Source organism: Acinetobacter sp. GD03645, from assembly GCF_029845285.1.
Classification (GTDB): domain Bacteria; phylum Pseudomonadota; class Gammaproteobacteria; order Pseudomonadales; family Moraxellaceae; genus Acinetobacter; species Acinetobacter corruptisaponis.
Genome location: NZ_JAOCLL010000012.1, coordinates 1 through 57,671, shown reverse-complemented (window position 1 = coordinate 57,671; position 57,671 = coordinate 1). Strand labels below are relative to the sequence as shown.

Here is a 57,671-nt window from a genome sequence, read left to right as displayed (position 1 = left end):
TACCATAAATGCAAATCCTACAGATAGTTTAAATATCGACCCTAATAGTCATTTCCCCTATCATTTTGTATGGGAGAGTCAATCCAGCTTGGATCAACTCTCAGCATTATTAGTTTACAAATAAACTAATAATGCTATAGAACTGATTTTCTGGCTTCTGTTTGCCATCCACAATTTCACTCACCTCAACAAGATATTCACCTGATGCTGGGAAAACGAGTTCCGCATTTCCATTTGCATCCGTTTTTAAGCTTTTGGCCTGATCATCCGTTGCACCCTTGGCACGAATGACCACACTGGCATTTGCCAAAGTCTGGTTGGCTTTAGATATCTTGACTTTCACAGCCTGATTGGCTTTTAACTCGTTTGGATGAATCGAAAACTCAACCTGAATCGGCGCAGAATTTACCTGAACGGGTGAACTCTTATCTTTTGTCACATAGGTCAATAAGGTCCATTCACGGGTAATTTCAACAGGCGTGAACTTTTTACCTTTTAAATCGGCTGGGATGACATAGTCACGTTCATTTTTTGCTGGCGCCTTATCTGCTGCCATGTCAAAGAACAACTTCCATTCCTTTTGATCTTGTACATATTTCAACGGGTAAGATGCTTTGGTCTGAATATTATAAGTGCCCCCTTCTGGCAGTTTTAAGTCAAATACTGTGGCGGAGCTTAATGTGGATGCTGCTTCAATTGTTGTTTTTTTCTGGTCTGGCGCAGTAATTTCAAACTTGGCATTTTTTAATGCATATTCACTGTTCAATGCCTCTTCCGCATAGCCAGAGACCACAGTCACCTGAGTTTGCTCAGTTTTATAGGCAATAGGAGCAACATAAGGTTCATGTGCTAAACTATAGCCTGAAACCAATACAAATGATGCTATCAATAATCTTTTCACGAGTTTCCCCCACCTTTGATTTTGCTCAATACAGGCATTAACCAATCTGAATTGTTTAGCCTCAAGTTTTATAAGCCTGATTATACACAAATGAAAATAATTATCATTATAATATGGAATTTTTCTGTACGAGAACACCATTTATAGATATAGATATCTATAGATATAAAAATTACGTTATCTTTCATTTTTCTAAAAGCGACTCGAATATAATAGACTGGTATCTTTATTCCAGAGTTGTTATGTCTGTGCCAAGCCCCATTACACCATCCCCTCAACCACAGAAATATTCCTTATTCTTTGTCATTTTTTCATTGGCAATTGGCAGCTTCTGTATTGGTACAACTGAATTTGTTGCAATGGGGTTGATTCAGGAAATTGCGACAAATTTAAATGTAAGTGTTCCACATGCAGGATATTTTATAAGTGCCTATGCATTAGGCGTGATGGTTGGTGCGCCAATTATTGCCATTTTAGGGGCAAAAATTCCACGTAAAACCCTGTTGCTGGGATTAATGCTATTTTATGGTTTGGCAAATGCGGCAACCGCCTTTGCCACCACACCAGAAGCCATGCTGATTTCGCGCTTTATTGCAGGTTTTCCACATGGTGCTTACTTTGGCGTTGCTGCATTGGTTGCAGCCGAACTAGCAGGCAAACAACGCCGCGCAACCGCAATTGCACAAGTGATGATGGGCTTAACCATTGCCAATGTTATTGGAGTCCCAATCGCTACATGGTTAGGCCAGCAGTTCGGCTGGAAAGCAGGTTTTGAATTTTCTGCGGCGATTGCATTCATTACTCTGATTGGGGTAAGCCTGTTTGTACCGAATATGCCTCTACAAAAATCTGCCAGTATCAAGGCTGAATTAGCAGGCTTAAAAAATATCAATATGTGGTTAACACTGGCTGTTGGTGCAATTGGTTTTGGCGGGATGTTCTCGGTATATAGTTATGTGTCGCCAATTTTGACTGAATATACCCATGCAGATATTCGTGTGGTTCCAATTGCCCTGGCAATCTGGGGAACAGGTATGGTGATCGGTGGTTTAGTTGCGGGCTGGTTGGCAGACAAGAACTTATTTAAAACCATTATTGGTATTTTGATCAGTTCTGCACTCGCTTTTGTTGCAGCCAGTTTTATGATGACAAACCTCTATACAGCGATTGCCGCTTTATTCCTGATTGGCTTTACCGTAATTGGACTAGGTGGCGCATTACAAACCCATCTAATGGATATTGCAGGTGATGCACAAACTTTGGCAGCCTCGCTCAACCATTCCGCATTTAACCTTGCCAATGCGCTTGGGGCATTTTTGGGTGGATGGGTACTCAGTCACAATATGGGCTGGTTGGCACCGATTTGGGTAGGCTTTGTTTTAAGCCTAGGTGGATTGGCAATTCTGCTCATTGCACTGGCGTATGCAAAATACTCACAGCAAAAAGAATCTGTCGTTTCTTAATGGCAGATTCATGAGTTGATTTAGATTAATTTATCAGCTTTGCAATTTGTCGGTCATGCCATTTGGACAACAATAACAAGGCAGCCATTGCTCCAATTAAGGCAAAGAACATATCGGACTGGGTATCCCATTCATATCCCTGAGTTCCTAAAAACTCTTCAGCACCTTGTCCCATTACTAAAGCAGCAGCCCATTCAATCAGCTCATAGCTTGCACTAATCGCCAACACAATACAGATCACAATAAAAGTGAGCATTCTTCCTTTGGTCAGAATCTGGTTTCTAAGCAGGATTTCACGGGCGGCAATTGCAGGAACAAAGCCCTGCATAAAATGTCCAATTTTGTCATAAGGATTGCGATCCATCCCCAACCATTCAGCCATTTCAAAACCAAAAGGCACACGTGCATAGGTATAGGCACCGCCTACAATTAAAACAATGGCGTGCAAAAAAATTAAGCTATACAAAAGATTGGTGAGCGGAAATGTTTTATAGGTGTAAATCAATAATGGAACAGTAATTAAGACAGGTAAAACCTCCATCACCCATGTACCACGGTCAAATGGATGAATACCTGAAATGATTAAAATCAACATAAGAATAAATGCTGCACAACACAACATCAGTTTTTGACTCATATCAACTCCTCTAATTTTTATTATTTTGTCTTAACATGACTCGATTCTTAAAATTGATCCTCAACTCTGTTTTTCATTGAATTTGAGAATAAACTTGAGGTTCATTCGGATAATTTTTCACCACAATGCGGACAGTAATGATACTTCTTTTTTTCCTGTTCCTGATCTTCAAGTAACTTCTCCCTGACCAGTTGGATGATAATTTCATGGGTCTGCTCTTTTGGTAAACCGACTTTTTTTCGAATTCGTTCAATTTCAACTTGGTCATGCAACAAGTCTAGCCCTTTGGCTTGCAAGGCTTCACGAAACTCCTGTTCTAGTCTTTGATTACGCTGGTTTAATTCATTGGCAAGGCCTGAAGCTAAAATACCTGCAGGTAAAGCTGCAATACCGACACCCAGAATTGTGATGAATGCACCCAGGATACGACCCAAATTGGTTACAGGTGTTACATCACCATAGCCTACTGTTGTCAATGTAACAACCGCCCACCACATCGCTTTTGGAATTGAGCTAAATGCTTCAGGCTGGGCTTTATTTTCCACCACGTAAATTGCGGATGCTGTCATCACAATCATAATGACCAAAATGAAAATAACCGCCTGAAATGAACCTTTTTCTCGCTGGATAACACGTAAAAGTATCTGCAATGACACAAAATAACGGGTTAGTTTGAGTAATCGGAATAGTCGTAATACCCGTAGGAAACGTAAATCAAGATGGACAAAGAAATTGAGATAGGCAGGTAAAATCGCCATTAGGTCAATAATCGCCCCGCCACTTTTCATCCAGCGAAACCGCTGCTTCCATGCTGGTTCCTGTGGATTTTTCTCAACGATGCTCCATAGCCTTAATAAATATTCACCACTAAAAATAAGGATTGAGAGATTTTCAAAAATATCGAAATAAGGCTGATATAGCTTATACAAGTCATTCACTGACTCCAGTAGCACCGCTGCAACATTGGCAATGATTAGGGAAATCAGTACATAGTTTACACAGGTACTCACCTTGCTTTTATAGTCATCATCATGCAGATTGTTATAAACAAACCGTCTTAGCAGTTGCCATGAAAATTGAGCCATACCATATTTATCGTTATATAAATCAAGCTAAAATGTATCATGTTGCTCAGGCATTTGATAAGTGATTTGTATCCTACTAAACCATTCTTAGTGCATGGTGGAAAGAGAACTTTGTCATGAGTGTCGTCAATATCATCATCTTTGTGGTGATTGGCGGACTTTGGTGGAAAATGCTGGGTTATTGGTAGGATTGGTAAGTTGAAAAAAGCCCTTTTCAAAGGGCTTTTTTCGTATACGTATTTGAAAAGCCCGCACACCAAACAAAATCATATTAGCTTAACTAATCTGTCCTGATATCATAAACCCAGTTTCGTGCTTGTTGCTCTGTTGTCGTTTCGCATACATAGTAATCTTGATGCCACGAGTCTTGATGGAAAATTTCCTTTTTGTGGTAGCTTACTTGTTTGCCATTTTCAACACAGATAAAACTGTCACCTTGATCTTTCACAGCTGAACCGTTAAGAAATCCACCAATACATAAGAAGCGGGATTGTTTCGCCATTTACTTGAATCAACTTTTAAATCATTAACAGTGTTTTATAAAGCTTTAATTTCTGGTTTTCCATCTAAATATGACAAATAATATTTATTAGTTGTAACTAACTTTAATAAAAACTTATTAATCAACTCTCTTAATATTAGTGTATTTTTCCAAGCTTGATTAACATCAGTTATATCATTTCCGTGAGCAGCATCATTTCGTTGTTGCCAAGCTTTTTTTTCAATATCAGATAAAGACAATGAGATGTCATTACAAAAAAAATCCATCTTATTTTTTTGAGAATAAGTATTCAAATTCCCTATTTTATCTAAAAAAATTTTCTTTTGCTCAGGGGTTATCTCAAACTCTTCCAGTTGTTGTTGTAATCGCTCCAGCATTTTTTTAAAAATTGCTTTATCTAAAATTTTACTATAACTAACTTCATGAATTTTCATATATGTAGCTTGTAGCTTTTCAATAAGTGCTCCATAGTGAACAGCGGCAGTAATTGAATTAGAATTTACTGCTACCCAATATGTAAAAAATATATTACCTAGATCATATTCTTCATATTTAACATAGAGTTCTTGCATCAAATTTTCAAAAATATCAACTTCTATAATATTTAAAGCACTTAAACTAAGGGGTGTAGGTACTTGAACATTGATAGCCAATTGTCCTCTCTCATTATCATGAATATTTCTTAAATAACTATAAGACGGTGTCATATATTTATTTACAAAAGTATACCCATAAAAAACTAACGGACAACCCAATATATAAGAAATAATTCCCCTTATTTTCTCCCTTTTATCTAACTCCAAATCCTTTTTGTATAGTATTATTCCTTTATCTCCATCTTTAATCTTAATTATATAAACTTCACTTCCTTCAAATCTAAATCCAATACTATTCCTATTAGAGTTCTCTAAATTTACTATTTTTTGTATTAGCTGACAATCCGTCCCATATATTTCAAAAATTCTTTCATGATTTTCACTCCACTTCATTAGATGAGGAAATATATGATTAATTTTAAAATTATCAACAAATTCAATTAAATATTCAGCACCTATTTGCTCATGACTATCTTCAAAAACAATTTCATCAACAATAAATATATCAGTATATTTAGGGTTATCACCCACTAAAGAGTGAGTTTGTTGTATTGGTAAAGCATACATTAATATTTTTTGTTTTAAAAAGTTATGTTCAAATATGATAAGAGACTCATTTTTATCAATATAACCAGATTTTCTGTTCAATTCTAAATCATCGGAAATAACACCTTCAACTTTTAATTTTAGTCTTCCCTCTTCATCTCTAAATAATAGAAAGTCTCCTTCATCTGCTCTTAAAAATCCTTTAAAAATGCATTTAAAATTATTTAAATTAAAATTTATGTTTTCCCAAATACCTAACGACATTTATAATTTTCCAAAAAATAAGGGCTGATTACTCAGCCCTTATTTTTAGCAAAAACAATCGATTAGGTCAACTGAGCCGCTTGGATTTTCTTGGTATCAACTTGATCAGCTTCTTTTGTATATTCGCTCATCTTGTCGAAGTTCAAGTATTTGTAAATGTCAGCAGAAGCGCTGTCAATTTGCGACGCGTACTGTTGATATTCTTCTGGGCTTGGTAATTTACCAAGTACCGCAGCTACAGATGCAAGCTCAGCAGACGCCAGATAAACATTTGCACCTTGACCTAAACGGTTCGGGAAGTTACGTGTAGAAGTCGATACACAAGTCGTGTTCGGTGCTACACGTGCCTGGTTACCCATACACAATGAACAGCCTGGCATCTCAGTACGCGCACCAGCACGGCCATAGATGTTGTACAAGCCTTCTTCCATCAACTGGTGCTCATCCATACGTGTTGGTGGAGCCAACCATAAACGAGTAGACAATGAACCACCAGGAACTTTGTCAAGCAACTGACCAGCAGCACGGAAGTGACCAATGTTGGTCATACAAGAACCGATGAACACTTCATCAATTTTGTCGCCTTGAACGTCAGAAAGAAGTTTCGCGTCATCTGGATCGTTCGGGCAGCAAAGAATTGGTTCTTTGATGTCGGCAAGATCGATTTCGTATACTTTGGTATATTCAGCATCTGGGTCAGCTTTTAACAGGCTTGGGTTATCCAACCACTTCTGCATGTTTTCAGCACGGCGCGCCATTGTACGCGCATCGCCATAACCTTCAGCAATCATCCACTTCAACATAGTGATGTTAGAACGTAGGTATTCAGCTACTTTCTCTTCAGAAAGCGTGATTGAACAGCCCGCAGCAGAACGTTCAGCAGATGCGTCAGAAAGTTCGAATGCTTGCTCAACCGTCAAGTCATTTTCCATTTCTGATAAATCAATCTCAAGGATACGACCAGAGAAGATGTTTTTCTTACCTTTCTTCTCTACAGTCAAGTCACCCTCTTTAATCGCATAGTAAGGAATCGCATGTACAAGGTCACGTAAAGTGATACCAGGCTGCATTTTACCCTTGAACTTAACAAGTACAGATTCAGGCATATCCAGTGGCATAACACCAGTCGCTGCTGCGAATGCAACAAGACCAGAACCTGCTGGGAATGAAATACCGATTGGGAAACGAGTATGTGAGTCACCACCAGTACCAACAGTATCTGGAAGTAACATACGGTTTAACCAAGAGTGGATAATACCGTCACCTGGACGTAAAGATACACCACCACGGTTCATGATGAAGTCAGGTAATGTATGGTGAGTTGTTACGTCAACTGGTTTTGGATACGCAGCAGTGTGGCAGAAAGACTGCATCACAAGGTCAGCAGAGAAGCCTAAGCATGCCAAGTCTTTTAACTCATCACGAGTCATAGGACCAGTAGTATCCTGAGAACCAACAGTGGTCATCTTAGGTTCACAGTAAGTACCTGGACGGATACCTTGACCTTCAGCAAGGCCACATGCACGACCGACCATCTTCTGAGCTTGAGTAAAGCCTTTACCAGTGTCAGCAGGTTGTTTTGGTTGACGGAACAAGTCAGAAGCAGGAAGACCTAATTCTTCACGTGCTTTAGCAGTCAAGCCACGACCAATGATCAGGTTGATACGACCACCAGCACGTACTTCGTCTAAAAGTACAGGCGTTTTAAGTTCTGATTCAGCGATTTGAGCGCCATTTTTGAACGCCGTTACTTTTGCAGCAGCATGGTCGATTTTAAGAACAACTTCATCGCCCATGTTCATTTCAGCAACATCGATTTCAACTGGTAATGCGCCTGCATCTTCCATTGTGTTAAAGAAGATTGGAGCGATTTTAGAACCTAAGCACACGCCACCGTCTTTTTTGTTTGGAATGTGTGGGATTTCATCACCGAAGAACCAAAGCACTGAGTTAGTTGCTGATTTACGGCTTGAACCTGTACCAACAACATCACCCACGTAAGCAACTTGGTTGCCTTTTGCGATTAATTCATTGATTTGAGTGATAGGACCAACTTCACCTGGTTTTTCAGGGTTGATACCATCACGCTCGTTTTTCAACATTGCAGTTGCGTGCAATGGAATATCTGGACGACTCCAAGCGTCTTGTGCAGGTGACAAGTCATCCGTGTTGGTTTCGCCAGTTACTTTAAATACAGTGATCTTGATTTCTTCTGGAACATCTGGACGGCTTGTGAACCATTCAGCATCAGCCCAAGATTGTAAAACTGCTTTTGCATTGGCATTGCCAGCTTTTGCCTTGTCAGCAACGTCATGGAACGCATCGAATACAAGAAGTGTCTTTTTCAATGCTTCAGCAGCTAAGCTAGCTAATTCAGGATTGTCAAGAAGTTCAACAAGTGGCGCTACGTTATAACCACCAAGCATTGTACCAAGTAGGTAAACAGCACGCTCTTTGGTTACAAGTGGAGAAGTTGCTTCGCCTTTTGCGACTGCAGCGAGGAAAGCCGCTTTTACATAAGCAGCTTGGTCAACACCTGCTGGAACACGGTTTTCAAGCAAATCAACCAAATATGCTTCTTCACCTGCTGGTGGATTTTTTAATAATGCGACAAGTTCAGCAGTTTGAGCATCATCAAGTGGCTTCGGTGGGACTCCGAGTGCGGCACGTTCTGCAACGTGTTGGCGGTAAGCTTCTAGCACGGTGTTATTCCTCTTTTTTAAAAAATTACCTGTAAGTTCCAGCTTTCTGTAAGCTTTACAAGCAATATGGACAGCAAAATTTTACTAGACTTCGAGTTAAAAGTTAATGCAACAACCGTATTTCTACGTGATGACCATTATTTTATAGCGAAATGCCCATCGTTTTGAAATACCGCTTTGGTATAAAGCCAAAGTCCAGTAAAACAATCATTTAGTTCCACAAAAAAAGACAACGGTGTTGTCTTTTCGGTTAATACATTAAAATAGTTTATAGTTCGGCAACTTTTCATGTGGTGTTGCCAAACATTGTTCAGTAAATTGTTGCTTCAGTTTTTCACGTAATGCATCTGGATCAGCCTTAAGTTCTTCGGCTGGGATTGCGTAGACTTTTTCAATAATGCCGAAAATAAACTTACGCGTGGTCTCATCCTCAATTTTACCCGCATGTTCTGTTGCCTGTTTTTGCTCAATTCCATTTTGACGATCCAGCGTAATCGAACGCGCGGCATTTCCCACACTTACACAATAGCCATGCCATTGTTGTTCAGGTGTAAGTGGCTCTTTTTTGCTACAACCGACCAAAACCAAACCTATTGCAATCAACAAAACTTTATTCATCATCATACTGCGACTAATTTGATGCACACATCATACTGAAACTGGTTTATTTTGCAAAAGGAAGTATTTAAAACCATCCTATCCGCAATAAAAACATACAAATCATTTGCTGCACTGCATATTATTGCCATTCTTTTGGCATTTACTACCTGTTGCAGAAAGATAGGTATTACCTGCCACCAGATTATAATGCCTGCCTTTTGAATCCCAACATCTGACACCATTACAGTTTTTTACAGGGATCAGGGCTTCACCAGCAGCTGGCTTAGCTGAATTTGTTGCAGAAGCTGTGGTGGTCTTAACCACATCTGCACTGGTCGCCGCTACAGTTGTTTTTGCTTCTTTGTTTACTGCTGGCGGAGGTGTTGTTGGATGAGTTGCGGTCTGTGTTGTAGCGGTATTGGGATTTCTCTTTGCAGGGTCGAGTTGAGGCTCCTGTTTCTGAGTTGGAGGTGGTGTTGCTGAATATGTTGTTACACCACGTGCGTCCACCCACTTATAGTATTCTTTAGCATTTGCTTGAAATGTACAGCCCAGCATCCCAATGCTGATGATTGCCAAAAGCTGACTAAAAGTGACAGATTTCATCCCTTTCCTCCAAAAAATATCATAAATATTTTATTTTCAATAACTTATTTTAATTTTAGCATATTTCCTTATTTAAAATAAATGTCATTAAAAAAACCTGTTTTATCATTGTAAAACAGGTTTTTATTTTTACATACTAAAAACGCCAGTTATAGAAAATATCTATCGCACGTTCCAAAGACTGACTCGCTTCCAGATATAAACGGCGGTTCATTTGATAACGTAAGGTAAGTTTATTCACAGGAGTAAAGACACCAATACCATAGCGGATAAATAAATCTGGTGTGATATACCCTGTCAGGCTGACTTGAGTATCATCTCCTGTACCCTGTGCATCCAGTGCCAGACCACTCAGACCAAAGGTTCGACCAATCTGGTTGGTTAAAGCCCGTGTCCCGCCCAAGCCCATACTGATACCAGCGGCGGCAATGGTATTGTTTACGTCTGACTTAAAGCCCTCGGTATTGCTTAAACCACTACTGCCTTCATTGATACGTCCCGTAAGCAAGGCATTGAGGGCCTCTTGCTCTGACAAGCCAGCATCATTATAGACCTGAACATTCGGCACAGTTGCGGTACCCGTTACCCGAACCCCAACCATACTGCCTTGAACAGGTTTATTGGCATCAATATCCAGTGTTGGGTTGGCCAATGGTCCATTAAAACGGGCAATGGCTCGGTTCAAGTCCAGACTTTGACCATAGGCCTCAATTTTCACTTTCTGGCTCACCCCAATCGCACCATTGGCACGCATTGCGGTTTCGAGACCACGCTGAGATAGATGCAAACGTCCAACGAGTGGAATATTACTTTCAAAGCCCTGGAAAATAACCTGATTGCCTAATGTCAGGGTCATATCAGCACGAATGTCCCACGGTTTTGCTGACTTTAAGGTCGCCAACAAATCCTGTCCTTGCTGAACAACACGGACATCAGGCGAAACGTTAATCACGGTTGCCGTGGTTTCTGGCATTGAAATGCGCGCGCGAGGAACATCAATTGACCCTTTCAAGCTTAAGCGCTGATCAAATGGATAAACATCAAGGCTTAAATCAGGCTGGACAATTGCAGTAATCATCGGTGCCTGACGAATCAACAGGTTGTCACCCTTTAAGGTCAATGCCAGATGTGGTTCTTCTTTCCAGTCAAAGCTACCCTTTAAGCGGCCCACACCTTGCCCACTGTTAAATGCACCATCAATACTGGCTGAATCCTGACGGATTGAGGAATACAACTGGATATTGGTGAGATTGACAGGCAATGAAATCATGCTGATGGCACCATTTTTCAGACGCATTTCACCTGTGAATTGAGGTTGAGTTAAAGTCCCATTCACCTTACCAGCAAGTGCAAGCGTACCCGCCATTGAACGGACATCCTTGATAAATGGTTTAAAGACTTTTAACTGAACATCATCAAAAGCCACTTCGCCACGCATTGGCATATTGTCCTGGAATGGATTGACAATCACATTCGCATAACCCGTTCCAATATCTGGGGTTTTCATGTCTACACGGAACAACAACCCGTCGCTGACACTTTTGGCAATCAGGCTTAATTCATCATAAGTCATGGTAGTGGCTGGATCTTGTGGATCATCCGCGGCCAAGCCAATCTCACCCTTGCGTGTCACTAGGCTGGCATCAATTTTTGGACGGCTACCCTGAACCCATGATGCCTTGGCATAACCATTCAACTGACCCGTAACTGCCAACCCTTCTGGCATAAAAGCGGTAAAGTCATTTAAGTCGATATTTTTGGTAATGACAGAGACATTACCCTTGGCCTGACTAATACGTGCAGGCTGATCCAGACATAACTGGCTGTGCGCACTCTGCCAGCAATGCTGTCCAACATACAGTTCGGATAATCGGGTTGAATACACAATCGCCGCATTTTGATTTTGTACAAGATTGATACGTTGCGAAGCAAAGTTTCCTTTTTGCAGTTGCCCTAGCCAATCGTTGTTTGAGTTAAAGCCACCTGCAAGCTGCACATAGAAATTCGATTGTCGATTTTTGCTTTCAACCTTTAAGACATGCGCCTTACGTGTTCCAGCCAGATTGACCGTAGCATTTTCGATTTCACGATTGCCACTGCGTAAATGATCAATTTTTGCGGCCAATAACGTTGGGGTCGTTTCTGAAGTTGGTAACTCACCCTGAATACGCAGTGATTTAACGCTTGCCACATCCTTGAATGCGAAATTATCCACGGCAATATTTGCAGTTGCCTTTAAGCGTGGCTGGGACTGCACATTCAAGCTGCCATAAGCAAGACCTTGCAGACCTGGATATAATTCATATAGTGCAGGCGCATTGAGCTTAATTTTCAGGCTTTGTGCATTACCCGTTGCCTGTAACTGATTTTGTGCATAGGAAAAATATAAATCATTCGCTTCAAACTGCTGCGGTAAAAAGCCTTTCTGGTTGGAATCCAGCAATAGCGTCAGGTTGCCGCGTCCCCTGATTGGCTTGTTATTAATAAAACCAGCGGCATTCAGTTGACGGATATCAATACGTTTGAGCTGTTCAGACCAAACACCCTGTGTTTTTACATGACCAGATACTTCACCCTTAACACTGGAAACGAAATATTGGGGTTTAAAACGTACCAGTGAGGCATCCAGATCCCAACCCAATTTATCTTTAAGATTCACTGCGCCAGTGGCATAGACTTTACCCGCCACACCATCATGTTTTAGCTCATTGATCTTGATGTATTCAGGTGTACCTGCAACATTGATTTTTAATAAGCCATTTCCCTGATTTAAGGCGTTGAGTGAACCATCATAATTCACAGCAAAACTTTTAAAGCCGCCACCCGCTTTTTGATCATGGAAGATAAGAGCCGCTGTACTTTTTCCTTTTAAGGCAACCGTTTCAGTTTTACCTGCCTGGGCCAGTTGTCCCTTGAGATCAATCTGGTCAAGTTGAATGATCTGCTGGTTGGGTTTGGCAAAACCAGTCGCTTTAATCTGACCATTGAGTAGATTAACGGGTGCTGTTGCAACCACAGTCTGCGGATTAAAGTTTTCTGCCTGTAGCTGTGCCTGCCATGCAAGCTGCTGCTTTTCATTTGGCAATTTCACCTTGGCCTGACCCGTTAGGCTGCCTTTCTCAGCCTGATAATGGAAACGTTCCACATCTAAAAGGTCACCTTTTACGTCAAAGCGTGCATCATACTGTCCTGTTGGTAACAGTGTTTTCTCATGCGGACGTACCTTGGTTGAAACATAGATATCCTGTTGTCCCTCTTTCAACGTAACATCGGTATGCCCTTCTGCACTACTCAACCAGCCAATATAGGGTACAGCCCGATCAATTCCTTGCCATGCAACATTTAACAACATTGGTTGGGCTTTGTGATCTTTTGCCTCAGCCTGATTTAGTTTGATGGCCCAGCTTTCATATTTATCGAAGTCAAGGTTGGCTTTTAAGGACAGCCCTTTTTCCATTGAACCTGATGAACTTAGGTTTGCGTCCAGATTGGGTGGCAAGAAATCCTGAGCCACTTGCGGAACAGTTTTATCTTTCGGGTTTAATTTTTCCAAACGCCCCTTAATATCCCATGACACATGATTATGCCAATTCACCATACCTTTAAGACCAACCGTACCACCCATCAACTGACCATTAAAATCATTGATATTGATCTGGTTTTTCAGGTCAGTATCCATCAGGGCATTATATTTTCCCTCAGGAATCTGTTCGCCTTTTAGGTCGGTATCCAGTGTCAGAAGTAACTTTTGAATGTCACCGTTAAACCGCGCCACACCATCTTTTGCAAATAATTTCTGTTCTTTTAGCAAGGGTAAATGATAATTTTTAAAGAACAATTCACCGTTCATTGGCACGTGGTCACGTACAGGATGAACCACAACCCAACCTGTGAGTAGATCAGGGGTACGGGTTGCAATTCCTGCCTTTAAGGTATCAAGCGTTCCTCTGGCGGCAACCTTGATAATCTGAATATCCAGACTTTTTAATGAGGGAATAATCAGGTCAGTTTTGAGGTTCAATGGGTATTTACCAATAAAATCCATTTCACCTGTTGCATGCTGGAGTGCCAGATAGCCCATATCCATGCGGGAGTCTTCGAACTTAAGCTTTGTTCCCGACCATAAGGCATCCTTTAAATAAATATCATTAAAATCAACCTGGGAAGTGGCAGTCTTGATCTGGAGATGGTCTACAGTCGCCTCATCCACCCTTAATACAAATGGCAATTTAATCGCATCAAAGGAAAATGGTTTACCTGATGGCGGTTTTTTATTCACAATCCTTAAGTTACGCACATCAGCATGGCTTAAGTGCAGTTCCTTGTTTAACAGGGCACGCCAGCCTAAAGACACATCGGCCCGATCCAGCGACACATCCACAGCCTTAACTTGCAGCAACACATTTTTCAGGATAATCCCTGAAAGCAGGTTTCCACTTTCATATTCATATTTAATGACTTTCTGGCTTTGCAGCACACGATCCAGTAAGAAACGGCTTCCCTTGTCCGTGGACATCATCACCAGTAACGAGCTGACCAGCAATAAAAGAATGATCAGCACAATCAGCGCAATGCTTCGAAGAATGCGCCGTTGCTGTCTTGGTCTTGTTGGAGGTAACTGCTGTTGTGCTTCCGTCATAATCAACCTGAATTGTTTGACCTTTTAGAGGTTTTTTTAAAGTTATTAAAGCTGTGGACCAATAAAGAAATGGAGTCGAATTGGGTTGTTGTCATTCGAGATACCTGAAGCAACATCTAGGCGAATCGGCCCAATCGGTGATCTCCAGCGTATGCCCACGCCAATACTGTACTCGGTTGGATTGCTAAACTGTTTATCATAGGCATTACCAAAATCAGAAAATATCGCTGCACGCCAGCCATCTTTAAATTGATAGTTATATTCAAGCGATCCCACGGCCAAAGCCTGTCCACCAATTTTATAACCGTCCTCTTCTGGTGATAGGCTCTTGTAGTCAAAACCACGTAAGGACTGATCCCCACCCGTGAAGAAACGTAAATTATAGGGAACCTTGTTGAAGTTGTCGGTAAAGATATAGCTGGTGTCGCCACGCCCCACAAACTGGTGGTTGTCATTTTCACCCATTGAATAGATAAAACGCCAGCCTCCCGTCACGATGGCCATATTGGCATCTGACAATAATGATTCTGTACCCAGCTCAACCTTGTAAATCTGTTTAAAGCCTTTGGTTGGGTTTAAACGTGAATTGGCATTGGTTTTTGACGCTTCATAACCGAGCAGCAAGGATTCCTGTTCGGAGTCGATTCCTGAAACCTTAAATGCATCAGGAAGTTCATCGACATCAATATCGCCTTTTTTGGTTAAGCGATCCAGACGATAACGTAAGCCAAAGGTATGTTGCCAATCACCCAACGGATTTTTAATCACCCGTTCGCCCCCCATGACCGCTGACTCCACCAGCAGGTTCACACCTGGACCAATGTCATCACGCTCTTCACGTTCATAACCACCCACAAGGTTAAAATAGTCATTGAGGGGATGTTTGTAGGGAATACTGTAGCGTCCATCGATAGATTGGCGAATCTGTGACAGCTCTATGTTGGCATCAAAAGAATGTCCATATTTATTGACAATGGCACGACGATACTGGCTACGAATACGTGCACCTGTATCAGTACCATAACCGACACCCGTTTCCAGACTATTTAATTTATCGGCATTCAGTGTCACCACGATTGGAATTTTTTTATCGATTCGGGTTTGCTCTTCAAGCTTCTGGCGTTCTTCATCTTCATCGTCATGATCATGTGAAAGCGGTGCTGCGCGGGCAAGTGAATAAGCCTGTGCAGACTCTCCACCAGAGAATACGGTCTCATCGACCACATTTTGTGTGACCTCCTGTGCAGAAGTAATTTTCTGGCGTGCCAGATCAGCCTTTTGCTGGCTATTCATCAATTGCGACTGCTGAATTTTCTGCTGGTCTACCAATGCCTGTAAGTCAGGCGCCAATTCCAAAGGAGGTTGAATCGGGTCTGGCTTGATGGTGTCAACAAGGGTGTAATTGAAATAACGGGTATTGGTCAAGTTATTTGCCAAGGCATTGACACGCCAGAATGCATAGTCATCACCCTCTTTCCACGGAGCCAAACTATCAAGCACTTTTTGGGTCAGCGGCAGTGGCTTGCTTGGGTCACTCATACGGTATTCGACTTTTTTCAGCTTATAACGCTCACCCGTCTCATACTTTAGGTTGATCTCTGCTGTTTTATCAGGCTGCGTAATCTTGACATCATGCAAACGCCAGTAGGCATCAAAGAAACCGTTATCATTGGCTGCACTGACAATTTTTGTTTTGGTTTCTTCGTACTTGCCATGATTAAAGATATCGCCCTCATCCTGTTCTGGAATCAAACGAATCACTTGCAGTTGAGGTAATCTTTCACCCGCTCCCGAAAATTCAATATTTTGCTCTTTAATCAGGATAGGCTCATTTGGTGTGACAATCACCCTGACCCTGCTGTCACTCAGCCGTTCAAACTTATATACCGCATTATAATAACCAACCGCCTGTGCAGCCTGATTGGTCAGAGCCCTTAACTGGGGTAAAGCCACATTGAAGTCTTCAAAGGCCTCTTGAGTAAAGCTGGATAGTTTGGCCTTGATATTGGTGGCAAGTACAGGAGGTGCACCCGTCACATCAGCAGTGATACGTGGGGTTTTCTCCGCATTAAGCAGGTTTTCAGGATGGAACCGATTCCATATCTTTCTAAAAAATCCGACTTTTTCCTGTGATGGGTCAGGCTGAGTCTGGAACTCAGGCAGGGTTCGTCCTGCTTCATTGGCCTCAACCACAATTTTACTGTCGGTCTGGATGTCCTGCATCAGTTTGTCAATGTTGACAGGTGCCTTGGTGACTTCCGTGAGTTCAGTTTGTGAAACATCATTGACCAGCACATCAGGCGTTTTTGCCGCATTGTCACGGGAATTCTGGGCTTCGTTTTTCGCCTCTTCAGCCACACGGAAAATTTCATCTGCCATACCCTGATCAACCGGCATGCTGGGCAAATCTTCCAGATTGTCTTGCAGTTGGATCGGTTTTAATTCTTCAATCTGGTTTACGGCCTGTTCCTGCTGTTTTAACGCAGCCAAACTGTCTTGTTCTGGTGTCGAAACTGTCTGAAGTTCACTGTCCAGTTGTGGCTGAGGTGGTGTGTTTTCAGCAACTGTTTTTGCCTCAATCTGTGTGGTTGAGGATTCCAGCGCTTCATTTTTAGCCAGCTCCGTGATTTGTTCCTGAGCACAAGCAACTGATATACAAGAACTAATCAGAAAACCACCACAAATAAGTTTAGGAAAGCCCTGCATTTTAAAAATTAAATGCATAGAATGACTCAGTGCAGACGGTTTAAACTTTGCTTGAGATGGCATGTAGAACTCTAAACTTATTTTTTAATGTGTCGTTTTTCGTGGATAAAAATTTATTCAAATCTTTGATTTTCATCCAATCAAACATTGAAAAATATCATACATGCATTTCAGCGCATTTTTACAGTTCCTCACATTTTTTTATAAAACACAATGAAGTGAACACATGATGAAACAAGATGAACGCTTAATGACATCTCGTCGGTTTGCACCGATGTTTTTCACTCAATTTTTTGGTGCGCTCAACGACAATGTTTATAAGCAGGCGCTCCTCTTGGTGATTACCTATGGCTGGATTCAACAACAGTCTGCACCCATCAGCACACTCAACAATTTAGCCGCTTTACTGTTTATATTACCCTACTTTTTCTTCTCGGCCACCGCAGGACAGATTGCCGATAAATACGAGCGTTCCCAACTGATCCGCTTTATCAAGATTCTTGAGATTGTGATTATGCTGATTGGGAGCGCAGGTTTCTTACTGGGTAATTTATGGCTACTGTTATTCGCCTTATTCCTGATGGGAACACATTCCACCTGTTTTGGGCCAATCAAGTACGCCATTCTGCCTGAAATTCTTAAACCACAGGAGTTGATGTCGGGAAATGCATTGTTCCAGTCGGGTACATCAATCGCCATTTTGGTGGGTATGATTTTGGGCGGTGCCGTGATTGCCTCATCTGAGGGTAATTTGCTGTGGATTAGCATCACAGTGGTAACCATTGCTTGCTTAGGCTATTTATCCAGCCGTTTTATTCTACCGCAAAAAGTGGCCGAGCCTGACCTTAAAATTGACTGGAATTTTTTTCGTACCAGCTTCCAAACCTTGAAATATGTCAAAGGCATCCCTGTGATTTTTATGATTCTGCTTGGCAATTCATGGTACTGGTTTTATGGGGCGACTTATCTCACCCAGATTCCACAACTTACCCAACAAAATCTACACGCGTCAGAAAATGTGGTTAGCTTATTACTTACCTTTTTCTCCGTCGGCATCGGTGTAGGTTCCTTGCTATGCCGAAAGATTGGTGGGCGTGAGATTAATATTAAAATGGTGCCTTATGGTGCGATTGGCCTAACCCTGTTTGCGCTTTATCTAGCTGCAAGCCTTGCTTTTGTGCCTGAACGCACAGGCGAACTGCTTTCATTAAAAGATATGTTTACAGGTGGTATGGTGTATTACCATGTCATGCTTGCCGTAACCTTACTGGGAATTAGCGGGGGTTTTTATATCGTCCCACTTTATGCCATGATGCAAGCCTATTCACCACGTTCACACCGTGCCCGTGTGGTGGCCGCAAATAATATTTTAAATGCGGTGTTCATGGTGTCCTCTGCAATTTTCTCAATTTTTATCTTAAGCATTTTAAAAATTGATATTAAAATCCTGTTTATCATCACCGCCATTTTAAGTGCAATTTTCTCATTCTGGTTATTAAAACGACTTAAACCCTTACTGGCAGATACGTCGAATACTTTAGAGGATTAATCTATGCGTCATTACACAGGTCTTGATAAACTGATCAACTCATTTGACCAGGCACTGCGTAGTTTGGTTCCAGGTGCGACAAGTTCCCAACGTACAAACCCTGCTGCTGATGAACCATCACAGTTATGTGTCAGTGATGCCCGTCATGTGGCTGGTTTGATGCGTGTCAATCATAGTGGTGAGGTTTGTGCTCAGGCGCTTTATCATGGTCAGGCACTGACAGCAAAACTTCCCCACGTACGTCAGGAAATGCAGCAAGCGGCAATTGAGGAACAGGATCATTTGTCATGGTGTGAAGATCGTTTAAAAGAGTTAGACAGCCACACCAGCGTACTCAATCCAATCTGGTACGGCCTCTCCTATGGTATGGGTGCCATTGCAGGCATTGCTGGAGACAAATATAGTCTCGGCTTTGTCGCTGAAACGGAGCGTCAAGTCAGCCAGCATTTACAGGAACATTTGCAACAACTGCCTGAACATGATGAACGTTCACGCAAAATATTGGAGCAAATGAATGAAGATGAGTTACATCATCGTGATACCGCTTTGCAGGCTGGCGGTGTGGATTTACCCGCGCCAGTCAAAATCACCATGACCGCAATTTCGAAATTGATGACAAAAACCAGTTATTATCTTTAAAAAATTAAGGGAGTCATATCAAATGGCTCCCACTTATATCAACGATTAACGTAATTCATGCTCTGCCTTGAATCGTTCCAGATTCCTAACCGCATCCTGATAACGGGATTGCACACCACTACTGTTTAAGCGTAAATCATAGAGACGTTTTTTGTAGTCTTCCCGATCTTTTACCGATAAATCTTTACGTTCCAATTCTTTTAGATAGTAGTTTAAATCACTTTGCGAACGGTTAAATTCTGAATTCGCCTGATAATAATCATTGGCAACCTGATAATAACTTCGCAAGGACTCACGCTTTTCCAAAGGACAAACCCGAAAATCACCGCGTCCCTCCAACGCCTCATTGAAAATGGTTTCAGGTCGGCAATAATAGCTCAAACCTTTCTGATAGCCTTTTTCATATAGGCCTTGATTTGGAATAATATTGGCTTTTTGGCAAGAGGAATAATACTGGTCCAAACGTGATTCGCGCCCAGCCGCACCATCTTTTTCGCCAACATTTAACCAGTTTGCAGTTTTACATTGTTCAACGCTCATGGCAGCACAGCCAGAAAGCAAGACCGTCAAAATAGAAAGTGGTAAAATAATTTTCATACAACTATTCCTATTATTATCAATTTATTTACAGCAAAACATTACATTGTAATGACAGGATAATGAATCTGCTGATCATAAATTAAATCAGCTTGCTGCCATAAATCATAGAGTGGAATTTTGACATCTAGGGCCAATGGTAACTTTTTTGGATTGAATTGCATATCTGTTAAGTTTGTGCCCCATGCAATCACATCAATATCCAGACTAATATGATGCGATGGACGGACACGTCCCGACTGTGTCTCTAATTGTTTTAAAGTCTCGATAATGTCATCAACCGATAAATTGCTTCGTAATATACAGGCTGAATTCCAGTAATCCGCCCCAATTCCATCCCGACATGGAATCTGATAAATCGGTGAAAACTCCACATACCCTAGTTCTGCAAGTTGAGCATAGGCAAAGGTGAAATTTTGCTGCTGCTGAACATTACTCGCCAGTGCGAGCGCAAAAATCGTTTCTGTTGCGTTCAAGGCGAATTCCTACTGCATTGGCTTGGGCAATAATGGCGGGTTTACGAATGGTAATGCTAATCGATTCAATGGATGGAAATGTAGAAAATAGACAGTTCAATACGAGTTGGGCAGCGTGCTCAATCAGTTTGGGCTTGGCTTGCTGAATCACTTGTGCCGCAAGCTCACAGATTTGGGCGTAGTTGAGTGTATCGTCCAACTCATCTGAACATGCAGCCTGAGTCAGGTCATTATGAATGGTTAAATCCAGCATTAAAGGTTGGATGATCTGACGTTCCCAGTTGAAACAACCGATTACGGTATCGACCTTTAGTCCCTCAATAATAATGGCATCCATAATGACCTTAATAAACCGATAAATAAGATTAATGCTTTAACAATGAAGCAGGTTCAATATTGTGAACCATTTTCAAACGTTGGTCAGCATAAATATCGGTATATGGCGCGAGAACACGCATGAAACGATCAAAATATAACATTTGCTTGAATAACAAGGCAAAGTCACGCGGGAACTTGATACCGTGACGCTCCCCCACGCCAATCATATCCATCATGATGTCATTCAGGTCGGCTGGATTCGAGCTTAGAATTTCCTGAGGGTCTGCCAAAAGCACACCACTAAACAGGCGTTCAAGGTCATCTGCAAGCACCTGAGTGTCAATTTTTTGATGAGTCATGCCCATTTTCAGCATGTTTTCAGCCATTGCCGTATAGTTGGTATGTTGTAGCGCATCCATAAATGCCATACATGCACTCCAGACCTCTGGTTTTAACTGACCTACAATACCGAAGTCAATAAAGCCAATGCGGCCATCTTCAAGCAACATCAGGTTACCAGCATGTAAATCGGCATGGAAACTTTTACATAACATGAGGCTTCCGAACCAAGTATTCATTGCGGTAATCAGCACTTGGGTTGGATCTTTTGCGTATTTTTTTACCACATCAAAGTCGGTTAATGACACACCATAAAGACGTTGCATGGTTAACACACGGCGGGTCGAAAACTGATGATAAACCTTTGGTGCTGTAGCAGCCTGATTACCCGAAACATTTAGATATTGAATGAAGTCATCCAGATTTTGCGCTTCTTCAATAAAGTCCACTTCCCGTACCATACGGGTTTTAATCTCATCAACGATCTCAGAAAGTGATGCGAACTTGATTTTAGGTACAGCACGCTCAAGCAGTTTGGTTGCCCAATGCACCACATTTAAGTCGGTATATAGAATGGTTTCCACACCAGGCTTTTGGACTTTGAGCACCACATCTTCGCCTGTAACCAATTTTGCGGCATGCACCTGCGCGATTGATGCTGAAGCAAGTGGCTTTTCATCAATAAAACTAAAAATTTCATTGAGGTTTCTACCCTCAAATTCCTCATTCAATACACCCTGAATATAGCTGAAAGGCAAGGTTGGAGTCTGGTCTAGGCAGCCTTGAAATTCCTCAACGTATTCACGAGGAAATAAAGATGGTGTACTGGCAATAAATTGTCCCAGCTTAATGTAAGTTGAACCCAATGATTCAAAGGTTTCACGCATTAATTTAGCATTGCTTGGTTTTTCTGTTGCATATTTGACACCTGCCTGTGCCGCAACAATCACGGTTTCACCTATACGCCCAATGGAACGCAGTCCATCAAATAAAATATTTCTTTTCATAATCTTTCATTGCCTCATAGATGGCGTTAGTTTAGCAAATTTTGCTTAATTTACTGATCAAGTTGCCTGACAAATCGGACAATTTACATCTTTTTCAAACTGTAGAATACGTTGTGAAAGGTTTAAACCATTCCAAAGTAACAATTTTTGCCTGAGTGGCGTTAAACCAAGCCCTAAAAACAGTAATGCGTGATGAGCCTGTAATGCTGCAATTGTGACAGGTGTAGTTGCCAAAACACCAGAGTCTGCACAGCGTAGATTTTCATTGGCATGTTGCTCTTTTGGGAACAGGCACTCATAACATGCTGAATCTGATTCAACCATAAATAATTGCCCCTCAAAGCCAATGGCCGAAGCACTAATCAAGGGAACTTGATGTTTTTTGCATACCGCATTGACTAAATATCGCGTGCTAAAGTTATCACAGCCATCTAAAACGACATCTTGGTGCTGTACCAATTCATCAGCATTGCTTTCATCAAAACGACTATTTTGATAGTTCACCTGTATATGAGGATTAATTTTTTGAAGATGTTTGGCTAAGACTTCTGCCTTATAATGACCTAAATCATTTGAAGTAAATGCGATCTGTCTTTGCAAATTGCTGATTTCGATGGTATCCGCATCGACAATGGTAATTTTACCCACACCTGCCCGCGCCAGCAGTTCCGCACTGGTACAGCCGATTCCACCAGCCCCGATAATCAGCACATTGGCAAGCTTGAGTTTTTCTTGCGCCTCGATATCCCAACCCTCCAATAAAATTTGTCGACTGTAGAGATGCATTTCATCATTACTGAGTTCAAATTCATTTTCTGGATGTTGTGACACGTGGCTTGCTTCTGTATAGCTCAATCATGTTGCTGATTTTAAGTGGATGTATGTTTTCAGGAAAGTAATAAATTTTATTTTGACAAAAACCTCTTTTTAGCCCAATATTTTTCATATTCTTTAACAGTTAAATAAAATCAATAAGTTAGCAGATAGGCTAAAAACTTTGGGTATTTATTCAAATGTTATTTTAAGCTTATGTTTTAACCTATTTTATTTGTTAAGTTTTATTGTTCATGACGGCATACGTCATTTAGAAAACCATCGCTGGCATTGTAGGTTGCATATGCATGTTCATGACGGCATACGTCATTTAGAAAGTTAAAATTCCTAGCAGCTACATCAACAATTGGTTCATGACGGCATACGTCATTTAGAAATTTAAAAGATGGTCGGTTTAGTTACTACCTGAGTTCATGACGGCATACGTCATTTAGAAATCCATTGTGCCTCCCAATATTGTTTAAGCTTGGTTCATGACAGCATACGTCATTTAGAAAATTCCAATACAATGTATTTTGACTGGACTAAAGTTCATGACGGCATACGTCATTTAGAAATTGAAGCAGCTTTGAACCAACTTCAAATAAATGTTCATGACGGCATACGTCATTTAGAAACAGAACTGCCTGAATCTGTTCAACTGGCATAAGTTCATGACGGCATACGTCATTTAGAAAGCAAACCCAAGTCCCGTGCCTTGCGTGGCTTGGTTCATGACGGCATACGTCATTTAGAAAGCTGCCTGTTATGGATAAAACAGCATACAAATGTTCATGACGGCATACGTCATTTAGAAAGTTTTAAGCACAGGCACGCCAGCACTATCAATGTTCATGACGGCATACGTCATTTAGAAAACGTTATACAAATGCTCCTCAGCCTGATCAGAGTTCATGACGGCATACGTCATTTAGAAAAGTAATGGCCTTTGCCATCTGTAACTTTGCTAGTTCATGACGGCATACGTCATTTAGAAACAAAGAAAGACTTGCTGATCAGCACAATCAGGGTTCATGACGGCATACGTCATTTAGAAATGTAGTTGATAGTCCAGTTCTTCCAGCTTTTTGTTCATGACGGCATACGTCATTTAGAAATCCCAAAGTACAATTACTCAAAACAACTTCTCGTTCATGACGGCATACGTCATTTAGAAATTAAAACGAAAATGGTGAGGATATACGGTGATGTTCATGACGGCATACGTCATTTAGAAATGAACGGATCACAATATAGATTACTCATTATGGTTCATGACGGCATACGTCATTTAGAAAAGCACCATCTTTTGGATATTTAAGAGCTATCTGTTCATGACGGCATACGTCATTTAGAAATAAATGTTTGTAAAGCAAAGCATTAATTATGTGTTCATGACGGCATACGTCATTTAGAAAATACATTTGATTCTTTGCATTGAAGTAGGGTGGTTCATGACGGCATACGTCATTTAGAAATTGAATCTAAAAAAGGTCAGTTTCAATTAATTGTTCATGACGGCATACGTCATTTAGAAATATTTCAGATCGGCTGTTTCGTCTTGGCCTAAGTTCATGACGGCATACGTCATTTAGAAATTTAGAATCCATCGTGTTACAGTTGTTTGTACGTTCATGACGGCATACGTCATTTAGAAGTCCTCCAGTTTCACCAGCAGCTAATGCTAAAGGTTCATGACGGCATACGTCATTTAGAAAAACCTATGCAACCATAGCTTAAACAATAAAAAGTTCATGACGGCATACGTCATTTAGAAGTCCTCCAGTTTCACCAGCAGCTAATGCTAAAGGTTCATGACGGCATACGTCATTTAGAAAAATATCATCACGATGATCTTAAACCATATGAAATTTATGACGACACACTTTACCTAGAAATCAAACATACAGCCATTCAAGTTACTAAGTCTCGAACTCAACCAAGGAGATACATGATGAAAAACTTAATCAAAGTCATCCTTATCATGTTTATTTTGATGTTGTTGAAATCTGATAGTGATATGAACCAAGATCACGATGACAGGGAAAATCCGCCTAATAAATCATCATAATTTATCATTCATATCATCATGATATTTATATATTTCTACTTTTTATCATGTATCATTTCAAAAGACTGTGCCCTTAATAAATCCTCTTTCGTTTCAAATGACTGATTACGAAGCTCATTAATGGCCTGCTGCTTACTGGCATCATTTGCATCACTTTTTAGAATCTCATCACGGGCAGCCAAATAACTATTCACCTGCTTCTGCCAAACAACTTCTTCCTGATCCACTTTTTCCAAACGGTCTGCCGCTTCAGGCCCCAACAAACTCTCACGCATTGCCCGAATCTCCTGTGCAGTTCCACCCTTTTCCTGAATATCCTTGGTCAACTGCTGCAACTCAGCAAATTGCATTGACACCCGCACCCCATCACCCAACGTAGGTGGAAGTTGATCAATCAGTTTGGCAATTTCATTGGCTTTTTGCTGGGCCGTTAAAGAGTTATTGTTATGAATACGCATCTGTTCAATATTAAACTGGTTCAGGTTTCTTTCATTCCCAAACAACGCATTGATCTCTGCTGGTTTAAAAAACTGTTGCTGTAACCTGTACATCTGATCAATAATTTTTTGATATTCCTCTATATCACCATTTTTAAAATTGCCACGAGGTTTCAGGTTCTGTAAGGCATGTACATAAGCCACATATTGATCCAACAGATAAATGGCATAGCCTGAGGCAGTTTCAGGTAAGGTTGCTGTTAAATACTGGCGGATGTCTGTAATCAATTGAGATTCTGTTTTTTCGCCAAGACTGGAAAAGAAGTAATCAAAACAGCTACGAATTCCCACTGTTAAAATGAGTTTTCCATTCGAATCAACCTGGATTGGGCAGTCAATTTCTGTACCCTGCAAAGACGGCGCAAGTGCTGGCATTTTTCCATTTATATATCTCGCCTCTCCATTTTTCAGGGAATTACTTTCAGAAAATACCTGAGTGGGTTGATTCACCTCATGTGGCTGATTTTGGGTTTCAGGCTTAAATACCCAATAAATTAAGGCAAGTAGAATCAATAAAACCGTAATAGAAATAAATATAATGTTTTTATTATTTAAAAATTTACCGTTCATAATTCCTTACTCTATTTATCATTCATATTTGAAATATTTTTTATAAGTCAGGGAAGTAGATCCATTACTTCCCTGTTATCTAAATTAAAGTCCCTGATTTTTCAAACGGTTTGCATGGGTGCGGTATGGTGTGACTGGATTTTGTAAAAACCCAACCAATCCAAGCACCTGATTCACTTCATCCAGATGGTTGAATGCATAGTTGTCACGGATGACTGTACCCAAATGGCTAGAACAACGTGGCACCAGACCATCATTCTCACTTGGAATTAATAAAGAGGTCGCAACTAACCCATAATCAATCGGGTCCAGAACATTGGTGAGCACACCTGTTCCACTCCATGAGTAATAACGAGTTCCATTAACCAGTTCTGTACCCGAACCACAGGCTGTTGTTGGTACACCTGCTGGAAAACGCTGGTTAAAATTAGCAGAGCCACGGGTAGTTAGAGAATTCAATCCTGCCAGAGCATCCTGATCATAATAATGACCTGAACCGATTCCAACCAGTGAGAAGAAAGCATTTACTCCTGCCGCGATAACGGGTGCAAGTGCTGGTCCAACTGGAGACTGAGTAATTGAATAGACAACATCAGCGACATCTGAACCTTTGGTTGGCCCACCCACCGCTGTTACCGAAGCAATTTTATTGGGTAACAAGGCGGCAACATAACGAACCGATTGCGAACCATGACTATGACCAATCAGGTTAATTTTCTGCGCACCTGTAATGGCCAATACTTGTTTTGCCTGAAGTAGCAACTGTTCACCACGTACTTCAGAAGAGTTAAAGGAAGCCTGCTGTGCAACAAATACATTTGCTCCATTTTCAACCAGGTCTTCTGTAATACCATTCCAGTATTGCAAAGGACCCACCGCAGAAAAACCCGCCATACCATGTGCCAGTAGAATTGGATATTTGGTTTTTGCATAGCTGGATGTCACGTTGGTACTACCGCCGACTGAACAAGAATTTACATTACAGTTCTGCCATGACGCCTTGGGTGCCAAAAAGTCAAACAAACCTGCATGTACCACAGATCCGCTACTCATCAGCATGCCCGCCATTAACGTCATTGCATTTAAATATTTTTTCTTCACGTTTTTGCTCCTAGCATTTTTCATTTTTATGACCACACATCAGTCTTTAAGCTTTGTATGTGGAATCATTCCGAACATACAAATGACTGGCAAAATTATACTCCTTTAAAAAATTGTGTAATTTTTAGGCTAAAACAAACCATGCCAAAATCATAACAATACGCGCCAAAATTAAGATTTCCTAAAAAAAATCCGATGAATGTACATTTCCAAATTGCGAGCGCTGCATTATTTTCTGAAACAATTGGATCAGTTTTAAAATGGAATTTGCTTAAAACTATGAGTATCCCCCGCCATCAGCAGCATTTTATTAGTAGTTCCTATGCCCACCTGCTCAGTGAGGTCGTGTCACGCTGGAATATATCGACTGAAGAACTCTTTTGGGGAACGGGCGTTGAAATCGACAAGCTACATGACCTAAGTTATAAAATCAGTCTTGGCTCGTTCAAGAAAGTCATTGCACGTACCATTGAACTCACTCAGGAGGATGGGATTGGTTTTTATGCGGGTACCCAGTTAAAAATTAGTTCTCACGGTTTACTGGGCTTTACTGTTGCCATATCAAAAAATGTGCTGGATGCCATTGAGACCATTAATCAGTTTGTCCGTCTACAATGCTCATTTGTGGAGCTTAACTTCAAGGTTGAGCAGGACCTGTCCTATTATGGAATCACCTATGACAGCTCCATTCTGGATTTTAATGATATTTCAGACACCCAGGTCTATGAGTTTAGTTGTGTCTTCTTTTTAACTGGTTTTATCCATCTGGTGAGGTTGTTCTTTCCAGACTTTAAGCCAAGTATTGATTTGCAGTGTAAATGTCCAGATTACTTTTCCCGCTTCAGTGATATTCTGGCTTCAACTTTTGAAGAAATACGTTATGAACAGCCACATACACGGTTGATTGCCCCTGCCCGATTTCTTGAAATGCCATTGAGTATGGCTGATCCACTGACTTCTGAGAAATTTAAGCTACTCTGTCAGAAAGAGCTGGATGACCTTGATGCGACACAGGATATTTTATACCGTGTTAAACATCTGATTAATGATGAAAATGAGGGTCTACAGAATATTGATCAGGTTGCACAAAAGTTAAACCTCACCAAACGAACCTTACAGCGCATGTTGCAGGAAAAAGCGGTAAGCTTCCAATCACTTTATGATGAGGTTCGCAGGGAAAAAGCCCGAAAATTAATGCTCAACCCTTTTATCACCAAAGATGAGGTTGCCAAAAAACTGGGATACTCATCCCTGTCGAGTTTTAATCGAGCAGTTAAACGCTGGGAAAATGAATAATTGCTGGTGGTACTTTTTATTTAATTGGTGACGAAGTCAAAGCCAAACTTTAGAACGCATCGCAATAAAAAAGCGATGGTTTATTCCATCGCTTTTCTACTTTTCACAATCTTAAATCTTATTTAGCAGCCATACGAATTGCACCATCCAGACGAATCACTTCACCATTCAGATATGAATTTTCAGCAATGTGTGCAACTAAACGCGCAAATTCTTCAGGACGACCCAAACGTGATGGATAAGGCACCATTTGCCCCAAAGCATCCTGTACATTTTGTGGCAAACCTTTCAACATTGGTGTTTCCATAATGCCAGGTGCAATCACCATAATACGGATTGCATGGCGTGCCAATTCACGGGCAATCGGTAAGGTCATGGCAACCACCGCACCTTTTGAAGCTGAATAGGCAGCCTGACCAATCTGACCATCAAAAGCCGCAACCGAGGCCGTATTGACAATCACACCACGGTCTTCATCACCTGCCTCAACGGTATTTTTACTCATGGCATCAGCAGCAAAACGTAGCATGTTAAATGTACCAGTTACATTGATCTGCAAGGTTTTAGAGAACATTGCCAAATCATGAACACTTTCTTTACCAATGACTTTTGCAGATGGGCCAATGCCTGCACAATTGACCAAACCATGTAAACTGCCATGCTTGGCAACGGCATCTTTAAAGAATTGTTCCGCTGCCTGTTCATCAGTCACGTCCAGCTTTACAAACTCAACCTTTTCACCCAATGCCTGTGCCTGTTGTTCGCCTGCTTCAACATTCATATCAACCAGCGTAACTGATGCGCCTTTTTCAACTAAATATTCTGCGGTTGCTGCTCCCAAACCAGAGCCACCGCCTGTAATAACAAAATGTTTTCCTTGAATTTTCATGTAAATTTCCTGTTAAATGAACGATAAATTTTTATAAGTGAGAGTAAAGGCAAGCTTTTTCCGATACAATTCCAAAAAGTAGCAAATTTGATGCGACTTTTGAGCATTCATCCTATTTATTCTTCCCTACTTCATTTGCGTATGATCCAGAATCAAAATCCAGACCATAACTCTACCAAAGACACGATCTCAAATGCCTTGATTCGTGAAGCGTTGAGTGTTGCCGCAAGTCGGGGTTTAAATATTGTCCATATTGCAAATAAGGCTGGAATTTCAGCAGAACTGTTGACCTCAACCAAAGCACGTGTTCCTGTGGCCCAGTGCGCACAATTATGGGTTGAGCTTGCAGAAAGCATGAATGATGAGTTTCTGGGAATGGATGCTCATCCCATGCGTCGTGGCAGTTATAAGCTCTTGGCAAAACTGGCGTTCAACACTGAAACCTTACAACAGGCGATTGAGGAAATCCTCAGATTTTTAGCTTTGGTTTTAGATGACATTCAAGGTGAACTGGTTCAGCAAGGTTCAAAGGCTTTTTTGATCCTGCATGACCGTGAACAACCGAAACGTATGTTTAGTTATGCCACGTTCTTAATGCTGGTGCATAGCCTGATGTGCTGGCTGAGTGACCAGCGTATCCATTTTCAGAAAATGACGTTTAAATGCCATCAACCTGTAGAAATACAGGATTATCGGGTGCGTTTTTGTGAAAATATCCAGTTTAATGCTGAACTCAATAGAATTGAGTTTGATGCACATTATCTCAAGCATAAAATTAAGAAAGATAAACAGGCATTGAATGATTTTCTTAAGCATACGCCTTATAACCTGATCGTCCGTTTTAAGAATGAAAATTCCTTAAGCCTGCAAATTCGTCGTCAACTGTTATTACAACCACCGTCTGACTGGGCTGAGCTAAAAGATATTGCCCAGCAGTTGAATATGTCAACCGCAACCATTCAGCGACGCCTAAAACAGGAGGGTGTCAGTTATCAGCAACTTAAAAATGATATTCGCTGTGATATTGCCATTGAGCGTTTAAGCAAAACCAATGATTCCATTCAGAATATCAGTGATGATCTCAGCTTTCATGACCCAAGTGCCTTTCACCGCGCCTTTAAAAAATGGACAGGTGTCAGTCCAGGGGCTTATCGTGCCAAGACACTCAAGAAAACTGTGATGGGTTCCTTATAATCCTGTTGAAAATCCTTAAATAGATTTTTAATCTATTAAGAATAATAACTGTGCAAGTGTAACCCGATCATTGTCACCATAATCCTGAATGGTCTGGATTTGGTTAAAACCGTACCGCTCAAAGATATCACGGACTGCCAGCCCTTGATCATAACCATGTTCGAGGGCAATCCAGCCATTTGGCTTTAACCAGTCTTTGCCTTGACTAATAATCGTTTCAATATCCGCCAAACCATGATTGGCTGCAATCAACGCCCGTTCAGGTTCAGATTTCAGCTTTTGCATGTGGATATCATCAGGATCGATATAGGGTGGATTGGAGACAATCAGGTCAAACTTTTGTTGATCCAAGGCTTCAAACCAAGCACCACAGGCGAACCTGACCTGAGATAACCCATGCTTTAATGCATTTTCTTTGGCAACATCCAGTGTTGGCTGATAAATATCGGTTGCCGTGACATGCCATTGCGGGCGCTCACTGGCAAGCGCCAATGCAATTGCGCCTGTGCCTGTGCCTAGATCAACAATATTGGCATCTTGAGCAAGCGGAAGATTTAAAACCGTTTCCACCAGAATTTCAGTATCAGGACGTGGCACTAAAGTGTCATGGGTGACTTTTAAATCCAGCGTCCAAAATGGTTGTGACCCTGTGACATAGGCCAAAGGCTCACCCTGTTCAATTCGGGCCAGCCCATCCAAATAAGTTTGCTGCTGAATTTCTGTCAATTCCTGCTCAGGCCTAAATTTAAGCTCCAAAACACTGACACCTATAATATGCTCAAGTAGCCAAGCAGCTTCCTGACGTTCATAGCTATCAATTTCGCCTTTCATCTCTAAAGCCTGAGCAATATTCATTAGCCGCCATTTTCCTGTGCCAGCATTGCCAACTGATCTGCCTGATATTCACGATGCAGGCTATCCAGCAATTCAGTTAAATCACCTTCCATAATCGCATCCAGTTTATACAGAGTCAGGTTAATACGGTGATCCGTCATCCGTCCTTGCGGATAGTTATAGGTACGGATACGCTCAGAACGATCCCCTGAACCCACCAGATCACGACGCATTTCAGAGGTTGCTGCATCAGCCGCCGCACGTTTTGCATTTTCCAGACGTGATACTAACAACGCCATCGCTTTGGCTTTGTTCTTATGCTGAGAACGTTCTTCCTGACATTCCACCACCACACCTGATGGAATGTGAGTAATACGCACCGCAGAATCGGTTTTGTTAATGTGCTGACCACCTGCACCTGATGCGCGATAGGTATCAATGCGCAGATCGGCGGGATTGATTTCAACTGTGGTATCTACATCCACTTCTGGCAGAATCGCAACGGTACACGCTGAGGTGTGTACACGACCTTGAGATTCAGTCGCAGGTACACGTTGAACACGGTGTGCACCACTCTCAAATTTCAAACGACCATAGACGCCTTCGCCATCAATACGGCAAATAATTTCTTTATAACCACCATGCTCGCCTTCATTTTCAGAAAGCACTTCAATACGCCAACTTTGTGTTTCAGCATATTTGCTATACATACGGAACAAATCACCTGAGAAAATCGCAGCTTCGTCACCGCCTGTTCCCGCACGAATTTCCAGATAGGCCGCATTGGCATCATTTGGATCTTTTGGAATCATCAACACATTCAGTTGATCTTCCAGTTCCACCAAAAGCTCTTTATTGGCCTTGATTTCTTCTTCTGCCATGTCCTTGAAATCTGGATCAGATTTCATCATCTCGGCTGTTTCAATATCTTCCTCAGCCTGACGATATTTACCCCAAACCTCAGTGATTTCAGTTAAGTCATTATGTTCACGGGACAGTTTACGAAAACGTTTATTGTCCGAAATCACTTCTACATCAGCGAGTAATGCAGTCAGCTCTTCATGACGATCACAAAGTTGATCCAGTCTTAAGCGGAGTGATGCTTTCATGGGCGAAATATCTCAAAATTCAGGTTTGTGCGAATGAAACATATACCGCACAATTAACATTAAAAAATTGCGCATAGTGTACAGATTCTGGGGCTTAAAAGACATAGAGAAACGGGCTAACTTACCCATTCGCCATCATTTCATCATAAATTGTTCAGTTTTGGTTGTGGACACTTGTTCTCGGATTTATGCTCCGATATAAGTAATTAGGGACAAATAGAAAGATAAAACAACAGGATAATAGGTATGAATAATTTTATTAATCGTCCAACCTCCGCATTTATTGCGGCAAGTTGGGTTGCTTTACTTGCTGGAGCAGTCGGATTCATGATTGGGCTATGGAATGCCAATATACCATTACACGAAAAAGGCTATTATTTTGTTATCTTGCTATATGGACTATTTTCGGCAGCATCTTTGCAGAAAACAGTACGTGATAAACTGGAGGATATTCCTGTGACTGCCATTTATTATGGACTGTGCTGGGTCTCTATGGCGGTGTGTATCGTATTATTATTGATCAGCCTATGGAATGCTGACATGCTGATGAGCGAAAAAGGCTTTTATATCATGTCTTTTATGATGAGTTTATTCGGTGTAGTTGCCACGCAAAAGAATATCCGTGACTTAAATTATCTACGCCTGCAAACTGAATTAAATCCTCGCCAGTTAAAAATAGAGGACTCATCAAGAGATGAACAGCAAGATTAAATTTAGCTTAAAGAAGTTCAATCAGGGAGCTTCCTTTATGCGGTAACGATATTTACTATCACTATGTTTTATCATCAGTATTTCTCATTTAAATTTATTCACCGAAACAAAACGCTACAATCCAGACACTAAATCGTAATAATTCGGGAAGTCATCTCCACAATTTTCTTCTCAAACTTTGTTACATTTGCCTCAATTACAAAAGATGTCCTATCACTAGGAACATGGAGTCAAAATGAAAGCGAATATTTGGTTATTGGGTGCGATTTTAGCAAGCTCAACTTTATTGACCACAGCCCATGCTGATAATGCTACACGTGTTGCTGCAACGTCTGCACTAGGGAGTGTAGTGGGTACTGCAATTGGTAAAGAGATTGGTGGCAACAATGGTGCCATGATTGGGTCCGCACTTGGCGGTGCTGGTGGTGCGGCTGCGGCAAGCAGTAAACGTACCCGTACTGAAGCTGCAATTGGTGGTGGTTTAGGTGGCGTGGGCGGCTATACCGTTGGTAAGAATGTAGGTGGCACAACAGGCGGTTATATTGGTGCGGCTGCGGGTGCCGCAGGTGGTTCAGCCTTGGGTCGTAAAGTCGGTCAGGACCGCGACTATGACAATTACCAGTCTAAAAAATACAAGAAAAAAAGAAAGCATCGTCATCACTGATATTTTAGAAAAGCGCCTTTGGGCGCTTTTCTACGATTAAAATTTCTAAGAGCATTGGATTTTAATGCATTTAATCAACTTCATAATGTTTCTTTTTATACAGATACAATAAGCGCCGAGTGAATCACCCAAGTTTGCAGGTGGGGCATTCAGTGCTTTTTTTCTGTGCATGTATAGGTTGTTGATAAGGAATTGAGCCGCCCTGCTTCATAATCTGCCATATAAATATTTTTATGATCAGGTTGATGTTTCCACTATGAAAATTTTTCACTTATCGGATCAATTTTTAAATTAAATAAAAATCAAATAGATAAATAATTAAATCTCAATAAATTGATGAAGCTTTCTCATCAGCCATCCTTTAAATAAGTCACTTTATCCTAGTCGCAGGAATGGCATCAAAATTGCTTCAAGTATTACGTTTTTAAAAAATCGTATTACTCGATAGGTACAAACCTATGCATGATTCAATATTGTCAAAAAAGAAAAAACTTTTGTTAAGTTTGGGGTCTTTCCTGATTCCCATCCTGATTTGGAGTTGCGTCAGTTACCTGCCCTTTATCTGGCATCCACAGGTACAAATTACCGATTCTGGCAGTGTGTCTTATTTACAGGTCGGCACACGCATTGAAAAAAATGCCTTTTATCGTGAAGCACAGCAGGCAGTCGATGCAGGCAAAACACCGCCAAATGGGATTCTGGTCAATCCAATTTACCTGCCTGCGCCCCATGAGGTAGCCAAAGCGCTGGTTACTTCCTTTACCACACCACCACAACAGCCTGATGCGCCGTGGCTACATCAAAGTCTTTGGCATAGTATCAAGATTGTCTTTATCGCTTTCTTTATTTCCTCATTGATTGGTATTCCACTGGGTATTTTGTCTGGGTTTTCTGCCACGATTTCCCGATTGACTGAACCTTTTGTCGAGTTTTTCCGTTATCTACCTGCGCCTGCATTTGGCGCATTGGCAGTTGCCATTTTGGGCATTAATGATGCACCTAAAATTGCCATTATCGTGATCGGCACCTTATTCCAGCAAATCCTGATTATCGCCAATACTACTCGCATGGTGGATCGTGGTCTGATTGAAGCGGGTTATACACTGGGAACCAATAAAGCCAAAAGTCTGTTCCATGTGGTGATTCCTGCGGCACTGCCTGATATTTACCGTGATTTACGGGTGTTATTGGGCTGGGCGTGGACTTATTTAATCGTATCAGAATTGATCGGGGCCACTTCGGGGATTACATGGTTTATCACCCAGCAGGCCCGTTACCAGAATTTTGAGAATGTCTATGCCGCTATTTTAATTATTGGGGTGATTGGTTTAGTGACCGATGTGATCTTAATGAAAATCGGTGAACGTCTATTCAAATGGAAAGCAGGAGCAAAATAATGGAAACTCAATTTGATGCGGATCGTTACTTTGAACAAATTTATGCTCGTCCTGTAATTCTGGAAGCAAAGCAACTGACACAGGTGTTTCATCATGGCAAAGAGCAACGCACCATTCTCAATCAACTGGATTTAAAAATTCATAAGCGTGAATTTGTCTGTGTGATTGGCCCGTCAGGTTGTGGCAAGTCCACCTTGAGCCGTGTGGTGGCTGGTTTAGACCCCTATCATAGTGGTGAGATTCTGGTGGATGGACAAGCCATCACAGGCACCAGCCCAGAACGTGGCATGGTGTTTCAGGGCTATACCCTGTTTCCATGGAAAACGGTCAAGCAAAATGTCATGTTTGGGCCTTTGATGAAAGGCATCAGTACCACCCGTGCCGAAGAAATGGCTCGGGAATGGATCAATATCATTGGACTGGAAAAATACGAAAACCAGTATCCGCATCAACTGTCAGGCGGCATGAAACAACGGGTTGCAATTGCCCGCGCCTTGGTCAATGAACCCAAGATTTTATTGATGGATGAACCTTTTGGTGCGCTTGACCCGCATACCCGCCAGAAGATGCAACGGCATTTGATGGACTTATGGCAAAACATTGATATCACCATTATTTTTGTGACCCATGATATGGATGAAGCGATTTTACTGGCTGATCGTATTGTGGCGCTCAAGGCCAATCCTGGCGAAATCAAGGAAATTATTGAAGTGGATTTACCCCGTCCGCGCGGTACTGAACTGATGAATACGCCTGAGTTTCAACGCCTGAGAAACAAGGTGGATCAACTGGTGCATGCGCAGGAAGATGAACTTGATCCTGCCCTGACCCATTTACCAAAAATTCCGCGTATGACGCAGGTCGATGCTGAATAAAGATTTTGTATAACCTTTGGGACGACCCAAAGCGTTTTATTTATGTGCTGGACGACCAGCTAAATGGTGTGACGCATGAAACAGGATTATGTTTTACCCTTGGTCGATATTTCAAAATTGACCAGTCCACAGCTTGAGGAACGATTACAGGTCGCACAGGAACTGGATCAGGCCTGCCGTGAAGTCGGTTTTTTATATATTCGCGGTGATCAGTTACAACCTGCGCTCTTTCAGCAACTGGTGCAAACTGCACAACGCTATTTCGCTCAGGATGAAGCGAAAAAAATGCAAAACTATATTGGCCTGTCTGAGAATCATAGTGGCTATGTGCCGATTGGTGAGGAACGTTTTAAAAGCAATACCTACGATTTAAAAGAAACCTACGATGTCAATTATGATTATCTGGCAAGCGAAAATCGTCGCCCCTTGGTCGGCCCAACGCAGTGGCCCGATGATGCAGAATTTAAACAAAATGTCCTGAGCTATTATCAGCATATCAAGGACGTCGGACATCAACTTTTTCATGCCTTTGCATTGGCTCTGGGACTGGAAGAACAATTCTTTGATGCACATTTGCAACATGCACCAAGTCAGCTCAGGCTGATTCATTATCCTTATAATCCTGATGCTGAAGATGCCATGGGCATTGGCGCACATACGGATTATGAGTGTTTTACCCTGTTATTTCCGACTGCACCTGGCTTGCAGGTACTCAATAAACAAGGTGAATGGACCGATATTCCACTGGTTGAAAATACCATGATCATGAATATCGGTGACATGATGGAAATTTTATCCAATGGGCATTATATCGCTACCAAGCATCGGGTCAAACGGGTCAAGGAAGAACGTTATTCATTCCCCTTATTTTTCTCCTGTGATTATGATTATCTAATCCAGCCTGTCATGCCTAATGAAGTGCCAAAATATCAACCGCTAAAAGGCGGTGAACATTTATTTAATCAGACTGCACAGACTTTTAGCTATTTAAAACAACGTATCGCACGTAACGAAATTCAACTGAATAATGCCATGCCACTCTCTTCTTTTGGTTTGACTGAAACTGGAGAAAAATAATGGATTTAAATGAATTATTGCAGCAGTTAAGTCCCACTGATCTACAGCAAGTCAGCTTACCTCATTATTTACTTGGTAGTTTTAGGCGTAAAAGTATCAGTTTTTATAATGGACTGACCGATGAAAACACCATTGTTTACTGGTTTCAGTCCCGAACATTTACCCTTGATCTACGCCTGTCAGATGCCCACTCTACCCCCATCACCGAAAGACAAGGCTGGATTGGTGACACAGTTTGGGATCATGCACAGCAATTGCTGTCATGGGAAGTACACCAGAGCTACCAACCACGGATTCAGTGGCCAGAACCTGCCACATTACATGCGGTGGGTAATTGCCTATTGGAGTTTTCACCCTCCAATGCCTATGTAGAAGACTGGCGACAACTGTCGCATACAGGGCCATTGCTCGGTTTACGCTTGTATCAGGTACAACATCTGGGTAATGGTGAACTGTATGCAATGGATGGCGGCTTGATTGTGGCAGGAGAACATATTGCCTATGCACAATCCCGACTGCCACAGATTCAGGACAAACTTTCAGACTTTTCCAGACTTGATCAGGCACTGGCACAACATGTCATAAATGAAGCAGAAATTGAAAGTTATGAGGTTTCTGTGGCATTCAATAGTCGGAAAATTGAATATAGTACGCAAAGCCAGCGTGTCGGTGAGTCTATGCAACTGACTGGTTTTGAATTGAATGACCAGGGCATTATTACGCAAATTCGCCAGATTCATGGGGAAGATTACCGCTGTTATTTTCAGCTTGACCTGTACCAGCCTGAGTTCCAGTTTGTACGTGAATCCAACACCTCTGATGCAAGCCATCACTGGTTACAACAGGAACAGGATCATTTGCTTAAAAATGCTCAAGTGGTTGAATAAAGGAGCCTGATTTGCCCTATTTATATTTGATGATTGCAATTATTGCGGAAGTGATCGCCACTTCTGCACTCAAAGCCTCAAATGGATTTAGCGTTCCTCTGCCCTCACTCATCACAGCGGTGGGCTATGCGATTTCCTTGTATTTCTTATCCTTAACCCTAAAATTTATTCCAGTCGGTATTGCCTATGCAATCTGGTCGGGTGCTGGGATTATTCTTATTTCCAGTATTGGCTGGTTTTTCTTCAAGCAGTCTCTGGATCTGGCGGCATTTATTGGTTTAAGTATGATGATTGCAGGCATTATCGTGATCAATGTCTTTTCAAAAAGTACTCATCTTTAAATTTTTATATAAATTTTTGCATAAAAAAATGCTTCATCATTGAAGCATTTTTTATATCAATCCTTTGATTATTTCAATTCATTCACCAAATCAGGATAAATCAGACCATCCACATCAACGGCGGTTTTATAGATGCCATTGTTTACATTAAACTGATTTACATGATAAGAAGACCCATAGACCGAATCAAAACTGTCATTTTTCACAAAGGCTTTTTTATTGCCTGCCAAATCAAGTAAATGAGTGCCACCCACAAATTGTTCATACTGGGCAGGATCGACCCCGACCCGATTGGACATGATCTTGACGGCATCGGCATGTGTAGCAGGATCATTAATATATTTTACCGTTTTATCCCAGACCTGAATCAGCTTTTTCCATTCCTCTTTATGGGCGGATAAGTGGCTCATGTTAACGGATACACCATCATAGATCAGACCTGGCTTATCTTTGGAACTATAGATAATTTTTGAACCTGCCACAGATTTTAAGGCCTGATTTGCCACAGGTTGCCACACCGCAATCGCAGATACTTCTGGGCTAGCAAATACCTGTGGTAACTCGTTGGTGACAGAATTGACCAGCTTAATGTCTGTTAATGGAATTTTGGCATCGCTCAAAGCAGTCGAAAGAAGCAAATGATCCACCAGACCTTTTTCGGTTGCCACCGATTTGCCTTTTAAATCCGTCACTGAGTTGATACTTGGCTTGGCAATAATCACGTCATTGCCTGCGGAATAATCAGTGACCATGATCATCATGCCTTTAGTTCCACCTGATGCTGTCACCAGATTATCGCCATTGGTGGTCAGTACCGCATCGAGTTGATTGGCAGCAAAGGCATTCAGTGAAGCAGAATAGTCAAACCATTTAAATTCAACATTAAGCCCTGCATCTTTGAGCCAACCTTTTTCAATCGCCACTTGCCAAGCGACAAAACCAGGCCAGTCACTATAACCGATCGTGATGGGTGTGGTTGTCGCGGTATTTTTTGGTTCTTCTTTCTGGCTGGCCGTCGGTACTTTGGCTGAATTATCGCAACCCGTTACAGCAAAACTCAATAGAACAGAAAGAGATAAGGATGTCATTGCATGTTTCATTATAGAACCCCCGAATAGAATGCAATCAATATATGGATGATGATTTAGAACCTGAACTTTAAAATTGCGTATTTCATCTTGCTGTGTGTATTTCTCCCTAATCATTCTGCTGGAGCGGTGGCATCACGGCATCCATCAATTCCAGATGCCCCTTGATGACACCTTTCAGTGCAATAAATTGCTGGCTGATCTGTTTTAGATCATTACTTTTGCCCTGAAGCAGCATCACTTCCAGAATCTTTTCAGCATCAAGCTGTACACTCAGCGAGCTAATCACCTGTTCCAGATATTGATGTTGCAGATCACCAATCTGTAGACGGATATTTGCCGTGCGACGCTGGTATAACAGCGTCAGTGTGCCGACCATCACGGTATTCTCAGTGGTGTACTGGTGAATCAAATGATGATTGATCATGTCCACAATCGCCTGTGAACGGCTTTCGTAGTGTTCTTCCACGATCTTCTGGTCTAGGGCTTCCACTGTATTTTCAGGAACAGTGATGCTGATCCGTGAAAGCTTGGGTTTACTGTTCATGCTCAACCTACTATTTCTTGAGATTGCTGGGTGTTTGCTTGATATATAGACCTGCTCTTACCGTCAGCAGATTGACTAAAAATAACTGGAGCGTTTTTAAGTACTGGTTCATGACTGGACGTTTTTTCATGGCAACCTCAGTATTACTAATTTTTTAATTCGTAATATTTAATGCAGTATCTGTGCCAGTTTTTAATAAAATTAATCTGAATCCTATATAAAATTCACGTTAAAACCTGATACTCGGAAACGTCATCCGCAATTGTTTGAGACAGGACTCCGTTAATAAAATGCTGTTTCTGCGATTTATTAAACTAGCTGACAGTGGTCAACGAGTTTTGCGGTGAGCAGCGATAGCTGCGCAAGATGGTTGCCCTTGCGGAGCTTCGCCCCTCATGCCGAAAGAAAAGTAGGGCGAGCCTGAGCAAACCAAAGTGATTAAAGCTTTGGTGAAGTGCAAGACGTAGTGGCTGATCCTGAAAATGAGATGAGAACTCGGCAAGACTCCGATAAAATAATTTTTTCAATCAGTTAGTATTAGAAATCCTTTTGTAGAATTAAAAATATGAACATAAAAAAAGCTCCATGTTTCAAGATGGAGCTTTTTTGCATCATTACAGCGATTTTATACAACAGGAGCCAAAGTAAATAATACCTGTCCTGTTTTAACGGTTTGCGCTTTATCAATCAGAATCTGATCGACCTGCATTTTTGCTGGCGCAACAATTGGGATTTCAATTTTCATGGCTTCAATCACCGCCAAAGTTTGCCCCTCTTCGATCACATCACCCACAGCACACTCAATTTTCCAGACCGAACCTGGCATGTGCGACTCCACCACCATGCCCCCATTCGGTATGTTAATTTCTGAGTCATCAACAATTGCATCCAGATCTTCAGCAACATACTCCGCCAAACCTGCTTCATGCCATCTTTGCCGTTCCGCTTCAAAATTGCTTTGCTGTACCTGTTTAAATGCCTGAATGCTGTCCTGATTCTCCTGAAGAAAAGCATTGTATTCCTTAAGATTGAGCACACCCTCTTCAATTTTCAATTGCAAGCGACCTGCCTTGAAGTCTTCACGCATTGCCATCAATTCAGATTCAGACACCTCATAAAACTTGATCTGGTCAAAGAATCTGAGCAACCACGGTTGATGCGGCTCAAAATTCGGGTTTTGGCGATAACGACTCCATACTTGGGTCGTCCGTCCGACAAACTGATACCCCCCTGGCCCCTCCATGCCATAGACACACATATATGCGCCACCAATACCCACGGCATTTTCAGGTGTCCATGTCCGTGCTGGATTATATTTGGTGGTGACCAAACGATGTCTTGGGTCTAACGGTGTGGCAACAGGTGCACCCAGATACACATCCCCCAAGCCCATCACCAGATAAGAGGTACTATAAACAATATCCTTAACCGCCTGCTTGGATGACAAACCATTGATACGACGGATAAATTCAATATTGTCAGGACACCACGGGGCATCAGGTCGTACCAATTGCGTATATTTTTCGGTTGCCAATTGCGTTTGTGAATCTTCCCAAGCGAGGGGTAAATACACAGTTCGGGATGGCACCTGCATATTTTCAATATCAGGCAGTTCGGCTTCTGCCACCTGCAACAAGCGCAATAAATCCAGTTGATCTAAAACAGTCGAATTAAAATGAATCTGGAGCGAACGGATGCCTGGTGTCAGGTCAATAATACCCTGAATATTTTGCGATTTGACCCATTGCATCAAGGCATGAATACGGAAACGCAGGTTTAAATCCAGTACCAGATCGCCATATTCCACCAACAGATATTGGTTGCCTGCTGGACGATAAGTCACGTTTGGCTTATCTGCACCTTGTTGTAGCGTTGCCAATACCGCATTTTTCAATGTAATCGGTTCAGCCTGAATCTTTGCAGAGAAATTAACCTGAGCCGTATTTTCACTCTGCAACGCAGCCTGATAACGTTGTTCCAGTTGCTGTGCCTGCTGATAACTGACAGGAATAAACTGAACCTTATCACCTGCCTTGAGCTGTCCAAGTTTCCATAATTCCGAATGAATCACCACCGCAGGGCAAACAAAACCGCCTAAACTTGGGCCATCTGGCCCCAAGATAATTGGCATGTCGCCTGTGAAATCAATTGCGCCAATGGCATAAGCATTGTCATGGATATTGGATGGATGTAAGCCAGCTTCGCCACCGTCAATTCGTGCCCATTTAGGTTTTGGCCCCACCAGACGAATCCCCGTACGGCTGGAGTTAAAATGAATTTCCCATTCCTGTGCAAAGAACATGGAAATATCCTGAGCAGTAAAGAAATCAGGCGCGCCATGTGGGCCATACATCACGGCAATTTGCCACGTCTGGGTAAAATCAGGAATCTGCGCAGGTTCTAATGTGGTGGTTTCACTGGAATGATAAGCTGAAATCGGCAACATATCACCAATCAGTAAATTTCGTCCTGCATGTCCACCAAACTGTCCCAAAGTAAAGGTGGCTTGGCTGCCTAAATAGTCAGGTAATTTTAAACCATTTTTAATGCCGATATAGCTGCGACATCCTGTGATAATGCGCCCGCATTTCAGCACTTGCCCTTTACGGATATTAATGGTTGTCCACATGGGAACATCAACACCATCCAAAGTCGCTTGCATGTCACCGCCTGTTAAGGCAATTTGACTATCACAGTGAAATTTTAGCGTTGGCCCTTGCAGGGTACATTCCAGACCTGCGGTATTAAATGGATTGCCTAACAATTGGTTGGCAACATTCAGGCTTAGCGCATCCATTGCCCCTGATGGCGGCACTCCCACATCCCAATAGCCCAAACGCCCTGTGACATCCTGCACAGCCGTTTGAATACCTGCCTGCAATACTTCAACTTTTTCAGTTTTCCATTCAAAACTATTCAGAAAACGTGTGGTCTGTGTACCTGCATGAAACACCTCACAATCCACGATATTCTGTAAATATTCCAGATTGGTTTCGATGCCTGCAATTTCCGTATTGCTTAGGCTATTTTGCATCGCCGTAATTGCTGATCCACGGTCATCTGCGGTAACGATAATCTTGGCAATCATCGGGTCATAAAATGAGGAAACATTGGAACCTGTTTCAACCCAAGTCTCCACTCGTGAATCCTCATCAAACTGCACATTGGTCAGCAAGCCTGCGCTTGGCTGGAAATTCTTGATCGGGTCTTCGGCATATAGACGTACCTGAATCGAATGTCCTTTTGGCTCAGAAAGTTCAGTTGGTGCAACCCAGTCACCACTGGCCAGCGTGACCATCCATTCGACCAAATCCACCCCAAACACTTGCTCAGTCACGCCATGCTCAACTTGCAGACGGGTATTGACCTCAAGGAAATAAAATTGCTGGGTATCGGTATCCATCACAAATTCAACCGTGCCCGCAGAACGGTAGTGCACCGATTGCATCAGTTGAATGGCAACCTGTTGAATATAGCTACGTTGTTCAGCATTGAGATGTGGCGCAGGTGTTTCCTCAATCACTTTCTGGTTACGGCGTTGCACCGAGCAATCCCGTTCACCCAATGCCAATACCTTGCCCTGACCATCGCCAAAAATCTGTACTTCAATATGGCGGGCATTTTGTACAAATTTTTCTAAATATAAGCCTGCATCTTTAAAGTTGGCTTGTGCCAAGTAAGAAACCGTTTGATAGGCTTCCTGCAATTCAGTTTCATTCCAGACCAGACGCATGCCGATCCCGCCACCACCTGCGGTACTTTTCAGCATCACGGGATAACCAATACGGCTGGCTTCAGCAATTGCTTCCGCTTCATCCTTAAGCAGTTGACTCCCTGGCAATAATGGCACGTTGTTTTCAATCGCCAATTCACGGGCAGTATGCTTTAAGCCAAAATCCCGCATTTGTTGCGAAGTTGGGCCAATAAACACAATGCCCTGTTGCTCGCATAAATCACAAAAAGTGGCATTTTCTGAGAGGAAACCATAACCAGGGTGAATCGCCTGTGCGCCTGTTTGCTTGGCAACCTCAAGAATTTTATCAATATTTAAATAGCTTTGCTGTGCCGCAGAATCGCCAATAAACACCGCTTCATCGGCCAGTGTGACATGCAAGGAATCCCGATCCGCTTCGGAATACACTGCAACCGATTGAATGCCTAATTTTTTCAGGGTACGAATAATACGACAGGCAATTGCGCCACGATTGGCAATCAGAACTTTATTAAACATGGCTCAACTCCTCCGCTTCACGAACAATCAGTTGAATAGGCGTTGGGTTATAGGCATTACATGGATTATTCAGTTGCGGACAATTGGAAATTAATACAATTAAATCCATTTCCGCCCGAATCTCGACATATTTTCCTGCTGCGGAAACCCCATCATCAAACATTAAATGCCCTGCTGGCGTCACAGGCACATTCATAAAGAAATTAATATTGGGTCCTAAATGGCGCACATTCAGTTGATGTTTATGGGCAAGCGGATGCTTGGCAAGCGCATACATAAAATTATTACGGCAACTGTGCATTGGATATTTATCATGGGCATAACGTACAGTATTGCTTTCACAGGAACACGCACCGCCCAAAGTATCGTGTCGTCCGCAATTATCCTCAACAATGGTGGCAATCGGACGGGCAAAATTACTATATAAAGTTGTGCCTTGCTCCAGATAAATTTGCTGGTTTTGGGTCAGGGTATCGGTTGCGCTATAACGTTCATCAGGATTTTCTGCGCTGATAAATAAGGTATCAACCGCCTGATTGCCCTCTAAATCGACAATCCGAAACAGTTGCCCTTTTTTGACTTCACACATCCATGCTTCGCCTGCTGGACAGACTTCATCTAAAACTGTGTTTTGAAATTGTAATGTCGTCATGATTTTTCCCTCAAAAATTAAACAGATAAAGCGTAATAGCGGGCATTGTTGGCAAAACCACGCTGATTTTGAGGACATAAATCACGGCATACATCGGATTCGGTTAAGGCATTGGCCTTGAATAAACGAAGTTGAACATCAGCAGGTTGATAGCTTTCAGACGCATCCAGCGCATGTGGTGCAGCCGATAAAAACAGTAGACAGTCCATCTCAAAACGTAGCTCAATCATTTGCTGCGTTTTATCTTCCTGAACATAGGACAATTTGCCTGCCTCATCAGGAATGACCTTAGAAAATAGGTTCACACAAGCGGTTAAATCAGCCTGTCTTAAACCAAATTTGGCAAACTCAACCAATAGACCATCCAGACCGCTTTGATACATATCATTACGGGCATACTGAAAAGTTTGAATGCCAAATTGCTGTTGAATTTGTGCAGGCGTACTTGGACTGCAAAACACATCATTCCAGCCATGATCATCCTGAACAATCGACGCCATCACCCGTCCCAAGTCGGAATACAGTACATGCCCTGTAGATAAAAATGCAGTGTGCTGTGCCTTTAAACTGTCAGGCATATTGAAGCGTTCCAGTTTATCTTCGGCATTGACGCAATAGAGCGAAACATTGGCATTTGCCCCTAAAGCCTCAAATTGCAACACTGCCCCACGCTGAATCCGACCTGACCAGTGATGGCCACCCAGTAATTTTTCCTGCCAAAGCACTTGATTATGATGATAAATAGCTGGACGCATAACTTAACCCCTTTAAGGATGATTTGACCTCGTTATGGCAAAATGCCGATCCTCCCGGGCTTTTATCCCTCCGTGTAGTTCTATCGAACCGTTCTCTCTCGGTCCAGTCATGTGTAAAACACATCGGAACCCTAGACAACTTTTGATCTATTTATCTAAAAGCAAAAGACATGCCATTTTAGTAATACGATTTTTAGAAAAAGTATTACTTAATATAAGTTCGATATAAAATTCTCAATGAATTACGATACGCGGAAACGTCATCCGCAATTGTTTGAGACAGGACTCAATTAATAGAATGTTGTTTTTGCGATTCATTAAGTTAGCTGATAGTAGTCAACGAGTTTTGCGGTGAGCAGCGATAGCTGCGCAAGATGGTTGCCCTTGCGGAGCTTCGCTCCTCATGCCGAAACAAAAGTAAGTCCAGCTGAAAGCTTATGCTGAAATTAGATGAGAACTCGGCAAGATTCCATCAAGATATCTTTTAGGGTGTGTCCTCATTTGGCTTTGCACCAAATAAATATACAGGCTATACGGATCATGGATTGATAATTTCGTGCAAGCTTATCAAATCGGGTTGCAATCGCACGAAAATGCTTTAATCGCGCAAAGGCATTTTCAACTAAATGCCTTAATTGATATAGATATTTATCAAACTCCTTATTCGGTCTCTTACTATTTGATCTCATCGGAATAATCGGAATCATATTCTTGTTTCTAGCAAACATCCTGATCTGCTTTGCATCATATCCCTTATCTGCAATTAGATAATCCGCCTCTTCTACAGCATCAATCAATTGTTTTGCAACTTGACTGTCGTGGACTTCACCCCCAGTGATTTTAAAATCAATCGGTAATCCATTCGCGTCGGTTGCAAGATGTATTTTTGTTGTTCGTCCACCGCGTGATTGTCCAATTGCTCTTTCGAAGCCATGCCGAGCTCCACTCGCATGCTGATGCACGCGTATGTAGCTTCCGTCAATGAATACCCATTCCTGATCCAGAATACCTCGTAATCTAAAAAAAATTTATCCCATAATCCCTTACTTGCCCAGCGATTGAAACGATTGTAGGCAGTTTGCCAGGGACAAAGTTCTTGAGGAATATCACGCCATGTCGCACCTGTACCTAGTTTCCACAAGATAGCTTCCATGATATTTCTACTATTCTTGGAACAATAACAACCATGCAACCGCATCGTATCCTGAATTTGCTGCCAAATATCATCTGTGAGAAGAGTGCGTGCCATTGAAAAATATAGAAATAAAAATAACTTAGAGCCGTATTTTAAGCCATTAAAACTAACTCTTCAAATGAGGACACACCCTAATATGTTAGAAAAATATTTAAATCGTGTTCAGATTACTTAAATAGCAACAAAATAATGCAAGGAAATAGAACAATGGTTTAAGTGGCACTTTTTTAAAGCAAACTGCCATAAAATGCTTCATTGGATTTCGATGGATTAATCAACTCTCAGGCATAAAAAAACACCCCAAACCGAAGTTTGAGATGTTTTTAAATATCTTATTTAATGCGGCAAATTATGCAGCATAAACTGGGAATTTAGCGCACACTGCTTCAACTTTCGCTTTTACATCAGCAATCACTTGCTCATTACCTTTACTGTCGATGATGTCAGCGATCCAGCCTGCAAGATCACGAACTTCTGCTTCACCAAAACCACGAGTAGTAACAGCTGGTGTACCAATACGGATACCAGAAGTCACAAATGGAGAACGTGGATCATTTGGCACAGCATTTTTGTTGACAGTGATATGTGCAGCACCTAACCAAGCATCCGCATCTTTACCAGTTACATCTTCTTGCTTGATCAAAGACAACAAGAATAAATGGTTGTCTGTACCACCAGATACAACATCATAACCACGTGAAATGAATACTTCCGCCATAGCCTGAGCATTCTTCACCACTTGTTGTTGGTAAGTCTTGAATTCATCAGACATGGCTTCTTTAAAGCAGATCGCTTTCGCTGCAATCGCATGCATTAAAGGACCACCCTGATTACCAGGGAAAACAGCTGATTGAAGTTTCTTCTCGATTTCTTCGTTTGCTTTAGCAAGGATTAAACCAGAACGTGGACCACGTAGGGTTTTATGCGTGGTCGTCGTCGTAACGTCTGCAATTTGCACTGGGTTTGGATAAACACCAGCAGCAACCAAACCTGCAACGTGCGCCATATCAACAAATAAATAAGCCCCTACTTTGTCTGCGATGTCACGGAAACGCTGCCAATCAACAACACGGCTATAAGCAGAGAAACCAGCAACGATCATACGTGGTTTGTGCTCTAAAGCCAAACGTTCAACTTCTTCATAATCAATTTCACCAGTTTCTGGGTTTAAACCATACTGGATTGCATTATAGGTTTTACCAGAGAAGCTGACTTTCGCACCATGCGTCAAGTGACCACCGTGTGCCAAGCTCATACCCAAAACGGTATCGCCTGGGTTAAGCAGCGCCAGGTAAACAGCAGAGTTTGCCTGAGAACCCGCATGTGGCTGAACGTTTGCATAATCTGCGCCAAACAATGCTTTGGCACGGTCAATGGCAAGCTGTTCTACGACATCAACATATTCACAACCGCCATAATAGCGTTTGCCAGGATAGCCTTCTGCATATTTGTTGGTCAGTTTTGATCCTTGTGCTTCCATCACTGCTGGAGAGCAATAATTTTCAGATGCAATTAACTCAATGTGCGCTTCCTGGCGTTCGCCTTCAGAAGCAATTGCCTGAGCGATTTCTGGATCAAATTCAGCAATAGAGATATTGGCAAACATTAGCGGGGGTCCTATAAATTAGGGCTTTTAAGCCGTGCTAAAGATTGGTGCGTATTGTAGCACGAAGTTTGCCATTGCACAGATTGATATTTATTTAATTCTTCGTGAATTTTATTCACGTTGAGTATGGAACAATTGGCAAACTCAAAACTTGCCTTGTGCTGGCAATCTGGGCATTTAATATCTAGCCGTTGAGGCAATGACCAATATTCATAAATTCCTGTCATTTATTTTAAATTCTAAGTGATCTATTTTCAGAGCAACAATCCTACTCAATTTTTCAATAAAAAAGCCGAAACCTAAATGATTTCGACTTTTTATTTTCATGCCATTCCGATCTTTAAGAAACGGTATGGGCTTTCATATCCATTTCCGCACGTTTCATTTGCGCTTCTTTTAAAATACGTTGATGTAATGGTTTACGCAAACCCAGCAGGAATACAAACTCAGCCAACACAAACAACGGGCCAATCGCCAGACCAATCAGGTCATCCACGAAAGCTGGTTTTTTCTTTTCGAAGTAATGACCAATGAATTGAAATACCCAACCCACCACAAAAATACCGATACTTGCCCCCAACCAGCTCCACATTGGTAAGGCGGCAATATTCACTGCAAGTGGATAGACCAGTGCAAATAAAATCAGCATGAGTACACCAAACAGCTTATCAAGCGAAATATAGTAAATGGTACTTAATACAATCAAAACCATTGCCAGTGTCACTGAAAAGCCTAATATCTCCACACCAGCATGGGCAGTTAAACATAAAATTGAAAAAACAATTAAGGGAATCCCCACAAAATGGGTCACAATATTGTTTCGATCTAAATGATAGGCAGCATATTGGCTGAGTAGACGTTCCAGATTTGTCATTTCTCATTCCTCATATAATTCGTTTATGCTGTTAATCTATAAGAAATATCACAATGAAGTTGTCATATAGCTGACAAATGGATTTATTTTTAGCAAAGGAAATTGAGTGTTAGACGCAGCCTATATCAGACAATTACAGCAAAATTCCTGGTTTCATCATTTAGCTGAACCTTTCCAGCAATTTATTATCCAGCATGGAAAAAAGCATACTATTGAAAAGAATACAGCCGTCTTTAACGCCCAAGACCCTTTTGATGGTGTATACGGTGTACTTGAGGGCTCAATTAGTCTGGGCTATATTGATGTCAATGGTAACGAAGCGATTGCGGCGATTGCAGAACCCATCATGTGGTTTGGTGAAATTTCTCTGATTGATAAGCAACCCCGTTCTCATGATGCAATTGCCCTAAAGAAAAGTGTGGTCTTGCAGATTCCTGCCCAGCAACTCACTGAACTATTAGAGCACTCCCCTTATTATTGGTATTATTTTGCCTTGCTCACCAGCCAAAAACTACGCTATGTGTTTCTAGAGCAAATTGCCATTCAAACCCAAAGTATTACCCAGCGTTTAGCTCAACGCCTGTTATTTATTTTGGAGGGATACGGCAACCGTTCCTTTATACAGGATTTAAATATTCAAATCTCGCAAGATCAGCTTGCCAATATGTTGACGGTATCCAGACAGACCGTAAATCAGGAGTTGAACCTATTTGAAAAACAGAGTGTCATTCAGCTTGGCTTTAAAAAGATTGAGGTGGTTGATTTAGAAAAATTACGTAAGTTGGCATCAATGGGTTATTTAAAAGAATGACAAAAATCAATCGTGATTTATTCCAATTATCATTTTAAGAGATTTAAAAATGTACTATATCTGCATTATCGTTCTAAACTTAAGCGCAAATTAAAATATAAACTCCCACTATAAAACAACACCTAGCACTCAAAATATTTCACAAAATCATTCTGCTTTTTTTAATGGCGGTATTCTACATTAAAGCTAAGCACTATTGCTTATCTCGATGCAGATTATCATCATGAAAAAATTCGCAACTCTTCTCACAGCAGGCTTATTTAGCGTGTTAAGTGCCAGCGCATTTGCCTGCCCAAAAGGAACTCAGTTACAAGGTGGCACAGGCCCCAACCACAAAGGTGGAAAATGTGTTGCCGCTCATGTTGTAAAGGCTAAAAAAGAAACGACAAAAGTGACTAGTACTACAGCTAAGCATGAGACAATGAAAGCAACCTCTGATACTAAAAAAGCAGCAAGTACCACAGCAACCCAGACAAAACAGGAAACAGTAAAATCTTAAAATTTTTGTAGAGATGCGATAACTTTAACCATAAAAAGTGAGATGAATCATCTCACTTTTTTGGAACGATATCCCTGAATTGCTTGGTAATTTTTTGAATATAAGATGGACTAGATATAAGATTCCACGAAACTAATACGGACTTTTTCCTGATTTCATTTTCTTCACGATGTCTTTGGCCCTACGTAATTGTTCTTTAGCGGGCAATCTATCATCAATCAAAAAACACCATAATTTTCGATCTGAAATAGGCCTATATATCCCCTGCATGACGCTTACAGGCTTTCCGTCAAGTACGACACCTAAACCAATAAGTTGATTAAAAAGACCTTTATCTTGGTTTTCTATATTTTTGGCAGCTAACCGATTAAATTTTTCTTGGGCAGAAGATGAAATTTCAATTTCAATAACAGCACGCCCGTCAGAGAGAAAAGCATGTGCATGAACCAGCTCACTGGTTGTAAAAAAGGAAGACCGACTAACAAATTTAAAAGAACTATCATTGGGAAATTGTACAAACTCAGCATTAGACTTGTTCACCTGATAGGCAAGACGGAAATCTACTTGTGCATAAGCCGTATTTATTCCCAAGAAACCAAATAAAGTGAGTAAAATTGATAAAATACGAACGCACATTTATCCTGCCTCTATTTTGGAGAGGTATTTCCCAGTGCAGGATTATCAATTGCATCCTTACATTGGGCTTTATCACGTTCATAGTCTGCCTGCTTCTGCGCAGAGCTAGATGAACTATCTTTTACATCTCGTGCCCATGTGTCCAGACTGGTCAGTGCCTTACGGCAAAGTGCATATTTGCCTTCTGTCACAGAGTCGGTCATTTTGACATTGATCCGCCAATCCGTGCTGAGCTGGCGTAAAGGCTTTCTGACTTTTTCCTCAATTTCAGTAACTTGTTTATTATAGACAATTGAGTCAATTTCATTAATCAATGTCCACGCCGCATTTGCATAAGTGGTTGCATCATTGTTTAATTTTGGCGCAGGTTTGATTTCAACCTTTTTTTCAGGTTGATTGTCTCCCTGCCCACATGCAGTCAATAAAAAGGTGCTACACAGTACAATTACTGCCACACGAGTTTTTGGATTAGACATATCAAATCGCCAATGAAATATTTCGGCATTATGCTAGTCAATCTGGGAATAATTCTCAATCATTGTTACTTATTTATCATGGATAAAAACCACTCATGTCACAAATAAAAATCTATGCACATCGCAAAACAATAGATCAGTTTAGGGATCAGCTTTCCCAGGCCATCCATCAGGCTTTGGTTGAAAGTCTGAGCTATCCTGTGGAAAAGAAGTTTCAGCGTTTCATTGCTCTGGAACAAGATGATTTTATTTATCCAGATGATCGTAGTGACAGCTACATTATTATTGAAATTTCCATGTTCGAGGGTCGAAGCATAGAAACCAAAAAGCGTTTTGTGCAGGCAATCTTTGCCAATATTCAACAGCAATGTGGCATTTCGGCTCAGGATATTGAAATCACGATTTTTGAAACACCGAAATGTAACTGGGGAATACGGGGTAAAAATGCAGATGAATTGGGGCTGAACTATCAGGTCAATGTCTAAATAAGCGAGAACGATACAAGGCAAGATTTTTGTCTAACAAAAACCATGTTTTTTGTGTCAATTTAAGCTTAATTCAGCAGAAAGTTCTGCTATGCTTAAACACAAATTTATCAGGATAGGATTATTCGCATGAGCGTTACTCTTGGAACTCCACTTCAATCTTCTGCATTTAAGGTTTTACTGTTAGGTTCTGGAGAGCTGGGTAAAGAAGTGGTGATTTCTTTACAACGCCTGGGTGTGGAAGTTCATGCGGCTGATCGTTATGACCATGCACCTGCCATGCAGGTTGCCCATTATTCCTATACCCTGAATATGGCAAATCCAACTGAATTAAAACAACTGATTGAAAAAATTAAACCGAATTTAATTGTTCCTGAAATTGAGGCAATTGCGACTGAAGTTTTGCTTGAAATCGAGCAAAGCCAAACTGCAACTGTGATTCCATCAGCAAAAGCGGTCAACCTCACCATGAACCGTGAGGGCATTCGCCGTTTGGCCGCGGAAGAACTGGGCTTGCCAACTTCAGCCTATCGTTTTGCCAGCACATTGGAAAGCTTCCGTGCAGCCTGTGATGACATTGGCTATCCAAACTTTGTTAAACCCGTCATGTCCTCTTCTGGCAAGGGTCAGTCCCGTGTTAAGAACTTTGATGAGGTTGATGCGGCCTGGGAATATGCCATGCAAGGCGGTCGTGTCAATCAGGGTACAGTGATCATTGAATCACAAATTGATTTTGACTTTGAAATTACCCTGCTTACCGTTCGTGCCAAGAATCCAGAAACAGGGGAAATCGAAACCCATTACTGTGATCCAATTGGACACCGTCAGGATGCAGGCGACTATGTTGAAAGCTGGCAGCCACAACCCATGACGGCAGCGGCCTTGCAGGAAGCAAAACGTATTGCAAATAAAGTCACAACCGCTTTGGGTGGCTGTGGTATTTTTGGTGTAGAGTTATTTATCAAAGGCGATAAGGTCTGGTTTAGTGAAGTCTCACCTCGCCCGCATGACACAGGTCTAGTGACCTTGGCATCACAGTTCCAGAGTGAATTTGAGCTGCATGCCCGTGCGATTTTAGGTTTGCCTGTGAATACCGCACGTCACAGTGTGGCAGCCAGTGCCGTAATCTATGCAGGTGTTGATGCGAACAACCTGAGCTTCTCTGGCTTAAATCTTGCTTTGGCAAACCCGAACACTGACTTGCGCTTGTTTGGTAAACCAGAGGGCTTCAAACGCCGCCGTATGGGTGTTGCAACCGCACGTGCTGAAACCACAGACCTTGCGCGTGAACTGGCACAACAGGCAGCAGACCAAGTGAGTGTACAAACCAACGCTTAAAAACTCCCTTAATCCCTCTTTTATAAAGAGGGACTTTGATAGAAGAACCATTTTCATGATCAATACATCTCCATTGTTAAACTACGTCACCAGTCTTCATGATATTCAGGCCATTAACCAATGGCGTACAGATGTAGAAAAACAATTACAGGAGAGTTATGAAAATGGGCAACCGATTCGTGATGTGATTAGTGCCCGATCTGACTCCATTGATGAAGCACTCATTTTTCTTTGGAATCATGCGGGTTTAGACCAGACCGAGTTGGGTTTATTTGCGGTTGGTGGTTATGGCCGCCATGAGATGCTACCCTATTCTGATACCGACATCATGATTTTGTCAGAGGATGAAATCAGCGAAGAACAAGGTAAGCTGATTTCCGCTTTCATTTCCTCACTTTGGGATGTCGGTAATTTCAAGCCTGGCACCAGTGTCCGAACTATTCAAAACTGTGTCGAACAAGCCAGCAATGACCTGACGGTTGCCACAACCCTGATTGAAGCTCGTTTGATCACAGGTAATGAACAGCTTGCCAAGTGGCCACGCCGTATTGTGGCGCAAACCTGGACGGATAAAACATTCTATGACGCGAAAATGGCTGAGCAAGCCAAGCGTTATGCCCAGCACAACAACACTGAAAGCAATCTGGAACCCGACATTAAAAATGCGCCAGGCGGTATTCGTGATATCAACCAGATTGGCTGGATTGCTAAACGCCACTTCCGCGTCAACCGTATCTATGACCTTGTACATTTAGGTTTTATCACTGAATTTGAGCTTGCTGTACTTGAGGAAGCGGAAAGTTTCCTATGGGAAATCCGTACCCATTTACATCGCTTGGCAAAACGTGATGAAAACCGTTTATTGTTTGAATATCAACGCGATATTGCAGCAAAGTTTGGCTATGTCCGTGAAGAGGGTCAACACGTCAATTTTGCCGTTGAACAGTTCATGAAACGGTATTACCGCACTGCCCAACAGGTTTCCACCCTCAATGAAATGTTACTCGCCTATTTCAATGAGTCGGTGATTACCCCACGTTTGCCTGACTATGAACGCCAGATCGTAGAGATCAATGACCGTTTTAAAATTGTGGATGGCAAGCTTGCGGTACAACACCATAAGGTTTTCTCTGAAGAACCCAGTGCGATTCTAGAATTATTCTATCTATTGGCAAACCGCCCTGAGATTACAGGCATCCGTGCGCGCACCTTACGTCTGCTGGTACTTGCGGCCAAGCGGATTGACCAGCGTTTCCGTGACAACCCAGAACATCAAGCGTTGTTTATGTCGATCATTCGCTCACCGCATCTCTACAATACGATGGTGGCGATGAAACGGTACGGCGTTTTGGGCAACTACATTCCTGCTTTTGGGCAGATTATGGGACTGATGCAATACGACCTGTTCCATATTTATACGGTTGATGCACATACCCTGTTATTGCTGCGTAATCTCAGTCGTTTTAAAGAGCCTGAATTTGCCAAGGATTTCCCTGTGGTCAGCTCAGTGTTCCAGCGTATAGCACGCCATGACATTGTGTATATGGTGGCAATTTTCCATGACATCGCCAAAGGTCGTGGCGGTGACCATAGCGAACTTGGGGCAATTGATGCGATTGAGTTCTGCCGCACACATGGTTTTACCGAACGCGAATGCAAACTGGTGGCATGGTTGATTAACAACCACCTCCTGATGTCACTGACTGCACAGAAAAAAGATATTTCCGATCCTGACGAAGTAAAAGAGTTTGCTGAAAAAGTCGGCGACATGGAGCATCTGGATTATCTCTATACATTGACTGTCGCAGATATTAATGCAACCAATCCAAAGCTCTGGAACACATGGCGCGCTTCACTCATGCGCCAGCTCTATACCTACGCCCGTGACGTGATTCGCTCAGGCTTAGGTCGTCCAGTGGATTACCAGATGCTGATTGAGGACACCAAGTTTGCAGCCAGTGAATTACTGGTCAATGACTTCTCGCTCGCCGAAGTAGAAAAAGTCTGGCAAGAACTGGGCGATGAATATTTTGTCAAGGAGTCTGCCAATGAGATTGCATGGCACACTCAGGCGATTCTACAGCACGGCGATAATCCAGAGCCTTTGGTCTTATTACGCGCACATCGTAATGCCGCGGATGATGCCGTTCAAATCTTTATTTATACCCGTGACCAGCCTAACCTGTTTGCAACCACTGTAGCTGTGCTGGACCGTATGAACCTTGATGTTCAGGATGCCAGAATTATCACCGCAAGCACTGCATTTAGTCTGGATACTTACTTGGTGCTGGACCGTTTTGGGACATTGCTCACCGACCCTGATCGGGAACGTAAGGTTAAAGCGGCTTTAGTTGATGCTCTCAGCCATTCAGACCAATATCCAGGTATTATGCAGCGCCGTATTCCACGTCACTTACGTCACTTTGATGTGCAGAATACGGTTGATATTGTCTTGAACCCAGCCTTACAACAACATATGGTTGAAATCTCGACACTGGATCAACCAGGCTTACTGGCACGGATTGGTGCCCTGTTTATGCTGCAAGGGCTGGACATTCACTCTGCAAAAATTGCAACACTGGGTGAACGTGCCGAGGATATTTTCTTTGTCACCAAGAAAAATGGCGTATTGCTGACAGATGAAGAAGTCAAGGCTTTTGCTGAAACGCTAAAAGCGGCTTTGGATGAAGTGTCAAATCAGGTTTTTAACCCATCGTAATTCCAATTTTCATCAATACATTGGGCGTAGGCAATACGCCCCTACAGTTTGGTAATTGTTTCAATGAACTCAAGTTTATCTTTATTGCACCCTTATCCTTTTGAAAAGTTAAACCAGCTTTTTAAAGGGCTACAACCTGCCGATTTACCGTTGATTCCACTATCAATTGGTGAACCTAAACATCCAGCACCTGAGTTCGTTAAACAAGCGATTATTGATAATTTTGGGCATTTATCAACCTATCCCAATAGTAAAGGCTTGCCTGAGCTGCGCCAAAGTATTGCACAATGGCTGAGCAATCGTTTCAAGCTGAACCAAATCAGTGCGGAAGATCATATTTTGCCTGTTTCTGGAACACGGGAAGGAATCTTCTCTTTTGTTCAGGCATTGATTAAACGTGAAGATGCGCCTTATATCGTGATGCCGAACCCGTTTTACCAGATTTATGAAGGTGCTGCGCTGTTGGCAGGTGCAAAGCCTTATTTTATCAACTGCACTGAAGAAAATGGCTATCTCGGCGATTTTGATGCCGTGCCTGCCGAAGTTTGGGAAAAAACCGCATTATTATTCGTGTGTACCCCAGGTAATCCAACAGGTACAGTACTGTCAAAAGAACAGTTTAAAAAGCTGATTGCGCTTTCTGACCAATATGGTTTTGTGATTGCATCTGATGAATGTTATTCAGAACTGTGGTTTGATCAGGCACCAATTGGGCTATTGGAAGTTTGTGCTGAATTGGGACGTGACGACTATAAAAACTGTATCGTGTTCCATTCCCTATCTAAACGTTCAAACTTGCCAGGAATGCGCTCAGGTTTTGTTGCTGGTGATGCTGCACTGTTAAAACCTTATTTGCAATACCGTACCTATCACGGTGCGGCAATGCCTGTACAGCATCAACTGGCTTCAATTGCAGCGTGGAATGATGAAACGCATGTAGAAGAAAACCGTCAGCAATATCGTGCCAAGTTTGATTTATTCCAGTCCGAACTCGGTCATTTACTGCCCTTACAAAAACCAGATGCAGGTTTCTATTATTGGCTTAAAGTCGATAATGATGAAACATTTGCCAAAATGTTGATGGAAAAAGCGCATATTAAGGTATTACCAGGTCGTTACCTCTCCCGTGATACCGAACAGGGTAATCCAGGCGAAAATCATGTACGGATGGCACTTGTCGCTGATTTAGCACAATGCGAAGAAGTCGTGAAGCGGTTGAAAGCGATTTTATAAATAAAATCCCCAAAATTCATTTGATATT

48 protein-coding genes, 1 pseudogene, 1 CRISPR repeat array and 1 riboswitch are annotated in these 57,671 nt (G+C 41.9%); of the genes and pseudogenes, 19 read left to right on the top strand and 30 right to left on the bottom strand.

Translation table 11 applies throughout. The features are described 5' to 3' along the window. Positions 1-109: 109 nt before the first annotated feature. On the bottom strand, positions 110-901 hold the full coding sequence (locus N5J47_RS11155) for a DUF4198 domain-containing protein (protein ID WP_279959988.1): 792 nt from the start codon (positions 899-901) through the stop codon (positions 110-112). Between the two features lie 242 nt (positions 902-1,143). Here N5J47_RS11155 and N5J47_RS11150 point away from each other — a divergent pair, with 242 nt between their 5' ends. Further along, positions 1,144-2,364, top strand: coding sequence for an MFS transporter (locus tag N5J47_RS11150; protein ID WP_279959989.1), 1,221 nt, complete (start codon positions 1,144-1,146; stop codon positions 2,362-2,364). A 25-nt stretch (positions 2,365-2,389) separates the two neighbouring features. Here the strand turns inward: N5J47_RS11150 and N5J47_RS11145 are convergent, their stop codons facing one another. Continuing rightward, positions 2,390-3,001 carry a DUF2238 domain-containing protein gene (locus tag N5J47_RS11145; RefSeq protein WP_279959990.1) on the bottom strand — a complete coding sequence of 204 codons (612 nt, stop codon included), beginning with the start codon at positions 2,999-3,001 and terminating at the stop codon, positions 2,390-2,392. Between the two features lie 101 nt (positions 3,002-3,102). After that, positions 3,103-4,086, bottom strand: coding sequence for an ion transporter (locus tag N5J47_RS11140; RefSeq protein WP_279959991.1), 984 nt, complete (start codon positions 4,084-4,086; stop codon positions 3,103-3,105). A 95-nt stretch (positions 4,087-4,181) separates the two neighbouring features. Between N5J47_RS11140 and N5J47_RS11135 the strand changes: the two are divergent. Further along, positions 4,182-4,274 (top strand): annotated as a pseudogene (locus N5J47_RS11135) (2-oxoglutarate/malate translocator); the annotation flags it as partial. 92 nt (positions 4,275-4,366) lie between these two features. On the opposite strand, the gene N5J47_RS11130 reads toward N5J47_RS11135, so the two are convergent. The 7 genes from N5J47_RS11130 to N5J47_RS11100 form a co-directional block, all read right to left on the bottom strand. Then, complete coding sequence (locus N5J47_RS11130) at positions 4,367-4,588, bottom strand: hypothetical protein (RefSeq protein WP_279959992.1); 222 nt, start codon at positions 4,586-4,588, stop codon at positions 4,367-4,369. 35 nt (positions 4,589-4,623) lie between these two features. Continuing rightward, a complete protein-coding gene (locus N5J47_RS11125) occupies positions 4,624-5,994 on the bottom strand; it encodes a hypothetical protein (protein WP_279959993.1) in 1,371 nt (456 codons plus the stop codon). A 62-nt stretch (positions 5,995-6,056) separates the two neighbouring features. Then, positions 6,057-8,696, bottom strand: coding sequence for a bifunctional aconitate hydratase 2/2-methylisocitrate dehydratase (locus N5J47_RS11120; RefSeq protein WP_279959994.1), 2,640 nt, complete (start codon positions 8,694-8,696; stop codon positions 6,057-6,059). A gap of 258 nt (positions 8,697-8,954) precedes the next feature. Then, a complete protein-coding gene (locus tag N5J47_RS11115) occupies positions 8,955-9,314 on the bottom strand; it encodes a hypothetical protein (protein WP_004677666.1) in 360 nt (119 codons plus the stop codon). A gap of 102 nt (positions 9,315-9,416) precedes the next feature. Then, positions 9,417-9,902 carry a DUF4124 domain-containing protein gene (locus N5J47_RS11110; protein WP_279959995.1) on the bottom strand — a complete coding sequence of 162 codons (486 nt, stop codon included), beginning with the start codon at positions 9,900-9,902 and terminating at the stop codon, positions 9,417-9,419. A 136-nt stretch (positions 9,903-10,038) separates the two neighbouring features. Further along, positions 10,039-14,541, bottom strand: coding sequence for a translocation/assembly module TamB domain-containing protein (locus N5J47_RS11105; protein WP_279959996.1), 4,503 nt, complete (start codon positions 14,539-14,541; stop codon positions 10,039-10,041). 45 nt (positions 14,542-14,586) lie between these two features. Further along, entirely contained in the window at positions 14,587-17,310 is a 2,724-nt protein-coding gene (locus N5J47_RS11100) for a BamA/TamA family outer membrane protein (RefSeq protein ID WP_279959997.1), read from the bottom strand. 163 nt (positions 17,311-17,473) lie between these two features. Here N5J47_RS11100 and N5J47_RS11095 point away from each other — a divergent pair, with 163 nt between their 5' ends. Both N5J47_RS11095 and coq7 read left to right on the top strand, forming a co-directional pair. Continuing rightward, positions 17,474-18,796: an MFS transporter gene (locus N5J47_RS11095; RefSeq protein WP_279959998.1), complete on the top strand. Its 1,323-nt coding sequence runs from the start codon at positions 17,474-17,476 to the stop codon at positions 18,794-18,796. A gap of 3 nt (positions 18,797-18,799) precedes the next feature. Beyond that, complete coding sequence (gene coq7 / locus N5J47_RS11090; RefSeq protein WP_279960000.1) at positions 18,800-19,435, top strand: 2-polyprenyl-3-methyl-6-methoxy-1,4-benzoquinone monooxygenase; 636 nt, start codon at positions 18,800-18,802, stop codon at positions 19,433-19,435. A gap of 45 nt (positions 19,436-19,480) precedes the next feature. Here the strand turns inward: coq7 and N5J47_RS11085 are convergent, their stop codons facing one another. From N5J47_RS11085 to N5J47_RS11055, 7 genes are all read right to left on the bottom strand, one after another. After that, positions 19,481-20,032 carry a DUF2799 domain-containing protein gene (locus N5J47_RS11085; RefSeq protein ID WP_279960001.1) on the bottom strand — a complete coding sequence of 184 codons (552 nt, stop codon included), beginning with the start codon at positions 20,030-20,032 and terminating at the stop codon, positions 19,481-19,483. A gap of 41 nt (positions 20,033-20,073) precedes the next feature. After that, positions 20,074-20,508 (bottom strand): 2-amino-4-hydroxy-6-hydroxymethyldihydropteridine diphosphokinase, encoded by a 435-nt coding sequence (locus tag N5J47_RS11080; RefSeq protein WP_279960002.1) that lies wholly within the window; start codon positions 20,506-20,508, stop codon positions 20,074-20,076. Then, positions 20,465-20,845, bottom strand: a complete 381-nt coding sequence (gene folB / locus N5J47_RS11075; RefSeq protein ID WP_279960003.1) for a dihydroneopterin aldolase — start codon at positions 20,843-20,845, stop codon at positions 20,465-20,467. Before folB ends, N5J47_RS11080 begins: the two co-directional genes overlap by 44 nt. Positions 20,846-20,873: 28 nt before the next feature. Then, complete coding sequence (locus N5J47_RS11070; RefSeq protein WP_267979270.1) at positions 20,874-22,172, bottom strand: AarF/UbiB family protein; 1,299 nt, start codon at positions 22,170-22,172, stop codon at positions 20,874-20,876. Positions 22,173-22,229: 57 nt separating this feature from the next. Continuing rightward, positions 22,230-23,003 carry a HesA/MoeB/ThiF family protein gene (locus N5J47_RS11065; protein ID WP_267979269.1) on the bottom strand — a complete coding sequence of 258 codons (774 nt, stop codon included), beginning with the start codon at positions 23,001-23,003 and terminating at the stop codon, positions 22,230-22,232. 232 nt (positions 23,004-23,235) lie between these two features. After that, positions 23,236-24,883: direct repeats of the CRISPR family, unit length 28 nt; unit sequence GTTCATGACGGCATACGTCATTTAGAAA. 208 nt (positions 24,884-25,091) lie between these two features. Further along, the gene (locus N5J47_RS11060) at positions 25,092-26,123 is read right to left on the bottom strand and encodes a lipase secretion chaperone (RefSeq protein WP_279960004.1); all 1,032 of its coding nucleotides are present in this window, start codon (positions 26,121-26,123) and stop codon (positions 25,092-25,094) included. A gap of 84 nt (positions 26,124-26,207) precedes the next feature. Beyond that, positions 26,208-27,224: a triacylglycerol lipase gene (locus tag N5J47_RS11055; RefSeq protein WP_279960005.1), complete on the bottom strand. Its 1,017-nt coding sequence runs from the start codon at positions 27,222-27,224 to the stop codon at positions 26,208-26,210. A gap of 279 nt (positions 27,225-27,503) precedes the next feature. Here N5J47_RS11055 and N5J47_RS11050 point away from each other — a divergent pair, with 279 nt between their 5' ends. Continuing rightward, positions 27,504-28,520, top strand: a complete 1,017-nt coding sequence (locus N5J47_RS11050) for an AraC family transcriptional regulator (protein ID WP_267979266.1) — start codon at positions 27,504-27,506, stop codon at positions 28,518-28,520. Positions 28,521-28,638: 118 nt separating this feature from the next. Here the strand turns inward: N5J47_RS11050 and N5J47_RS11045 are convergent, their stop codons facing one another. Beyond that, on the bottom strand, positions 28,639-29,409 hold the full coding sequence (locus N5J47_RS11045) for a 3-hydroxyacyl-CoA dehydrogenase (protein WP_279960006.1): 771 nt from the start codon (positions 29,407-29,409) through the stop codon (positions 28,639-28,641). Positions 29,410-29,499: 90 nt separating this feature from the next. On the opposite strand from N5J47_RS11045, the gene N5J47_RS11040 reads away from it, so the two are divergent. Next, positions 29,500-30,603 (top strand): AraC family transcriptional regulator, encoded by a 1,104-nt coding sequence (locus N5J47_RS11040; protein WP_279960007.1) that lies wholly within the window; start codon positions 29,500-29,502, stop codon positions 30,601-30,603. Positions 30,604-30,630: 27 nt separating this feature from the next. Here the strand turns inward: N5J47_RS11040 and prmC are convergent, their stop codons facing one another. Both prmC and prfA read right to left on the bottom strand, forming a co-directional pair. Continuing rightward, positions 30,631-31,458: a peptide chain release factor N(5)-glutamine methyltransferase gene (gene prmC / locus N5J47_RS11035; protein ID WP_279960008.1), complete on the bottom strand. Its 828-nt coding sequence runs from the start codon at positions 31,456-31,458 to the stop codon at positions 30,631-30,633. Then, entirely contained in the window at positions 31,458-32,546 is a 1,089-nt protein-coding gene (gene prfA, locus N5J47_RS11030) for a peptide chain release factor 1 (RefSeq protein WP_050040087.1), read from the bottom strand. Before prfA ends, prmC begins: the two co-directional genes overlap by 1 nt. A gap of 246 nt (positions 32,547-32,792) precedes the next feature. Between prfA and yiaA the strand changes: the two genes are divergently transcribed. From yiaA to N5J47_RS10995, 7 genes are all read left to right on the top strand, one after another. Beyond that, positions 32,793-33,257 (top strand): inner membrane protein YiaA, encoded by a 465-nt coding sequence (yiaA, locus tag N5J47_RS11025; RefSeq protein WP_279960009.1) that lies wholly within the window; start codon positions 32,793-32,795, stop codon positions 33,255-33,257. 235 nt (positions 33,258-33,492) lie between these two features. Further along, positions 33,493-33,921 carry a hypothetical protein gene (locus tag N5J47_RS11020; RefSeq protein WP_279960010.1) on the top strand — a complete coding sequence of 143 codons (429 nt, stop codon included), beginning with the start codon at positions 33,493-33,495 and terminating at the stop codon, positions 33,919-33,921. A gap of 458 nt (positions 33,922-34,379) precedes the next feature. Continuing rightward, the gene (locus N5J47_RS11015; protein WP_279960011.1) at positions 34,380-35,318 is read left to right on the top strand and encodes an ABC transporter permease; all 939 of its coding nucleotides are present in this window, start codon (positions 34,380-34,382) and stop codon (positions 35,316-35,318) included. Continuing rightward, positions 35,315-36,193, top strand: coding sequence for an ABC transporter ATP-binding protein (locus N5J47_RS11010; RefSeq protein ID WP_279960029.1), 879 nt, complete (start codon positions 35,315-35,317; stop codon positions 36,191-36,193). Before N5J47_RS11015 ends, N5J47_RS11010 begins: the two co-directional genes overlap by 4 nt. A gap of 75 nt (positions 36,194-36,268) precedes the next feature. Continuing rightward, positions 36,269-37,270: a 2-oxoglutarate and iron-dependent oxygenase domain-containing protein gene (locus tag N5J47_RS11005; RefSeq protein WP_279960012.1), complete on the top strand. Its 1,002-nt coding sequence runs from the start codon at positions 36,269-36,271 to the stop codon at positions 37,268-37,270. Beyond that, complete coding sequence (locus tag N5J47_RS11000) at positions 37,270-38,157, top strand: hypothetical protein (protein ID WP_279960013.1); 888 nt, start codon at positions 37,270-37,272, stop codon at positions 38,155-38,157. The genes N5J47_RS11005 and N5J47_RS11000 overlap by 1 nt, the downstream gene beginning before the upstream one ends. 11 nt (positions 38,158-38,168) lie before the next feature. After that, the gene (locus N5J47_RS10995) at positions 38,169-38,498 is read left to right on the top strand and encodes an SMR family transporter (protein WP_279960014.1); all 330 of its coding nucleotides are present in this window, start codon (positions 38,169-38,171) and stop codon (positions 38,496-38,498) included. 68 nt (positions 38,499-38,566) lie between these two features. Here the strand turns inward: N5J47_RS10995 and N5J47_RS10990 are convergent, their stop codons facing one another. From N5J47_RS10990 to N5J47_RS10955, 8 genes are all read right to left on the bottom strand, one after another. Next, positions 38,567-39,598 (bottom strand): ABC transporter substrate-binding protein, encoded by a 1,032-nt coding sequence (locus N5J47_RS10990; protein ID WP_279960015.1) that lies wholly within the window; start codon positions 39,596-39,598, stop codon positions 38,567-38,569. 97 nt (positions 39,599-39,695) lie between these two features. Beyond that, positions 39,696-40,133: a ribbon-helix-helix protein, CopG family gene (locus N5J47_RS10985; protein ID WP_267979252.1), complete on the bottom strand. Its 438-nt coding sequence runs from the start codon at positions 40,131-40,133 to the stop codon at positions 39,696-39,698. Between the two features lie 625 nt (positions 40,134-40,758). Then, positions 40,759-44,364, bottom strand: a complete 3,606-nt coding sequence (uca, locus tag N5J47_RS10980; RefSeq protein ID WP_279960016.1) for an urea carboxylase — start codon at positions 44,362-44,364, stop codon at positions 40,759-40,761. Continuing rightward, a complete protein-coding gene (locus N5J47_RS10975) occupies positions 44,357-45,016 on the bottom strand; it encodes an urea amidolyase associated protein UAAP2 (protein ID WP_279960017.1) in 660 nt (219 codons plus the stop codon). The genes uca and N5J47_RS10975 overlap by 8 nt, the downstream gene beginning before the upstream one ends. Before the next feature lie 17 nt (positions 45,017-45,033). Next, positions 45,034-45,771, bottom strand: a complete 738-nt coding sequence (locus N5J47_RS10970) for an urea amidolyase associated protein UAAP1 (RefSeq protein WP_279960018.1) — start codon at positions 45,769-45,771, stop codon at positions 45,034-45,036. A 49-nt stretch (positions 45,772-45,820) separates the two neighbouring features. Then, positions 45,821-45,917: riboswitch (guanidine-I (ykkC/yxkD leader) on the bottom strand. A 351-nt stretch (positions 45,918-46,268) separates the two neighbouring features. Further along, positions 46,269-47,020 (bottom strand): IS5 family transposase gene (locus tag N5J47_RS10965; RefSeq protein WP_279960019.1). Its coding sequence is split into 2 segments (ribosomal slippage): positions 46,269-46,792 and positions 46,792-47,020, totalling 753 coding nucleotides; the frame shifts between segments, so codons are not numbered across the junction. A gap of 295 nt (positions 47,021-47,315) precedes the next feature. Next, positions 47,316-48,572 (bottom strand): serine hydroxymethyltransferase, encoded by a 1,257-nt coding sequence (glyA, locus tag N5J47_RS10960; protein WP_279960020.1) that lies wholly within the window; start codon positions 48,570-48,572, stop codon positions 47,316-47,318. A gap of 340 nt (positions 48,573-48,912) precedes the next feature. Continuing rightward, a complete protein-coding gene (locus tag N5J47_RS10955; protein WP_279960021.1) occupies positions 48,913-49,446 on the bottom strand; it encodes an Mpo1-like protein in 534 nt (177 codons plus the stop codon). Between the two features lie 106 nt (positions 49,447-49,552). Between N5J47_RS10955 and N5J47_RS10950 the strand changes: the two genes are divergently transcribed. Together N5J47_RS10950 and N5J47_RS10945 are read left to right on the top strand one after the other, a co-directional pair. Continuing rightward, complete coding sequence (locus N5J47_RS10950; protein ID WP_279960022.1) at positions 49,553-50,257, top strand: Crp/Fnr family transcriptional regulator; 705 nt, start codon at positions 49,553-49,555, stop codon at positions 50,255-50,257. A 223-nt stretch (positions 50,258-50,480) separates the two neighbouring features. Then, on the top strand, positions 50,481-50,756 hold the full coding sequence (locus N5J47_RS10945; protein ID WP_279960023.1) for a hypothetical protein: 276 nt from the start codon (positions 50,481-50,483) through the stop codon (positions 50,754-50,756). A gap of 132 nt (positions 50,757-50,888) precedes the next feature. Here the strand turns inward: N5J47_RS10945 and N5J47_RS10940 are convergent, their stop codons facing one another. Next, a complete protein-coding gene (locus N5J47_RS10940; RefSeq protein WP_279960024.1) occupies positions 50,889-51,392 on the bottom strand; it encodes a hypothetical protein in 504 nt (167 codons plus the stop codon). Between the two features lie 11 nt (positions 51,393-51,403). Then, positions 51,404-51,868 carry a hypothetical protein gene (locus tag N5J47_RS10935; RefSeq protein WP_279960025.1) on the bottom strand — a complete coding sequence of 155 codons (465 nt, stop codon included), beginning with the start codon at positions 51,866-51,868 and terminating at the stop codon, positions 51,404-51,406. A gap of 95 nt (positions 51,869-51,963) precedes the next feature. Here N5J47_RS10935 and N5J47_RS10930 point away from each other — a divergent pair, with 95 nt between their 5' ends. The 4 genes from N5J47_RS10930 (at position 51,964) to dapC (ending at position 57,643) form a co-directional block, all read left to right on the top strand. Beyond that, positions 51,964-52,353 (top strand): tautomerase family protein, encoded by a 390-nt coding sequence (locus tag N5J47_RS10930; RefSeq protein WP_279960026.1) that lies wholly within the window; start codon positions 51,964-51,966, stop codon positions 52,351-52,353. 120 nt (positions 52,354-52,473) lie between these two features. Next, positions 52,474-53,691, top strand: a complete 1,218-nt coding sequence (gene purT, locus N5J47_RS10925; protein ID WP_279960030.1) for a formate-dependent phosphoribosylglycinamide formyltransferase — start codon at positions 52,474-52,476, stop codon at positions 53,689-53,691. 55 nt (positions 53,692-53,746) lie between these two features. Then, positions 53,747-56,410 (top strand): [protein-PII] uridylyltransferase, encoded by a 2,664-nt coding sequence (gene glnD, locus N5J47_RS10920; RefSeq protein ID WP_279960027.1) that lies wholly within the window; start codon positions 53,747-53,749, stop codon positions 56,408-56,410. A gap of 63 nt (positions 56,411-56,473) precedes the next feature. Next, on the top strand, positions 56,474-57,643 hold the full coding sequence (gene dapC / locus N5J47_RS10915; RefSeq protein WP_279960028.1) for a succinyldiaminopimelate transaminase: 1,170 nt from the start codon (positions 56,474-56,476) through the stop codon (positions 57,641-57,643). Positions 57,644-57,671 lie beyond the last annotated feature (28 nt).

Coding starts and splice junctions, on each gene's coding strand:
- N5J47_RS11000 (WP_279960013.1), top strand. CDS start 37,270: ATGGATTTAAATGAATTATTGCAGCAGTTAAGTCCCACTGATCTACAG.
- N5J47_RS11050 (WP_267979266.1), top strand. CDS start 27,504: ATGAGTATCCCCCGCCATCAGCAGCATTTTATTAGTAGTTCCTATGCC.
- N5J47_RS11150 (WP_279959989.1), top strand. CDS start 1,144: ATGTCTGTGCCAAGCCCCATTACACCATCCCCTCAACCACAGAAATAT.
- N5J47_RS11085 (WP_279960001.1), bottom strand. CDS start 20,032: ATGAAAATTATTTTACCACTTTCTATTTTGACGGTCTTGCTTTCTGGC.
- N5J47_RS11140 (WP_279959991.1), bottom strand. CDS start 4,086: ATGGCTCAATTTTCATGGCAACTGCTAAGACGGTTTGTTTATAACAAT.
- glnD (WP_279960027.1), top strand. CDS start 53,747: ATGATCAATACATCTCCATTGTTAAACTACGTCACCAGTCTTCATGAT.
- N5J47_RS11040 (WP_279960007.1), top strand. CDS start 29,500: ATGCGACTTTTGAGCATTCATCCTATTTATTCTTCCCTACTTCATTTG.
- N5J47_RS11110 (WP_279959995.1), bottom strand. CDS start 9,902: ATGAAATCTGTCACTTTTAGTCAGCTTTTGGCAATCATCAGCATTGGG.
- N5J47_RS10930 (WP_279960026.1), top strand. CDS start 51,964: ATGTCACAAATAAAAATCTATGCACATCGCAAAACAATAGATCAGTTT.
- N5J47_RS10935 (WP_279960025.1), bottom strand. CDS start 51,868: ATGTCTAATCCAAAAACTCGTGTGGCAGTAATTGTACTGTGTAGCACC.
- N5J47_RS11070 (WP_267979270.1), bottom strand. CDS start 22,172: ATGAAAAGAAATATTTTATTTGATGGACTGCGTTCCATTGGGCGTATA.
- N5J47_RS10985 (WP_267979252.1), bottom strand. CDS start 40,133: ATGAACAGTAAACCCAAGCTTTCACGGATCAGCATCACTGTTCCTGAA.
- N5J47_RS11020 (WP_279960010.1), top strand. CDS start 33,493: ATGAAAGCGAATATTTGGTTATTGGGTGCGATTTTAGCAAGCTCAACT.
- N5J47_RS11125 (WP_279959993.1), bottom strand. CDS start 5,994: ATGTCGTTAGGTATTTGGGAAAACATAAATTTTAATTTAAATAATTTT.
- N5J47_RS11005 (WP_279960012.1), top strand. CDS start 36,269: ATGAAACAGGATTATGTTTTACCCTTGGTCGATATTTCAAAATTGACC.
- yiaA (WP_279960009.1), top strand. CDS start 32,793: ATGAATAATTTTATTAATCGTCCAACCTCCGCATTTATTGCGGCAAGT.
- N5J47_RS11105 (WP_279959996.1), bottom strand. CDS start 14,541: ATGACGGAAGCACAACAGCAGTTACCTCCAACAAGACCAAGACAGCAA.
- N5J47_RS11060 (WP_279960004.1), bottom strand. CDS start 26,123: ATGAACGGTAAATTTTTAAATAATAAAAACATTATATTTATTTCTATT.
- N5J47_RS10970 (WP_279960018.1), bottom strand. CDS start 45,771: ATGCGTCCAGCTATTTATCATCATAATCAAGTGCTTTGGCAGGAAAAA.
- N5J47_RS10955 (WP_279960021.1), bottom strand. CDS start 49,446: ATGACAAATCTGGAACGTCTACTCAGCCAATATGCTGCCTATCATTTA.
- N5J47_RS11100 (WP_279959997.1), bottom strand. CDS start 17,310: ATGCCATCTCAAGCAAAGTTTAAACCGTCTGCACTGAGTCATTCTATG.
- N5J47_RS10975 (WP_279960017.1), bottom strand. CDS start 45,016: ATGACGACATTACAATTTCAAAACACAGTTTTAGATGAAGTCTGTCCA.
- N5J47_RS10945 (WP_279960023.1), top strand. CDS start 50,481: ATGAAAAAATTCGCAACTCTTCTCACAGCAGGCTTATTTAGCGTGTTA.
- N5J47_RS10990 (WP_279960015.1), bottom strand. CDS start 39,598: ATGAAACATGCAATGACATCCTTATCTCTTTCTGTTCTATTGAGTTTT.
- N5J47_RS11015 (WP_279960011.1), top strand. CDS start 34,380: ATGCATGATTCAATATTGTCAAAAAAGAAAAAACTTTTGTTAAGTTTG.
- N5J47_RS11045 (WP_279960006.1), bottom strand. CDS start 29,409: ATGAAAATTCAAGGAAAACATTTTGTTATTACAGGCGGTGGCTCTGGT.
- prfA (WP_050040087.1), bottom strand. CDS start 32,546: ATGAAAGCATCACTCCGCTTAAGACTGGATCAACTTTGTGATCGTCAT.
- dapC (WP_279960028.1), top strand. CDS start 56,474: ATGAACTCAAGTTTATCTTTATTGCACCCTTATCCTTTTGAAAAGTTA.
- N5J47_RS11115 (WP_004677666.1), bottom strand. CDS start 9,314: ATGAATAAAGTTTTGTTGATTGCAATAGGTTTGGTTTTGGTCGGTTGT.
- N5J47_RS11130 (WP_279959992.1), bottom strand. CDS start 4,588: ATGGCGAAACAATCCCGCTTCTTATGTATTGGTGGATTTCTTAACGGT.
- N5J47_RS11145 (WP_279959990.1), bottom strand. CDS start 3,001: ATGAGTCAAAAACTGATGTTGTGTTGTGCAGCATTTATTCTTATGTTG.
- glyA (WP_279960020.1), bottom strand. CDS start 48,572: ATGTTTGCCAATATCTCTATTGCTGAATTTGATCCAGAAATCGCTCAG.
- N5J47_RS10940 (WP_279960024.1), bottom strand. CDS start 51,392: ATGTGCGTTCGTATTTTATCAATTTTACTCACTTTATTTGGTTTCTTG.
- uca (WP_279960016.1), bottom strand. CDS start 44,364: ATGTTTAATAAAGTTCTGATTGCCAATCGTGGCGCAATTGCCTGTCGT.
- N5J47_RS11095 (WP_279959998.1), top strand. CDS start 17,474: ATGATGAAACAAGATGAACGCTTAATGACATCTCGTCGGTTTGCACCG.
- folB (WP_279960003.1), bottom strand. CDS start 20,845: ATGGATGCCATTATTATTGAGGGACTAAAGGTCGATACCGTAATCGGT.
- prmC (WP_279960008.1), bottom strand. CDS start 31,458: ATGAATATTGCTCAGGCTTTAGAGATGAAAGGCGAAATTGATAGCTAT.
- coq7 (WP_279960000.1), top strand. CDS start 18,800: ATGCGTCATTACACAGGTCTTGATAAACTGATCAACTCATTTGACCAG.